Here is a 57671-nt window from a genome sequence, read left to right on the forward strand (position 1 = left end):
TATATTGCGGACTGTCCGTTCGCAAGTTTTCACGATCAGTTAGCCTACAGACTGAAGCGGGAATTCCGGCTGCCTCGGTGGCCGCTGCTGCCTTTGGCTGATTTCTTTTTGCTGGTGAGAGAAGGATACCGCATCCGTGATGTCTCGCCTTTATCGGTTATCAGCCGCATCCGGCAGCCCGTTCTGTTTATCCACAGTAAGGAGGATGATTATATACCTCCCGCTTCCTCCGAAATGCTGCACCGCAGAAAACGCGGCCCGAAGATGCTGTATCTGGCCGAATCGGGCGGGCATGCCATGTCGTACACCAAAAATCCGGAGAGCTACCGTCAAGCCGTGCAAACCTTTTTAGATGCCATAACGCAAACGTAAAAAAGCGAAAGAACGTATACTGGTTCTTTCGCTTTCCCGTCATAAAACGTCGGTAATCCCGTCCATATTTTCTCCGATCCAGTCAATGGCGAGGTCAATTGTCGTAAACTCCTGCGCTTTGAAGGTCATCTCATCCTGAAGCAGCCAGACATCCTTTTGTACGGATTCAGCGCCTCCGATGGACCAGTGCAGCAGACTGTACGGATGGTTGTTGTTCAAAAAGGATACCCACGTTTTATGCTGTGCCGTCTGTTTAATGGCTTTCAGCTTTTGATTCACTTTCAGTTTCTCCCTGCTTTACTAATATGCTCATTCTCGGGCTTAGCATTTCTGCCGGGCTTTTTAAGACGAGCGTTTTTGCCTTTTCATTGTAATCGATTGTCATTTCCTCGTCAAAAAACACTTTTTGTGAGGTCTGGATGTAAAGCGGAAGTCCGTTGGTTTCAATGGCCTCGCATTGTCCCGTTAATTCGTCCGCCAGCCAGATGGTCGGCACGCCGCTGACCGCGCACCCGCAGCCTTCTGCGTCATAGCGGAGCTGCGCTTTTTTCTCCGGGTTGGCGTCCATTGCCTGCAAAAGCGTGTGTTTCGCCGCATCCGTCACATGTATTTGCATAGGTGATCCTCCGTTTTTCATTTTCGCCATTGTAGCATACCAGACCGCTGTATGCATTGTTTCTGCTTTCTTTACAGCAGCCCGCTCTCCCAGTCCTTTGCCTCTTGTTCAGCCGCCTTGATCCAGTCCTTTTTCCCTTCAATATACTTTGCCATATCGTACGGGTATGTCTCAGCGAGCCCCTTTTTCAGCTTCATGTATTGAGCCGCTTTTTCAGGCTTTGCGGTGAGGTAATCCCGGAACAGCAGATGACGCCCCACGTCCGGATGGCCTGTTTCGTATATGTGGACGTGGTGTGTGCGCTTGCTGCCGCCTTTTTGAAAGAAACGCCGGCCTTCTATCCCGTTTTCCCCTTTCGCCTCATAGCCGAGTGCTTCCAGCTGCGGACTGAATCGGTCAGCATCCGAAATATCGTTAACCTCCGCCAGTATATCAATGACGGGTTTTGCGGCCATCCCGGGGATGGAGGTGCTGCCGATGTGGCTGACCGAATGGAGTGCGCGGCCGAAGATTCGGAGCAAATTCGCTTTCTCTCTTTCAAACATCTCTTTCCATTCCGGCTGGTGCGGAATAACCTCCGCTTTTCTCTTCGGATAAAGATGAAAAAATGAGAGGGTCAGCCCTTCCGGCGTCTTAGTCTGTCCGGCTTCCGTGAACCCTGCTTTTAAATAGAGAGAGACTGCCGGAACGTTTTGACTGGCGGTAGCCGCCTCTATTTTTTGGGCGTCCCGGTTCTCGTCTAACACAAATTGAGTGAGCGCCCGTCCGATTCCTTTCCGAAAGCCGGACGGGTGCACCGTCAGCCGGCATATGACAAGGTCATATCCCTTTTTTTCATACGAAATGACCCCTGCGAGCTGATCTTTTACTCTGAAACCGGCAAACGTCTCCTGTGACCGCTGTATGTCTTCGGCTGTTTCATGCAGCCCGGGAATGCCGAAAAAGCCGATCAGCTCGGCTTCTTTTTGATAAGAGCAGCGCTGAACCGCCGCAATTTCCCGCGCCGTCTGTTCTTGTGTATGCTGTAAAAATGCAATCAATCTTCCGCTCCTTTTGACGCAAACATCCGCTGCGGCTCCGTCCTTGTCATGCGGACTGCGTACGCTTCATACCAGGCGCTTCTTCCTTTTTGTTTTGCCGCCCGGTCTTTCCACCGTTTAATCGCATCCATGCTGTCCCAGCAGGAAACCGTGATGCGCTCTGCCGTTTGTTCATATTCCTCATCATATTCTCTCTTGATTGATGAAAAAATGACCGCATCATAAGGCGGTTTGGGCGTGTCAGCTAAAAAGCCCATTTTCAGCCTCCTCTATATGTATTTCACAAACAGAATCCGGTCTTCTCCCGGACCGTCATAATTCGCAAAAACAGGGATTCCGTTTACGGTTTTGGTTCCTTTTTCAACTTCAAAGCCTAACTTTGTATGATAGGCGATTGATACTTTATTGACAGGCGCCGTCACACAATTGACTTTTGTGCAGCCTCTTTCTTTCACCGTCTCCATAAATCGATCGTAGAGCTGTTTTCCAATTTGCATTTTTCTGAAATCCGGATGCACACCGGAAAAATGAATGTATGCCGTCTCAGGGTCTGATTGTGACTGAAACCCGATTAAAAAACCGGTCATTCCCTCCGGCCCGAACGTAATAAAGCTTGTGTCCTGAAAATGTTCAAAAAACAAGCGCGGCAGTTTGTCTTTCATCTGCCTGCCGCCCCACCATTCATTCAAAACAGACGTAACCATTTCATAGTCTTCAGAGGTAATTGTTCGAATATCCATTATCGATTGACTCTCCTTTTCGTCCGGCAAAATGAATGTCAGCTCTTCTCATTGGAATATAAAAAATTATATGTGGGTTGTTTGCAATTGTAAATGATTTCTTTTCAAGCGGACGAATCAGCCCGTCTTCCAACCGGGGAATGATTTACCAGTATGAACGCGGTCATTGTTCGGGTAAAATGAAAAACAGAACAAACGTTCCCGGAGGTTTTTTTATGGCTGATATTCTTCTTGTTGATATGCAATCGTTTTATGCGTCTGTGGAAAAAGCGGAAGCGCCTCATCTTAAAAACCGGCCCGTCATTGTCTCAGGAGATCCCGAAAGACGCAGCGGCGTCGTGCTTGCGGCTTGTCCGCTCGCCAAACGATACGGCGTAAAAAACGCTGAACGGCTGGGGGAAGCGCAGGCCAAATGTCCAGACGCCGTTATCGTCCGGCCGCGGATGCAGCGGTATATTGATGTCTCCGTTATGATTACCGAGCTGTTCGAGCGGTATACCGATCTTGTAGAACCCTACTCCATCGATGAGCAGTTTCTCGACGTGACCGGGAGCAGGCGGCTGTTCGGTGATCCTTTTACAATCGCCAAAAACATTCAACAAGCGATTATGCGTGAATTCGGAATTTATGCCCGTGTCGGCATCGGGCCGAATAAGGCGCTCGCGAAAATGGCTTGCGACCATTTTGCCAAAAAAAACGCATCCGGCATTTACAGATTGGATATGTCAAATATCAGGCAGGATCTGTGGCCGTTGCCGGTCGGAAAATTATTCGGCATCGGAAAACGGATGGAGCATCATTTAAGGCGGATGGGCATCAGCACAATCGGCGGGCTTGCCGCACATCCTCCCGAACTGCTGAAAAAGCGCTGGGGCATTAACGGCGAATTGCTTCAGCGGACAGCCCGCGGCATCGATCCCTCTCCGGTCACCGTCAACACGCACAGCCGGCAAAAAGCGATCGGCCATAACATGACCCTTCCGAGAGACTACAGCCGCTTTGAGGATATCAAAGTCGTATTGCTGGAGTTAAGCGAAGAAGTGGCCCGCCGCGCCCGTTTTAAACAATACATCGGCCATACGGTTTCAGTCAGCATCAGGGGCGCCGATTTTGATTTCCCTTCAGGTTTTCACAGACAGAAAAAGCTCGTCTCTCCGACCAATTTCGGAATGGATATTTTTAAAACGGCGGTCAAGCTCTTCAAAGAGCACTGGAACGGGGAGCCCGTCCGCAGCGCCGGCGTCGCCCTTTCCCAGCTGGAGCCCTGTGATTATGTTCAGCTGAGCCTGTTCGATGCCCAGGAAAAAAAGATCAGTCTCAGCAAAGTATTGGATGATATCCATGAGCGGTACGGCCCTGCGTCGCTGCTCCATGCCGTGTCGCTGACAGAGGCCGGCCAAGCCTTTCACCGGGCTGAAAAAATCGGCGGGCATTACAAATAATTGAGGTGATATACATGAATCCGAACAAATTAACACCCGGATATAATGTCATGTGGGAGTCAAGCCGGATGATGCTCCCCGAACACCGGGAGCAGCTGCTTGCAAAGAAACGAAAAGAACGGGAATTCCGGCCGCCGGAACTGAGCGAAGAGCAAATGAACGACATGAACCGCATCATTGCGGCGGCGATTGAAGAAGACAGGGCCATCTCAGTCACCTACGCTTCCGCACACGGCCCCCGCCGGTTTTGGGGATGGGTAAAACAAGTGAAGCATGACGAAAAGCGTTTAAAAATCATAAACGATGAAGATGCGTTAACCCTGCCGTTTCATCTTATTCTCTCAGCTGAACTGGAATAAAAGAACCTAAAGCGGCCTGACAGAAAATATGATAGAAGAGTGGGAGGATCACATGATATTTAGTAGAATAAGGATGAATGATAAGAATAGGAGAATATACGATGGATCAATTTGTAGAAAAAATGCTGGGACAGGCCCTCCGCCAGTATGGACGGAATGTGTCGACAGATCCGCTGAGCCCCTATGAAAAACAGAGTTTGAAAAAAGCTTTGGAAGAAAGAAGGAACGAAGAACCCGATGAGGACCTCCATGCCCATGTAGAAGATATTATCTACGATTATGTCACCAATCAGGGGCAGTTCTCCTGACACAGACGTTTATGCGCCGGGCGATAAGGGAAACGTCCGAGAGTAAACCCTTAAAGATTGCGTGGTGCAGAATATGCCTGTCGGGCCTTATTTCAAGATCGGCTATGCCGTTCTTCTGTTATTTCTCATCATTTATCTCGGAACATTAATAGACTTTTTGTTCCAGCCTGTTGTGATTACGGTTAAAACCTTGTTTCCGCCCATTGTGTTATCGGGCGTCCTTTACTATTTGTGCCGCCCGCTCGTCACAGTGCTGCATGCGAAATTAAAGCTGCCTGAAGGAATCGCAATTTTAGCGATTTATGCGGGAACAGCCGGCCTTTTTGTCCTCTTCCTTTACACGGCGGGCCCTGCCGTTCAAAAACAGTTTACAGCCTTCACAGATCACATTCCCGAGCTTTCCGCAAAAGCTGAAAATTGGATCGGGCATCTCCAGGACAGTAAATGGTTTTCCCGGCTTCAGCATGAGGATTCCTTCAAAAAATTAGCAGACAAAGCTGCAAATTATTCCGGTTCAATCGCTGATTCTCTCAGCAGCCTGGCCGGTGCGGCTGCCAATGCCGCCATCACCGCCGCCATTATTCCGTTTGCGCTGTATTACATGTTAAAAGAAGGAAATAAAGCGCCCCGGCGGCTGCTCCGGCTTCTTCCGGAAAAACATCAAAAGGAAGGAAAACAAATCCTCCGGGACATGGATGAGGCTCTCAGTTCATACATACAAGGACAGCTGCTCGTCAGTTTCTGTGTCGGCGTGCTCGTCACGATCGGCTATTTCATCATCGGGCTCGATTATCCGCTCGTTCTGGGCGCGTTCGCCATGGTGACAAACCTGATTCCGTTTATCGGACCTTGGATCGGCACATTTCCCGGAGTCATTGTCGGATTGTTCGATTCACCGACCGAGGCGGTGCTTGTGATTACGGTTGTCGTCATTGTCCAGCAGCTTGAAAGCCAACTGATTTCCCCGCAAATTATGGGCCGGAAGCTGGACATTCACCCGCTGACCATCATTTTTCTTCTGCTGGCCGCCGGCAAATTCTCGGGTATTGCCGGGATGCTGCTGGCCATTCCGGGATATGCGGCCGCAAAGGTGATCATAAGCCACATGCAGAAACTGTTCATACTCAGAAAAAAACAAGGCTAGAGAGACACTAAAATGAAAAATGGCGGGCTCAGAGAAGCGCCCGCCGCACACGGAGGTAAAAAGATGAACATCGGTGATGTCATTTTTCAATTGATTTCATTCGCCGCAGCCGCGGTTTTCCTGTTTGCCGTGATATATGTATTCAGAAGCTTGAACAAGCGCCGCATACAATTGGACAGAATCGAAAAGAAACTCGACGCGCTGCGCGAAGAAAAAAACGAAAAGGTATAGTTCATTCAGAATCAGAGGCAGGAGCAACCAGCTCCACCTTTATCCGATCCGGGTCCTCCGTGTATACGGCGTAATGCGTGCTTCCGCCTGCATATGGATGGCGGTCCCTGTAAAGCACGGGGCATCCTCTGGCAAGCAGCTTTTCTGTCATCTCGTCAACCTGCTCTCTTGATGAAGCATGAAAAGCCAGATGGTTCAGCCCGACCCGGCATCTGTGGTACTCCGGTGTTAAAAAACGCTCCTTTGTCTGGACAAGCACAACATAAAATCCTGCGTTTTTCCAGCTGATGCCGGAGTCCCAATTTTGAAATTCCCTATAACCGAGCTCACCTAAAAACCATCCCCAAAACCGGGCGGAGGCTTTCAAGTCAGATACATACAATTCAATATGATGCATCATAATATTGGCTTCCTCCTTACATCACACACGCCTTACCAGCACCTCTTCAACTTTATGGCCGTCACCTTTTCTCAAAATCAAATCCGACCTGAATTTTGTCGGCAGAATATTCTCATACAGATTCGGACGGTTGACGCTCTCCCAAATGGAGGCGGCCATGGTATCCGCTTCTGCATCAGATAAATCCTTAAATTTATGAAAATAAGAGGCCGGATCCTGAAAAGCGGTTTCCCTCAAAAGACGGAAACGCTCCAAATACCACGTGAAAATCCGGCTTTCTTCAGCATCCACATAAATCGAAAAATCAAAGAAATCCGATACAAAAATCCGCGGATTTTCCCTGTCGTCCTCTAAGGTCGGCGACTGCAGGACGTTGATTCCTTCGATAATAACGATATCCGCACCTTCGACCACTTCGACGGCGCCCTCTTCCCTGTCATAGGTAAGATGGGAATATACGGGCGCCTCCACTCTCTCTTTCCCTGATTTTATATCATTCAGAAACTCAAGCAGCGCTTTCACGTCGTAACTTTCCGGGAATCCCTTTCTGGACAGAAGGTTTTTCCTTTTTAATTCCGCCGTCGGATACAAGAAACCGTCAGTTGTCACCAGGCTCACCTTCGGCCTGTCGGGCAGACGGGAAAGAAGCTTTTGCAAAATTCTTGCGGTGGTGCTTTTGCCGACGGCGACGCTGCCCGCGATTCCGATGATAAACGGGATTTTGGCTGAATGCGGATGCTTCAAAAACACGTTGACATGCTGATTACGTCTTGCGGCAGACGTGACATGAAGATGGAGCAGTCGCACAAGCGGAATATAAATCGTTTCTACTTCTTCCACCGATAGGTAGTCATTCAGCCCCTCTACGGCCTTGGCTTCTTCTTCTGAAACGGCAATGGAAAGATGACCGCCGAATCCGGCCCAAGACTCGCGGCTGTGCTGCGTGTACAATGTATGTAAGTTCAATTCTTTACTTTTCACAATTCACACCAATCTCTCTGTATGGCTTTCCGGTAAAAAAACAAACGCTTACAAAGATTGTAACGGAAAACCGCTTCACTGTCTGCCCATTTTTTTCGCAAATGAGGAACCGAGCTTGCTGTACTCTTCCATTTCCTTCTCCGGAACCATGCTCCCGCCGGTGCTCCACACAAGGTGCACAGCATTTTCCATCTCAATCCCCCGCTCTTTTATGTAACGGTTTCCCGCTTCAGTCTGAACGAACTTGACAGCTCCTGCCATGCCGGCGAGGGCAGAAGGCTCAAGGCTCTTATTCTCAGCCGTTCTTAATTGATAGAGCAGCGAAAAAAGCGTGCCGTCATCGGCGGTATAACAGCCGCTGAGTATAGGTTCCATCAGGGGGCCGGCCAGTCCGGACGGCCTTCCCACCGCAAGTCCGTCGGCGGCCGTTTGATTATCAAGACCGATATCCTGCACGCTGATTCCGTCATGCAAGCCGGAACACAGGCCTAACAGCATACACGGTGAATGCGTCGGCTCACCGAAAAAAATATGAACATGCTCGCCATAGATCAGCTTTAGCGCGAGCGCGACGCCGCCCGGTCCTCCTCCGACCCCGCACGGCAGATAGACGAAAAGCGGCTCATCTGCAGCAGGCTTAATGTTCATTTGATCCAGCTGCTTTTTTACACGGCTTCCCGCAACTGCATACCCCAAAAACAGATCCCGGGAATGCTCATCATCAATAAAATAACAATAAGGGTCCTGCTCCGCCTGAATGCGCCCTTCTTTGACAGCCAGACTGTAGTCTGCTTCGTATTCGATGACCCGAACCCCTTTTTCCCGGAGCAGCTCTTTTTTCCACTGCTTGGCGTCACTGGACATATGCACAGTCACACAAAAACCGAGCTTCGCGCCGATTATGCCGATACTCAAACCTAAATTGCCCGTAGAACCGACGGCTATAGAATATTTCGAGAAAAAAGCGGTAAACCGTTCCTCAGTCAATATGCTGTAATCGTCGTCTGCTGAGAGCATTCCCGCTTTTACCGCGAGATCTTCGGCATGCTTCAGCACTTCGTAAATCCCGCCGCGCGCTTTAATGGAACCGGAAATCGGAAGTTCATGGTCGCACTTCAAAAGCAGGCGCCCGGGGAAAGCCTGAGCAGCGCTGTGTTCCAGACGCTTCTTCATTTCATTAATCAAGACAAGCGGAGATTCAATAAGACCCCCAGCCTCTTCTGTCTCCGGAAAAGCCGCCGCGATATAAGGCGCAAACCGGCGCAGCCTTTCTTCCGCTTCGGCAATCTCCTTTTTCCATTCAGCGCCATGCTTTACTGGATCATCGGTTTTATGCGGGTTGATCCAAAATACTTCCCGCGCCTCCGCCATTTGTCTGACTAAAGGCTCTTCCATCAATGCCGTGCGTATATCCCGATCGGACATTTACTGTCTCCCCCTTGTTACTTTTTCTTTAATGCGCGGCCGGCCAGTTTTTCTGTAAACGATGGGAAAAGCTGATACAGCTTCGTCCCGAAACTCATCCATCGCGGAAGATTCATTTCCCGTTTATCCGTCAAAATCACGGACGTAATGCGCTTTGCCACATGGTCGGCATCAAGCATCCATCTGCCGACGCTTTTCACATAACCGCCCTCTTTATCTGCAATTGTAAAGAAGTCTGTTTTGATCGGGCCGGGATTAACCGTTGTCACAGCTACACCCGTACCGGCCAGCTCAAGCCGCAGCGCATTGGAATACCCTAAAACGGCGTGTTTCGTAGCGGAATAAAGGCTTGATTTCGGTGTCGCCAATTTGCCGGCCTGTGAGGCGATATTGATAATATGGCCGCTTTTCGCATGAAGCATCACCGGAAGACAGGCTTTCGTACAGGCGATTAATCCGAAGACGTTGACTTCAAACATTGCCTTCATATCATCCAAAGATGAATCAGCGGCAGTTTCAAAAATGCCGAACCCGGCGTTGTTGATTAATACGTCAACATGACCGATCAAACGCCTTACGTTTTCAGCCTCTTCTGCATGCCGGACGTCAAACGGAATGACATCACACTGTCCGCCCCGCGCGGTAATCGTTTTTTTCACTTCCTGCAAGCGGTCCTCCCGCCTTGCAGATAAAAAAACATGAGCCCCTTCTGCCGCGCAGGAATATGCAAGCCGTTCTCCGAGTCCGCCGGATGCCCCGGTGATCCAAATCCGCTTATCCGTTAATCTGCCCATTTCCTTCACCCCTTCACAGCTTTAAACATCAGAGTATTTCCCGACTGAAAGGATTCGGCCTTCCCTTTTGCAGCCAGCACGTCAAGATGGCCGATCGTTTCTGACATCGTTAAAAATAATTCATTTTCGTACACAGCCGGAAACAGCCGCCTGCATACTTGGAAAGCCGTCAGCGTTTCCTCTGACAGCAGGTGCAGCACATATTCCGCCCGGTTTCGCTGTTTTTCAAGCCGCCTGTCAGCAGCAGACCTTACGTCTTTCAGCAGCTCGCCATGTCCCGGATATAAAAGGGACGGGTTGATATCATACAGCCGCTTCATTGATTTCAAATAGTCCAGCATCGGAGACGTGCGCACGCTCCCCTTTTCCGGAGCTTCCAAAATCGGATTTGTGGAGCTGTTGGACAAAAGCAGATCGCCGCTGAACATTTCACCGTTTTTTTCATGGTAAAGCGCAATGTGAGAAGCGGCATGCCCCGGGATTTCGAGCACCGTCCAGCCGTCCAGCCCGTCAATTTTTCCGCCTTCTCCCACTGTTTTCGTTAACGGACGGTTTGCAGAAAATAAGTATGACAGCTTAACTGTTTTATGTATGTCTTCATATGTCAGAGGAACGCCCATTTCTGTCATAAGCGACAGAAAAAAATCCTCCTGCCGGGCGATATACGACTGGTTCTGAGTAATGTACCTGTCATTCAGCGGATGCCCGATTACTTCCGTATCATCGGAAAAAAGGTGCAGCAAACCTGAATGATCTGCGTGATGATGAGTGAGCACTACCTGATCTATATCTGCTGGAGAAACACCGTGTTCTTTAAGCTGCATGAAGAGCGATTCAGCCGCTTCCTTTGTATTCGGGCCGCAATCAATGAGGGTTAAGGCTTCATCTTTTACTAAATAAACGATAACGTCGCCGACTGCAAACGGAGTCGGTACACGTATCGGAATGATCTTTCTCGCTGCCATATTTACGCTCCTTCGTTCTTTTCATTCCTGAATACTCATATTTTAGCCTTTTCTCTTCCCTGTGTCATTATTGCCGTATATCAGAAAAAAAGATTGACATCCCGCTCTGCCGCATAGCATAATGAACAACAAACTAGAAAAAACGGAACGCGATGACGAGGAACTAGTATATAAACAACGGCAGCAGAGAGCAATGTCCCCGGCTGAAAGACATTGCGGCCCTCTTGTTTACAGAACCTGCCCTCAGAGCGGTTAGGAAAACCTAAACGTATCCCCTCGTTACGGGATTTGAGCTGAGCACGGCTGATTCGTGCTAATGTAAGGTGGTACCGCGAAACCTTTTCGTCCTTTTTGACGGGAAGGTTTTTTTGTGTTTTGGAAAGAAGGAGGATTTATATGAAGAAAATCGGTTTTATCGGAGCCGGATCAATGGCGGAAGCAATGGTGAACGGACTGCTGCAAAGCGGACTGACGGCCCCCGGGCATATATATATGACAAACCGGTCAAATGACAGCCGGCTTGAAGAACTCCATAAAACGTACGGAGTGAAACCGTGCCGGGATAAAGAAGAGTTTTTCAGCAAGACCGACATTATCGTTCTCGCCTTTAAACCGAAAGATGCGGCAGAAAGCATTGAAAACATTCGCGAATACGTGAAAGATCAGCTTGTGATTTCTGTCATCGCAGGGCTGACGATTCACACCATTCAGCAATATTTTGGCAGGAAGCTCACCATCATCCGCGCGATGCCGAATACATCCGCGGCCATTCAGCAATCGGCGACCGGTTTTTCCGCAAGCTCTGAGGCGAGTGAGGCAGAAATCCGGACGGCAAAAGAGCTGCTGGAAACAATCGGAGAAGCGACGCTCTTTGAAGAAAAACACCTTGATGCCGTCACAGCCATCGCCGGGAGCGGGCCCGCCTATGTATACCGGTATGTCGAAGCGATGGAAAAAGCCGCCCTTCAAGTCGGTCTGCCGGAAGAAAAGGCAAAAGAACTGATTTTACAAACCATGGCCGGGGCGACGGAAATGCTCAGAAAAAGCAGCAAACGCCCTGAGCGCCTGCGCAAGGAAATCACAAGCCCTGGCGGCACAACTGAGGCAGGCCTTCGCGCATTAAACGAGCGCCGCTTTGAAGAAGCCATCATTCACTGCATTACAGAAACCGCAGCCCGAAGCGCCGAAATTAAAGAACAATTCGCAGGCTCCGTGCTGCAAAAGACGGACCAATCATAAAGCATGGGGGCTCCCCATGTTTTTTTCATTCTGTTTAACTGCCGTATAAGCGGCTGATTCTCTCTTTTACTTCAGGAAGATGGAATGTGGCTTCATGCATGTTCACCTCTTCCTCAACCGCTTTTGTCAGCTCTCTTTTGATCCGTGCGGTCACATTGGTTTTCAGCGCAACCAGTGAGGCTCTCGGTTTATCCGCCAGCAGCCGGGCCAATTCGCGGCCTCTTTGAAGGACGTCTTTTTTCGGCAGTACTTCAAACGGAACTCCCCTTTTTTCCAGAGCGGCGCCGCTGAAATTCGCGGCCGTAAACAGCATTTCTTCCCCGAGGACAATCCCCAGTTTTTCAGGCACAATATACGTCGCGCCCATTCCCGGTGTAAATCCGTACTTCATATAATTACAAGAATAAAAACTCTCTCTGCTTAAAATCACGAAATCCGAGCTCAGACCGATCGTAAAGCCGGCTCCGATCGCATGCCCCTGCATGACGGAAATCACGGGAATCCTGCAATCCAATAAAAGACTGTGAAGCTTTAAATCTGTAAATTGGAGCTTTCCGCTCTGAATAGTCAAAAGCCCCTCCTGCGTTCCTCCCGTGCAGAAATAATTTCCGCAACCCGTCAGAAGGACGGTTTTATAGGACGGATGGGCATTGATGTCTTGGAATACCCGGTGCAGCTCTCTTACAAACTCTTCTGACAGCCCGTTTTTCCCGGCCGTATCCTGCATTGTGACCTGCACAATGCCCGGTTCTGTTTCCTGTACATCAATCATTGGATTCATGTTTATTCTCCGCTTCTTTAAAAATATTCAAGCCTTTCCGGCTCTGAGTGTTTCTGATATTAGGTCTTCCATTCATACTTTCTGTGAAACTCTTTTATTTCAGTCAGCACCAATCGCGTTTTTCCTTGATGCGCATTCGGGATGTCTGCTGCGGGCGCGGCATTTCTTGTGCCGAATTTTACGATGCCGCTGTCTTGGAGCAGCCGGTCATAATCAGCCATCGATAAACGGACGCGTTCATCCAAATGCCGGCTGATCTGAAATTGATTCTGCCGCGTCCGGCTTTGCGGCATAACGACACCGCTGTAAAATTCAGAGCAGCAGCCCGAACCGTATGAAAAACAGCCGACGCGTTTCGGCGTTTCAAAAGAGCCGTTATCAATCGTGCTGGCAAGAGATAAAAATACGGTGGCTCCCATGATGTTGCCGACGCGCTGACAGTATTGAATCCCAGGCAGCACGCGTTGCTGAAAATCCGCTTCAATGTCTTGCGGCTTAGCCTTTGCCAATTTTCTCATCATCGTCCGATGCGCTCCTTTTACCATTCCGCCAAACGGAGTGTGAAAAGAAAGGTATTGAAATGTACTCTTATAATCCGCCCCGCTCACACGCTTTCGGTATTCCTGAAATGATTTTTCACAGCAGTCCAAATAAGACATGAGCGACAGATCAGCATCCCCCGCTTCACTATCCGGAATCGGGCGGCAGGTATCCATGACTTCATACCCGTAATACCCGCTTGCGCCTTGATCAAGCAAAAAGACATGAGGGGTGCTGCTGACTAAAAGCGCCACAGCTCCCGCCCCCGCACTCGGTTCGGCATAGGACCATTCCTCCGTCAACGCGTCACCGCCTTCAGCCACTAAAAAGCGGGAAATATCCGTTCCGATGATGAGCGCTTTCGCTCCCGGTGATGTTTGCGATAAGATGAAATTCACGCCCGTCTGAAACCCGGCCGTTAAAGAATAGCAAGCCTGTTTTACCTCAAATAACCGGCAATTCCGCTTCAGCTGCAAATAATCATGGACGTATGTACTGATGGATTTGCCAAAATCAATCCCAGATTCCGTACAGGTGATCACCATTTCAATCTGATTCCGTTCCTCTTCTGACAGAGAGTCGATAATCGGTTTTGCGGCATTTACGGCGAACGTAATCGGATCTTCAAACGGAAGCGCCACCACTTTTTCTTTCATCAGCAGGTTCTCAAACCTTTTTTTATCCAGATTCCGATGTTCCGCAAGCTCCATGACGTCTACATACGCGGTTCCGCCAAACACGTTCATTGCTTCGATTCCTACATTCATTTCTCCAAGCCCCCAGAGTAAAGAGGCTTCCCGTGAAGCCTCTTTTATTTTTTCGTTCAAAACTCGACAAGCAGCCGGTCAACGCCGTGAAATACAGGGCTCGGAACCAGATTCGGTTCTTGATCCTCAGTAAAACGCCATGCGGGCATCTGTTCAAAAAAGTGGGAAAGCGCGATTTTCGCTTCAAGCCGGGCAAGCGGCGCTCCTAAACAATAATGGCTGCCCTGACCGAATGACAAATGCTGATTCGGCTTTCGTCCCAAATCAATTTGATCGGCATTTTCAAACTTCTTTTCATCTCTGTTCGCCGATCCAATCCACGCATACACTTTTTCTCCGGCCGGAATCGTTTTTCCGCCAATCTCGCTCTCAACCGCGGTGTAGCGGGTTACCCGCTGAATGGAAGGTCTGAGGCGGATGACTTCCTCAATAAAGTCAGGGAGAAGCGCCTTATTTTCAAGCAGCCGGGGCAGAATATGCGGAAACTCCTTGAGACTGAGAAATGAATTTCCGATCACATTTTCCGTCGTTACGTGCCCCGCGACGATCAACAAGCCGCAAAAACCGATTAATTGCTTGTCTGACAGCGGCTCTCCGTCTAAATCAGCTGAAATTAAATGGCTGATTAAATCATTTTCCGGCTGTTTTCTCCGCTGTAAAATAAACTGCATGAAGTATCCGATCATCTGCTTTTGCACTTCATTCATTTTCTTTTCATCTTTTACATTCTGGCTTTGATCGACCCAGCTTTTAAAGATATCCCTGTCTTTCGGAGGAAATCCTAAAAGCTCTGCGATCACGATAATCGGAAGCGGAAATGCGTAATCTTCAATAATGTCCATCCTGCCTTTTGAACGGACGGCCTGAAGCAGGTCATCAGCGATAGCGGCTATACGCGGTGTAAGAGTCTCAACCGATTTCGGCATGAACGGCTGATTGACCAATTTTCTGAAGACGGTGTGTTCAGGCGGGTCCATTTTCAAAAGGCTGTCTTTGTTAATATGCCGGATCATTTTTTCCTGCTTGTCCGCACTTAAGTATTTATGATCGGAAGAAAAATGACTGTAGTCAGAAATCACCCGCTTCACTTCATCATAGGTGAAGATTTCCCAGCAATCTTCCTTTTCATTGTAATGAACGGGAGAGGTTTCTCTCATCGTTTGGTACCACTTGTACGGCTGCTGCTGTCTGATTTTTGTTAAACTGGTCATTTTCATTCCTCCAAGATGTGATCAAGATTTGAAAAGACCCGCCAAAGCTTACGAGTAAACCCGGCGGGCGGATATGTGAATTTACAGTCTTGTTTTGGCGGGCTGCTTCAGCATCTCACCATGCACGTTCATGATCTTTTCCTGCAGCTGCAGGAAGCTGTGTTCTGTCATTCCGTCTGCCGAATATAAAACGCCGCAAAATTCAGAAATCATTTCAGCTGCGCTGTCTTCAGCCAATAACGTCATATGGTTGGATACTGCCACATCCATGATGGCGATATTTGTCATATGCTCTTCCCACTGGCTCCAGTAGTTGACGAAATCAGCAGATAAAATATCGGCCCTGATCGTAAAATACGGATCAAGCTCACCCAAGAAAATACCGTTTTTATTTCGGAAATAATAGCACGTCACCCCGTTCGGATCCGGAAGCGGCAGGAGTTCGTAATCAGTGATTTCGTAAGCGTCCTGAACGTTTATATTCTGCCTGATCAGATTTTTCACCAACGCGTCCGTCTTCGTTAACCCCCGCTGTTTGGCTTTTGCTATTAATTGCTCTAAAAATATGTCTTCATGAAGATCGGCATTCAGTTCATCACGGTGAATCAAGGTTTCAGAAATGCGTTCCGGATGTTGATAAATTGGTGCAAATAAAGCCATGTTCACCGTCTGCAGCATCATATTTTTATCAAATAATTCATCAGGAATGTTTATTTCCCGCGCACCCGCCGCGTCAAAGGAGTCGAGCATGACGATTGACTCAACGGTTTCTCCAGCCAGCTGCAATTGCCGGGTGACTTCATAAGCGAGCATGCCCCCTAATGAATAGCCGCCTACATCGTAAGGACCCCGGGGCTGCACGGTACGTATGAGCTTAACGTAATATTCCGCCATGTGTTTAATGCCGCGGATCGGTTCCCGGTCTGTCATCCATCCTCTTGCCTGAATTCCGTAAAAAGGACGCCCGGTCCGTTCGGCAACAGGCTGGTACAGCTCCACTGCCCCCAGTGCGGAATGAAACCAGAAAATCGGTCTTCCCTTTCCTTCCGGGTTAAGACAGATCAGCTCGGGCGGCTCTTGATCATCTGTCTCTTCTGATATATCGTTTTGTTTCGTATGTTCCCCATGTACTTCCTCAGTATCTTTTTGGACAGAACCGGTCAGATACCCGGCTAATTTTGCGATTGTCGGATATTCATAGACAAGATTTGCCGTAATAGACGCTTGATAGGTTTTATTAATGGACTGAACCCATTCCACACCGATAATAGAATCCAGCCCCAGATCAATGAATGCCTCGTGCTCATCAATATCTTCCGGCTTCAGAAACAGGATGTCCGCAAGGCTTTCTTTGAGCTCTTTGCGCAAAGTGCCGTCAGAGATGCCGGCAAGGGGAGTTTCTGCTTCCGGGATTTGCGGACGTACCGCTGTTTCCTCCGCTTCAGCATACTCGGGTTTCTTTATTTGCCCCGCTATATATTCCGCAAGCTCCTCAAGTGTCGGGTGTTCATACACCTTATTGGCAGTAATCTCAGTGTGGTACGTTTTATTTACTGTTTGTATCCATTCAACCCCGATAATGGAGTCAAGCCCCATATCGATGAAAGGCTCATCAGCATCAATATCTTCCGGTGACAAAAATAAAATATCTGCCAGGCTTATCCTCAATTCTTCAAGCAATGTTCTATTGTCTTCGGAAACGGCTTTTTCTGGCTGCTGGACAGAACCAGTACAATCCAAAGGCTGTAACACGATCGGTTTTTGCAATGTCTCTGGTTCAAACGCTGTCATTTCGATCTCAGTTAAAGGGCTCAGAGAAATCAGCCCTTCATGTTCAGGCTGCAGCGAAGACGGGAGAACGGTTTGCGTTTCAGACTTTTTCATGGCTTGACCTGATAAAGAACTGTTTACATCAGCCGCCCAATACCTTTCTTTTAAAAACGGGTAGGCAGGCAGCGGCGTTTTATAATATTGCCCTCCGTCAAAAAGCCGTGTAAAAGGAAGATCATATCCTCTGCAAAAAAGGTCAGCGATATGTGCCAGGCTTTCTCTGTACTGTGCGGGCGAAGCCGCCGAGCGGCACTGTTCAATGCACTCCATTCCGAATGTTTTCATTCCGGCTTCTTCTGCCGGCTTCTGCTCCTTCAAATTGGACACAAACACACCCGGAAGCTCTCTTTTTACTAGCCACTCCGATAATATCCGCTTCAGTTCGTCTGCACTGCTTACGATACAGGCAAACCGGTGATGCAGATGCTTTCTGCCGAGGAGGAGCGTATAACTTATATTTCCCAGATCGCTATCTTTGTTCTTGCTGAGTACATCCAGCAGGCGTTCTGCCTGAATTTCCAGCTGACGCTCCGTCCGCGCAGATAAAGGAATGAGGCAAGCCGGTTTTGCCGGTGACCGGCGCACGGTTTGCGGCGCCTCTTCAATAACAAGATGGGCATTTGTTCCGCTGAATCCGAATGAACTGATGGCGGCTCTGCGCGGTGCATCCGGATTCCGTTTCCACGGTATCAGCTTTTCATTAACAAAAAACGGACTGTCCGCAATTTGAATATGCTGATTGGCTTGATGAAAATGCAGGGAAGCCGGAATCTGCCGATGCTTCAGCGACAGCAGGATTTTAAACAGTCCGGCCATCCCCGCGGCCGCAGCGGCATGTCCGAGATTGGTTTTCACAGAGCCGATGGCGCAATATCCTTTTTTATCCGTATAGCGGCGGAAAGCGCGCGTTAAGGCGCCGAATTCGATCGGGTCGCCCAGTGCAGTGCCCGTTCCGTGAGCTTCCACCATTTGAATCGTTTCCGGATCAATGTGAAAAGTATCATAGACATGCCGTTCCAATCGTTCTTGAGAAAGCGCGCTTGGAGCGGTTATTCCGTTTGTAGTGCCGTCCTGATTCATTGCAGAGCCTTTTATGACGCCGTACACATGATCTCCGTCACTAACGGCATCGCTAAGACGTTTCAGCACCACGGCTCCCACGCCTTCACCCGGCACGAAGCCGTCCGCGCTTTGATCAAACGTATGGCAGCGCCCGGTCGGCGACAGCATATTCGCCTTATTTGACGACTGATAAAAAGCGGGAGTGGATTGAATGAAAACCCCGCCCGCCACCGCCATTTCCGTTTCTTTCGTCCAGAGCCCCTGACATGCCAAATGAATGGCTGTTAGCGAACTGGAACATGCTGTATCAACAGTGATCGCCGGACCTTGTAAATTAAGGTGATAGGCGATCCTTGCCGGAGTGACGGAATTATGATTGCCCCAAAAAGCCTGCGCGGGCCCCTGCTGTTTAAAAATGGCCTGGTAATCTCCGCCGCAGGAGCCGGCATACACGCCGCATTCCCGGCCTCTTACCGAGTCTCCCGCATATCCCGCATCTTCAAGCGCTTTCCATGTTTCTTCCAAAAACAGCCTCTGCTGAGGGTCCATATAGGTCGCTTCACGTCCCGATATATTAAAGAAAACAGGGTCAAAACATTCAATGCCCTCTATAAAACTGCCATACTGGCATTGGCTGTCAGAGAGATCCCATCTGTCTGCTTTTTTAATCAGATCCCGTCCGGCGGCTAAGTTTTCCCAAAACTCATAGACATTCTCCGATTCAGCAAACCGCCCGCTCATCCCGATAATCGCGATCGGTTCTTTTTCAGGTAACACAGCTGCTGATTTGACTGTATCGGCCGGACCCTTTTGTTCAGGGCGGTACGTCATTTGATACGGCTCAGAAACGCTGATGACGATTTTCCCGATATTTCCGCGGTCATCCAGACAGTGATACGCTTCTTTTATGTCTTCAAAGGAAAAGATTTTTGAGATGACAGGCTGAATGACTCCCTCTTCCGCCAGCCGCTGCAGTTCCAATTGATAGTCCTTGACCTGATCCGGATTTTGAAGGGACAGCTTCCGCAAATCCACGCTGTGAAACGATTGATTGTTATGAAGGACGGACAAGTCGACTGATTTAGCGGATTTCAGCGCAGTCATGGCAATTTCGATATATCTTCCGCCCGGCGCCAGGCAATTCATTCCTTTTTGCATGGCATCACCGGCCAGGGTATTAATGACTACGTCCACCCCGCGGCCGCCGGTCATTCGCATGATTTCCGTTTCAAAGTCTTCTTCTAAATAGCAAATGGTATTGCGGATCCCGAGCGAATGCAAATACTCAATTTTTTTCTGTGATCCGGCCGTGGCATATATTTCCGCGCCGATATGCCGGGCCATTTGCACCGCGATCAGCCCCGTTCCTCCCGTCGCGGTCTGAATTAATATTTTTTCGCCTTTTTTAAGTCCGGCTTTCCGGAAGGCGTCTATCATTGTCACCGCCACGGTGGGAAGAGCGCATGCTTCTTCAAAGGTCAGCCGGGCCGGTTTATGATAGACTTGATGTTCTTTACATGTGATGAGATTCGCCTGTGATCCAAATTCCTCTCCCATGCCGACAATCACTTCATCACCTGGAATGACGGATGTTACATGCCTCCCTGTCTTGATCACGACGCCGCTTGCTTCAAATCCGGGAGTGAATGGATAAGGCGGCATCGTCGGGTACAGCCCTCTGACACAAAGTAAGTCTCCGAAGTTTAAAGAAAAGGCGCGGACGGCTATTTGAACTTCATCATCTTTTGTCTCGGGCACTTCACTGCGGGCAATCGTCAGATCTTCAATGCCGCCCGGACGGTCAATCACAACCCGGAACATTCCCGAGTCATCGGACTTTGCGAAAGAAGGCGGCATACGTTCTTGTTTCGGTTTCTGATAACCGTTTTCCTTTCTTTCCGTCTGCAAAGGTTTTTCAGCAGGCCGTTCTTCCTGAAGCGCCGGACGGATTTTCGCTCTTTCGGTCTCCAAAGATGAGGCTATGGTGGTTTCATATTCTGCCGAGATATAACCGGTCAGCAGTTTCACATGATAGTAATCAAATAAAATCGTTGTCTGCAGTGTAAGATTCAATCGCTTATTCATCTCGTTAATCACATTGACGGCCAAAATGGAATCAATGCCGTATTCAGAGAAATTCAGTTCTTCCTGAATATCCTCTTCTTTCATTTTTAATACATCGGCAATACTTGTTTTGATGACAGAGCGGACATGGGAAGCGACCGATTCCCCATCAGCCTTAACAGCTTGATGCTCCTCTGGCGCGCGGCTGCGGGAAACAGGCTGTGCGGGCTTTCGGAAAACTTCGGCCGGGGCGGCGTATGGCTTTCTGCCGTCTCTGATCCCTTGCATCCGGATGAGTCCGTCACTCTCAGCTGCGATAATCTGCTGACCTAAATCATGAGCTGTTTCAGCAGGGAAACAAACCGCTCTGTATCCTTCCGAATGCAGCACACGCTCCCACGATTTTGGATATAAGCCGGGACTTCCCGGAATCCGAAGCTCATCATCCTCATAGGACCACCAGCCGTCAAGCAGCCCGAAGGTTAAATGGGTAAAAACAGAACGATCGCTGATTTCGTTTATCAGAATCATCCCGTTGTATTTCAGGAGCGCTTTCAGACGGCGCAGTGTCAAACCAATATTTTTTGTGGCGTGAAGCACATTGGCGGCGATGACAATATCGTAAACACCCGTTTTGATATTTTGTGATTCGCAAGGCTCCTCCGCATTAAACAAGGCTGTTGTCAAATACGGCACATCAGGTCCGTATTCCTGTTCGGCATGCATTAAAAAAGCTTTAGAAACGTCCGTATAACAATATTCCGCAATCTGTTTTGCAAATGGTTGCAGTTTTGCAAACAGCATGGCGCTCGTTCCGCCCGTCCCGGCCCCTACTTCTATCAGCCTGATGCCGGCATCGGGGTGTTCTGTAAGATAGGCTTTCAGGTAAGCGGCCGCGGAATCTGCTAACACTTCATTAAAATAATCCGCAACGGGATTATGCTTATAAACACCTTCAACGAGCCGCATTGATGAATCAGGAAATACGATATCTGTAGCCGGACGTTCCCCTTTTAAAATTGAAGGCATCGCTTTTATCGTCGCCTCGGCCAATTCAGCTTGCGCAAGCTCCCCATTTGGAAGCAGGTGTTTATGGGCATTCCACTCATTCCAGACTGTGCGGCCGTCCGGGCGCTGATCCGTGAGAAGAGTGATCGTGTATCCGTCATACGCGATATATCCGTTTTCTTTTAATAGATTCAGGCTTTCTTCCAGCCATTTGCCGTATGTGCCGATCACGCCGGCGTTCCGCATGGATGCTGCAGCTGTGGTGACAGGCTCGCTGAAAAAACCGAGTGATTGTAATTGGTAAAATAGCAGTTTGCAAAGAAGGCTGTTCATATGCGCAACTCCATTTCTCGTTTTAAAGTCTCAAGCCGTTCATTCCGATCCGGATTTTGCCGCTTGACGCTTTCCATAAATGAAGGCTCCGGACCGGATACAACCGATATTGCATCTTGATCCGTCAGTGCGGCTAAGCCGTGCGGAGCAGCTTTGATGAATGCCGCTTGGCTGAACGGTTCTGATAGTAAGACTTCCAGCGCCTCCATTGCTTCATCGGGTTCAATAGAACCGATCCCTGACGCCTCCATCCGTTTTCTGTAAGACGGGTCTGATACAACGCCCAGACTGCCCCAATATCCCCAATTCATGACTTTCACTTCACAATCAAGCAAGGAAGCGATATGGCGGGCAAAGGCGTCTTGAAATGTACACCCTGCCGCATAGTTGCTTTGCCCGGCATTTTTTGTGAAAGAATTAACAGATGAGAAAAACAGCACAAAATCAAGCGGTTCTCCCTTAAAAGCTTCGATCATTCGGACGCTCGTATTCACCTTAGCTGAAAAAGCATTTCTGAAAGAAGCTTCATCCATATTCGCCATACTTTTGTCGGCAAGCGTTATCGCGGAATGGATGACTCCCGTTATATTGCCGTATTGCTCTCTTACGGAACGGACGGCCGCTTTAAGCGCTGCGGCATCTTGAGCATCAGCCTGTATATAATGCGGGGCGGGGCCTGATATCGCCAGCCTGTCTATTTTACTCTGAATCTCCTGATCCTTCGGCCGCCTGCCGATCCATATAATCCGTGCCTTGTAACGGGTGATCATGTATTTGCTCCATGCTTCTCCGATACCGCCCGCTCCGCCGATGACAGCATAAACGCCGCCTTCTCTGTACGACATACGCGGAGCGGAACTTGTCAGCACCCGGACTGTTTTTTGCTTGTGCCAAGCTCCGTTACGGTACGCGGCAGCATTTCCGTCCGGATCTGGAGGAAGGCGCCAGATGTTTTTCATCTCAGACGAATCACTGCCTTCTTCTGCATCAATCAGCCTGATGTCCCAGTTCGGATATTCTTTTGCCAATGAACCGATCAAACCGTGTACGCCTGCATGCTCAGGCTGCGGCAGATCACCCGGATACACGGACTGTGTCTGCCGGGTGACCGCCGTAAAGCTGATGTTTCGGTTTCCATACCCGAGTGACAGCAGCGCTTTGATGAAACGGAAACATTGAATCACCCCATTCTCCTGCTCATCAAGCATTTCCTGACTGACGGATGCAGGTGCGAAACGATCCGGCGCAATCCATAAGAAATGGCGGATATCCTGATACCCGGCTGTCAATTCACGTAATGTTTGCTCGCTTGAATGATCCGGCGTCTCCTCCAGATGGGCGCGGGGCCACATTTTTGCCGCAGCCTTTATGGTATTTCCCGGCTTCCCGATGATCAGCAATTGTTCCTGATCAACCGCTCGATTTTCTTCCAGAGAAAAGAAAGTTTTGTCCCAAACAGGGGCAAGCATCGCCGTCTGAACTTCCTGCCGTTTGCTTTCGGTTTGGTTTGTCTGCCGGACAGCCCGGCAGGAGAAGCCTGTCAATCTCATACAAACAGCACCGTTTTCATCACATAAATCAATATCCAGCGTCAGCGCTCCGTTATCTGACCGATCGCTCTGTTTGCGGACAAGCGCCCACATCGTTTTCTGAGTCGGCTGAAATATTTCTGCCTGCCGCAGGGAAAACGGCAGCATCGGAGTGTCTCCGGCAGTATCTGAACCGGCACCCAGTGACGCCTGAAACGCGGCATCTAGAAGGCTCGGATGGATGACAAACTGATCGGCGGTACTGTCTGCCGTTTCTGGCAGCGACAGCCGGGCTGCAGCACCCCTCTCTCCGATCATCAGCTGGTCAATTCCTTGATGGCTCGGCCCGTATACCATACCCGCATGCCGGAAAGCCTGATAAACCTCATCAGACGTCATAACCGATTGGCTGCAGCCGGACAGCCAGCCCTCTAAGTGAACTGACGGAACCCCTGCTATCTCTCCTGATACCGCGGTGCCTTTACTGTATAAAATCCGTTCTCCCCCAGGTTTTTCCGATAGGCTGTAAATCGTAAATTCAATGTCTTCATTTTCCTTAAGAATAAGGCTGATATGGACTTCTACATCCGTCCCCTTGTGAACGACAGGCCTCATCCATATGAGATCTTTCAAATACATTCCTTTACGTCCGTCCGGCACAGCGTATGCGGCACGCTCAACGGCCGCCCTGGCCATTTCGATCACGGCGGCTCCCGGGAGCACCTTCTGCCCATTGACTGTGTGATCAGTGAAAAAGAATTCCCGTCCGGTAAAAACAGAGGTGAATTTCAGCTCCCAAAGATCGGATGTGTTTTCATGAAGCAGCGGATGGATCACCGTTTTGCCGTCATCCCTTTTTGGAACCGCCTCGGCTTCATCTTGAATCCAGCATCTGACCTTTGCAAACGGATAGGCGGGAAGACTGATTCTCCGGGGTTTTTGTCCCGAATATAACAAGTTCCAGTCCACATCGACTCCCTGCACCCACATTTTCAGCAAATGATCGTACTTTCTCTTTTTCAGCCATTTGACCATGGCTTCCTGCAAATCTTCATCAGATTCAAACACAGCCACTGTCTCATGATTTCGCTTCGCCCGCCCCCTGTAAAGATGCGGTGCGTTTTCATTTTCCAAGTACGATCTGAGCTTGTCCTCCAGCTCCTTAAGGGAGTCCGCAATGAGAGCCAGCCGCTCATCCATCGCTTCCCGCCCCGCTTGTAAAGTATATGCGACATCAAATAAGTCCGGCTTATCCGTATGCTTCTTTTGAAGAAAAGCAAGAAGGCGCTCCGCATATTCTGTCAGACGCTCCCCATTTTTTGCAGACAGCAGAATGACAGCCGGCCCTTGGCTGCTGATTGCTTGTTTGACAGGAGCCTCATATTCTTCAATAATGATATGCGCGTTAGAACCGCCCGCACCAAAGCTGCTGATCCCCGCTCTGAGCGGCTGTTCTTCTCCGTCTGCTGAAATCCGTTTCCAATCTGTTAATTCACGGCAGACGGAAAACGGTCCTTCATCAAATTGGATATTCGGATTTAAAATATCTGCATGCAAAGATGGGGCGATTTGTTTGTGCTTCATCTGCAGCAGCACTTTTGTGACAGCAGCGATGCCTGCTGCCGATTCCCCATGTCCGATATTTGATTTGACAGACCCGATGAGACATGTTTCAGGAACATCACCGAATGCATCGGTTAAAGCCCGGATTTCAATCGGATCGCCTAATTTCGTCCCTGTCCCGTGCGCTTCCACATAGCTGATCTGGCCCGGGGATACCCCCGCTTCCTGTAAAGCTTGAGAAATGACTTCGCTTTGCGCCTTGGGGTTCGGTACGGTGTAACCGCTCGCTCTCCCGCCATGATTAATGGCAGCTCCTTTAATGACGCCGTAAATCCGATCTCCGTCTTGTACGGCGTCTTCTAAACGTTTAAGAAGCAGCACCCCGACCCCTTCTGCCGGAATATAGCCGTCACCCCCGGCGCCGAAACTCCCGCAGTGTCCTTTAGATGAGATGAACTGCCCCTGGCTCAGCATAAAGTACTTGTTAGAATGAACTGTGAGATTCACTCCGCCGGCAAGCGCCGCGCGAATCCGATGATCCCGCAGATCCCGGCACGCCATGTACAAAGAAGTCAGCGAACCTGAACACATCGTATCGACCGAAATGCTCGGCCCTTGAAAATCACAAAAATAGGAGACACGGTTAGCAATGGATGAAATCCCGCCTGGGAGCCCGATATGCCGTCCTTTCACTCCCGCTTCAGCCGCGAATAGCGGGTATTCCTGATACATGACACCGGCATACACACCTACCTGACGGCCCAGTTCAGGTGATGTCCTCGTATATCCCGCATCCTCCATGGCCATCCACGCATGCATTAAAAACAGCCGTTCCTGAGGATCAAGGTGTTCCGCTTCACGTGGGGAAATCTTAAAGAACTCAGGATCAAAATCGGCGATCCCGTCAATGAATCCGCCCCATTTGCTGTAGATCGCTCCCGGCGCCGTCCGGTCCTCGGAAAAGTAATGTTCCCATTTCCAGCGGTCTTTCGGAATTTCGGTAATACAATCCTTTCCTTGTTTGAGATTATCCCAAAACGCGTCGATATCATCTGCCTGCGGATACTTGCCGGAAATTCCGACAACGGCAATATCCAGCGGGTTTCCTTTCGTTTTCTGACGGCTTTGATTCCCGGACGGGGCAAAAGACGCATTTTCAAGCCGATTTGGCTGAAGCACTTCTTTCACAGACGCATTTTTCAATTCCGCCAGCTGTTCCCCGGTATGACTGAGGACTGCGGCATCAAATGAGAGAAACCCGTCTTTTTTATGTTTGATTGTATTCACCACATAGACGGTATCAGACATGACAGGTCCGTAAAGCGTCAGCCTCTCAATCATGAGCGGGACGTGAATCCGCTTTTTCAGCTGTAACTCTTCTTCACCGAGCGACATATAACAAGAATTCAATATAAGCGGGTCAAATGCAAAGTGATGGAGATCGCCTTTTTCTTTTTTTCCTGATAAGTCCAGCTGCAATAAAAAGGAGCTCTCACTCATTTTGTATCCCGCCGTTACCATTTTCAGCATCGGGCCTATCGTGAAGTCGGCAACCGAATCGTACAGACGGGAAATGACATCCGGCGCCACCTTTTGTGCATACGACTTCATTTGTTCAACGTCATATGATTTTTTTATGGGTGCTTCTGTATATCTGCTTATTTCTCCTTCGGCACATGTCTTCCGGCTTTCTTTACCGGAGACAGTGCAGCTTGCGGTAAAGCGTTCGGCACTCTTTTCTGCCGTAAATGAAATGTCAATCTGCGCGGCCTCTCCCGGCTCCAGCGTGACGGGCCCTCCCGTAAAACGGATATCTTTCAGTTCGGCGGAATACGTGCCGGAATGAGACGCTCCGGATGCTTCAAGCACCAGACACGGATACACTACACCCATCAGTGCCGGTTTGCCGAAAACCAGATGATCCTGAAGGAATGCTTCATGTTCATAGAAAGTAAATGTCTGACTGCCCGATTGCGTTTCAGAGACCGGTGCTGCATTCGCGACAAGGCCGGAAGATTCATCTGTTCCTTTTGTTTTTATGTCTTCAAGCAGTTCGGATATGCTGCTGCACTCAAATAAAAGAGTCGGATTCAGCCGCAGATCAAACGCTACTTCGATGTCTTTAATAATGGCCAGAAGCTGTGACGATTCAAGACCTAATTCAAAAAACACGGTGTGCGCATCATTTCTTGTGACAGGACGGCCTGCGTGTGTCGAGAAAATGCGGTATAAGGTTTCCTCCATCTGCTGAACGCCTGGTATCAGCTGCCGGTCTGTCCGCACCTTTTTGGCTGTCAGGCCGAGCAGTGAAGCAATATGAACACCGCTGGGGTTGTAAAAATCAATATCCATTTTCACCATTTCTGAAGGTGTGCCGGATTTTTTCGAAATCACCGCGTAACAGCGCTCCGTAACGGTCTCAGCGGCAATAAACGACTCATAATAAATCGGTAAAAACAAACCGGTGCCTGCAGCTGTCTGCAATACGCCGGAGGCCATGGCGGCACCGTCCATCAGCGCGGGGTGAAAGAGAGCGCCGGGGAGATTTTCCTGGCATGAATCAGACTGCCGAATATCAAGGAAACATTCCTCTTCATTTAGATAGATCTCTCCCGTCGGCTTCATCAGCCCGTCATGCGACAGTCCGCGGCTTCTCGCGGCTTCGTAAACTGTATGCAAAGAGACTGCCGGAAGTGCGGCTTGTTGTTTTTTCTCTCCTGCGTCAAGGCGTCTATCTGATGAGAAGACTCCTTCATGCACCTCCGCTGATAAGAAAACCGTCCCGGAATCCGCCCCGCAAATCGAGGCTGTCCAGAACTCCTTTTCTTTACTGAATATGACACTCACATCAAGCCGCTCTGACCGTTTCACTGATAAAGGATGATAAATGGTCACCCGTTTCAGACAGATGGAACGGAATGAAAGATCAAGGCATTGCTTTGCCAGCTGATACAGCATATCAATATAGGCCAGACCGGGCATGACAGATTCTCCGTGAACAAGATGGTTTTTCATAATGGGATGTTCTGCCGTCAGGCGCAGATTCACTGTTTTTTTCATGGTTAGTCCCCTTTTAAAAACGTCACGTTGTCACCTGCCAAAACGAGTCTGCAGGTGCAGTGCTTGTCTCTGCTTTTTTCTCATATTTCTTTAAAAGATCCGCAATGTCTGTTTTTTCATTACTTGTTTTTTCCGCTTCATTCTCCGTGCTGTTCCAGCCGCCCAAAAGCGGGTAGTGTTTTTTTCTGAATTCCGGCGGCTGGGGCGTCCGGTGATGTTCCCGCTGCCTTTCACCTCTGTATTCTTCAACGAGGATATGAGCATTTGTCCCGCCGTCAGGAAATGAACTCTGAGCTGCGACGCGGGGTTTCTTCTCTGAATGCCAATCAACGGGTTCACGATTAAAATGAATACGTGACGCTTCAAAGTCATAATGTTCAAATGGCTCACGCGCTGATAAGAAAGGCGGAATCCGCTTATGATAGACGCTCAGCACACATCGGATGAAGCCCGCAAGTCCTGAAGACAGAAGCAAATGCCCTACATTCGGTTTCACCGATCCGATCCGGCAGGGCAGAAGCGTTTTCCGGTTCAGCTGATAGACATCTGAGAGCGCCTTGATTTCCACCGAATCAACGATTGGGGAACCGCCTCCGTTCACTTCTATATATCCAATGTCTTCGGGCGACTTTTCCGCCATATTAAGCGCAGTTTGAATGACGTCTCTCTGCGCCCTTATATTCGGTGAACCGGGACCGAGCGTCCGGCCGTCATTGTTTACCGAGACGGCTTTTATGACGCCGTAAATACGGTCTCCATCCCGCACCGCATCGCTCAATCGCTTGATAAAAACCGCCCCCGCTCCTTCTCCGAGCACTTCTCCCGCTGATTCACGGTCGAATATATGAAACACACCGTTCTCATTTAAAATATGGCGCGCTCCGAATAACCGGTGCGCGGATGGAGATAAGAGCAGACTCACCGAACCGACTAAGGCCGCGTCAATCCTTCCGGCCAAAAGGGCGTCTTTTGCAAAGGACAGCCCGATCAGCCCTGAGGAACATGCTGTATCCACGACAAGGCTCGGCCCTGTGACATTCAAAAATCGTGAAATGTTGGCCGCCAAATAGTTTTGCCCCGCCCCCAAAATCGGGTTAGGCGCCTGCAGGATATGTTCCATACCGGCTGAAGGCTGCGCCCTGCCGCCGATGTACACGCCGACTTTCCGGCCCGACAAATCCTTTTGTCCGTACCCGGCATCATAAACGGAATGAACCGCTTCTTCTAATATGATCCGCGCCTGCGGGTCCATAATTGCCGCGTCTTTTTCAGAGATGCCGAAAAAGCCCGCATCAAACATGTCGATATCATCAGTCCATCCCGCATAATCCTTTGTATGCGCTGTTGCATGCCAGCGCGATGCGGGGACAGGCCGGATGGCGGTGTTCCCTTTCATCAGCAGCTCCCAAAAAGCATCCGTTCCGCCCGCCCCCGGAAAACGGCAGGACATGCCGACGACGGCAATATCGTCTTCGGTATCCGCTTTCGGCTTCATGGATGTTCTCTCTTCAGCGGCGGCGGTTACATCAGGCTGGACGTCCATGTCTTGAACGAAACCATTTTCTTTTGTCACAAAATCGGCTTTATGATGCACTGCGAAATAGTCAACCATTTCTGTAATCGTTTGATATTGAAGCATGAAGGACGGTGTTAGCTTTATGCTGATCCGTTTTTGCAATGATTGAACCAATTCCGCAAAGAGTATTGAGTCAATCCCGTATTCATCAAACGGCATATCATCTTTTATCTGCTCATCCGTCATTTTCAGTTCTTCGCTGAAAACGGTGCGCACCCATTGACGAATCGTATCCTTCACCTTTTGGTCACTGGAAATGCTTTTTTTCACGGGAGCTTCAGATTTCTTCACCTTCAAAAGATCACCAAAATCAGCCTCACTGTCTTCGGGAACACAAGGAATTCCGCAGCTTTGTCCGTTTAATATGATGTAATCTAAAAACTTCAGTCCGTCTTCGGCAGACAGCCTGGAAAGTCCTGATTTTTGATAAGCAGGTGTTTCCGGCAGGCCTTCAGCCATGCCGGTTTCTTTCCAGACGGGCCACTGAACAGCTTTAACAAACACGTTTCCTTTACCTGCTTGATGATTTGCAAAAGAGTCCATAAATGAATTAGCCATCGCGTAGTCACTTTGCCCCGCAGCAAGCGAAGGGATCTGACCCGAAACGGATGAGAACAAAATAAAAAACGACAGCGGCTCATTCTGAACGGCTTCATAGAGACCGCGAAGCCCTGTTACTTTCGGCGCGCAAACGCTTTCGATTTCCGTTTCGGTTTTGTTATAAAAAGCGGGGTGTTCTCCCATTGCACCCGCGCAATGAAAAACGCCGGTAATCGGTCCCATCGTGCCGCGGATGCTGTCTGTCATTTTCCGGAGGCCCTTTTGATCCGTAAGAGAAACGCTGTAATAACGGATCTCCGCGCCCCGCTCGGCTAACCTCTGCATCCGCTCTGCTTTTTCCGGGAGAGTGCCGTCCTTTTTCATGTCTGCCCACTTTGAGGAATCGGGAAACGGCTCCCGCCCCATGATGACCAGTTTCCTGCATCCGCGCGAAACGGCATGCTCCGCCGCAATTGCGCCGATCCCGCGCGATCCGCCCGTTATTAACAGCACATCATCAGACGAATAGGAAAGCTCAGGCGCAGCCCAAACATTCATACCCTGCTTCAGAAACGGCACATAACGGCGATTCAGCCTGTAGCAGCATTCACTGCCGCTTTTGGCCCGCGGCTGTAAAAATTCAGTCTCAATCTGTCTGCTTAATTCTTCTGTATGCTCAATCTCACAATCGCTATCTATCGTATAAGAATAAATGTTAGCATACTCAGCACCCAGCATCCGGTACAGCCCCGCCGTTTTCGCCCCTTGCATCAGAGGTTTACTTTCCTTGAAAGGCTGGAGGCGGTGTGTCACTTGGCTGAACACAGCGCCGCTATGACGGAATGATTCAAGAGCCTGCTGTAAAAAGGCAAGCTTTCCGTGTTCTATCTCTTCCTGCCGTTCATATTCCGCATCATATGCGGTTATGTCGATGACCCCGAGTATCTGTTTGTTTTTAAGAGACTCCCGCACTCTGCCGTAAAGGTTTCGCCCCGATGCGGCGGCGTAATAATCGGCGCCGTCTTTTGCCTGATGAATGAAGCAGATCGTTTCAATATGGCCGTTTCCTTTAAAAAGAGCATCGGCCAATCGCCTCGTCTTATCAGTTGCAAGTATCATTACTGTTCCTGATAATGCTTCAGATTCCGCCGGATCTTGCTGCTTCCATTCTTTTTGAAGAATGATCTTTTGGTTTTCCGCCGGTTCGTCTGTCTGTTTCCGGATATCCGCAGGCACAGGCACCCAATACCGCTCCTTCGCGAACGGATATACAGGAAGGCTGACCCGTTTCGGCTTCTCTCCTTCGTATAACCGGCTCCAGTCAACGGCGGCTCCTTTTGCCCACTCAGTGAGCAATCTGGAATATTGCTTGTTTTTCAAAAGCTCGGCCATTCCACTTGATGACATATCGTCGTGAGCACGTCCGCGGAAACACCCTTCAATTTCTGTTTTCCGTTCAAGCACATCTTTCAGTTTCGCTTGCAGGCCGCAAACGGATGTAACGATAAATGCCAGCCGTTCAGGCATCGCTTCTCTGCCAGCTTGAAGCGTGTAGGCCAGGTCTTTAAGGTCGACTTCTTTTTCCCGTAAAAAGCGGTCATACCGTTTTACATATTCTAATAGGCGTTCTTCATTTTTTGCCGAAAGCAGAAACAGAACCGGCTCGTCTTCCCGTATACTCATCGATTTCTTTTCAGCCTGCGGCGGCAGATATTCTTCTATGACAAAATGGGCATTGCTCCCGCTGGCGCCAAAAGAACTTAAACCCGCTCTTCTCGGCTGGTCAGGATGTAACGGCCGTTCCCATTCTACCAGCCGATCCGCCACATAAAACGGCGTGTCCGAAAATGGAATATGGGGATTCAGCGTGTCCGCGTGCAATGACGGAAAGATTTCTCCATGCTTCAGCTGCAAAAGCACCTTTGTTAATCCGGCGATTCCGGCGGCTCCTTCTAAATGGCCGATATTTGATTTGGCAGAGCCGATGGCGCAAAACCGCTTCTTATTTGTCCATTTGCGGAATGCACGGCTCAGCCCTTCAATTTCAATCGGATCACCCAGAGACGTGCCTGTTCCGTGGGCTTCAATATAGCTCAGTGTCTCCGGATCAACGCCGGCACTCTGAAAAGAATCTGTAATGACTTCCGCCTGTGATGCCGGATCAGGCACTGTCAAACCGGATGTTTTTCCGACATGGTTTAAAGCGGAGCCTTTTATGACGCCATATATCGGACAGCCCATTCTTTCCGCTTCTTGAACGGTTGTCAGCAACACCGCGCCGACGCCTTCTCCCGGCACATAGCCGTCACCGCCGGCGGCGAAGCTTTTGCAGACGCCTTCTGAAGACAGAAATCCGGCATTCGCCAAAAACGCATATTTATGCGGATGTGTGACCGCATTAACACCGCCGGCAATGGCGAATTCGCACTCTCCCCTTTTAATGCTTTCACATGCCAAATGTATGGATGTGAGCGAAGAAGAGCACATCGTATCAACAGCCATTGACGGCCCTGTAAAGTTCAGGCAGTGAGACACGATATTCGGAACAGAGGCAGGCGTCACGCCCATAGACAGCGGTGTGCCCCGCTGTGTGATTTCAGCGCCGAACAGCTCATAATGGCTCCAAAACACACCTGCGAATACCCCGACGCGTTTTCTCTTTTGTGAAGATGGCCCGCGCGCCGTTCTGTCCTGATAAAAACCGGCATCTTCACAAGCTTCCCAAGCCGTCTCTAAAAAAAGCCGCGCCTGCGGGTCCATCATTTCAGCCTGGCGCGGAGTCAGATTGAAAAACAGCGGATCAAAGCAGTCTATGCGATCTAAAAATCCTCCGTAACGATAGAACTGATCTGCTTCATAGGAGAAAGGATAACCTTTCCATCTGTCTTTCGGTATTGTTGTGATGCAGTCTTTACCTGAGCGCAGATTCTGGTAAAATTCATCGATGCTTCCCGCCTGCGGGTATCTTCCTGCCAATCCGATTACCGCAATATCGTGCTCTTCTGTGTGTCTCTCTTGTTTTTGGTTCCTTCTCTTGACAGCTGCATGGGATAATGAAGAGCGGTTCTTGTCTGCCATCGGAACCAATCGGGCCATGTTTTCAGTTACAGCCGGCTCCTTCCCGTATAAAATAACGGATTGCAGCTTGCCGAGACGCAGCATATATTCAAGTGAAGCCATCCCTTCCCCGGCCGGAATCGGGCTGGTGCCGGTTGCATCATTCATGATCTCTTTCATTAAGCTGTCAACCTGCATGCCGCCATCTTCCCAAAGCGGCCAGTTGATCGTCATAGAAGCCCCGGTCCGTTCGCCTTTTTCCGCTTTGCAATCGCGATATTTCATATATTCATCCATAAAAGCGTTCGCTGCGGCATAATCTGTCTGGCCCGCATTTCCGGCCAACGCCGAGAATGAGGAAAATACGGCGAAAAATTCAAGCGGTTCATGCCGTGAAGCTTCGTCCGCATGAATCAGGCCGCTGATTTTCGGCAGGAACACCCGCTTCAAGTCAGAACTGTCTTTTTGGATGATAAATTGATCTTTTAAAACACCGGCGCAATGAAAAATGCCCGTCAGCCGGCCGAAAGTTTCTGTAATCTGAGCAAATGCCCGCTCTGTTTCGGCTTTGCTGCCGATGTCCGCTTGAACGTAAAGAACTTCTGCGCCCAATGCTTTCAGTCTGCTGATCTTCTCAGACTGTTCCGGCGAACGGCCGATGAGTGCGAGCTTCACCTTTTCTTTTTCTGCAAGGTGACGGGCAAGCAGAAATCCAAGACCGCCGAGGCCTCCTGTAATGACATATACGCCGTTTTGTTTCCAAGGAGACTGTGTCTGCCCGTCCGGTTTCTCAATACGTTCGAACAATCTGATCTGCCGCATATTGTCCTTATACCGAATGTCTGTGCAGCCCGCATAAGAGCAGTCTGCTTCTGTTCTAATGATTGCAGCCGTCTCACTTGGCAATCTCTCATTCTTGTTACAGAAGGTGATCACCTGAGTGCGAAAAGCCGGATTTTCAAGATGTGCCGTTTTCAGCATAGCCCCGAGAGCGGAAGACAATGCCGCTCCATCCTCAGCGGCGCATACAAGCTGAATCAATGTATGTTCTTTCGGATGGTCTGTCAGTTCCCGTTTGAGCATACGAAATATGCGCTCGGCATCTGCTTCAAACTGCTCATCTGCAGCCTCATGCTCCTTTTTTAGTTCTATCACTTCCGCTTCCGGACAATATGTGCCGAGTTCATCGGTGAGACGGGACCCTGCATCGGCAGCGATAATGAGATGACGGGTGTGTTTTTGCCCGTTCTGCACTGCCGTTTCCAGCGGCTGATCTTTCCAGGCGGGTTCAAAAAACAGAACCTCATCAGCAATGTCAGCGTCTGATGTATGCCGTTCTTCGGCCGAATCTTTCAGCACACAGCCCGCTTCATTGCTAAGGTAATCCGCAAGGCGGCGGACAGATGAATATTCAAAAAGCAGTGTCGGATAAAACTGCTGCTGAAAAGTCTGCTCTAATATCTTTACAAGCTTCAGCAAATGCGCCGAGTCAAGCCCCATATCATAAAAGCCTTTCCGCACATCAATATCCTGTGCCGGACGATTGATCAACCTGGCGATTTCCGACTTTATGTAAGTCACCATGTTTTGTTCCGGCGTTTGTTGTTCAGACACGTCTTCTGCAGCCACATGACTTTCGGGCTCGCCACGGCCGCTTCTGTTCTGCTGAGGCGGCTTCTCTTTGTCTATCAGATGGGTAATCATATTCGCTTGTCTGACCCTTTTTACTGTCAGTTTCTCACATTCGGCCAATACGTTCCCTGCCCTGTCGTAAATCGTGAAGTCGGCCGAATAAAAATCAGGTTCGCTATCTGATGCGCCGCTTTCAGTGCGGCTGTTTTTCGCAGAATAAGTGTAAATCGTTTTCGGAAACGGCTGATATATGCAAAAACGATTGATCATAAAAGGAATATAAGGTGTGTCATTCTGTTTTTGGGCCGACAATGCAAAGGAAGAGCCGGCAAGGGTGGACGCATCTAAAAAAGCCGGATGCGCCTTAAATTTCTCCCGGAATCCTTCAGCCAAACCACTCAGACTAAGCTCCATTAATTCTTCTTTATCCTGAAGCTGATAAACGGCCCCTTCATTTTTCATAAACTCGCCATGCTCAATATGGCTTCTTCTTGCAATTCCGTAAATGTCATGCATGTCCCATTTTCGGCTTGCGTTTTTCATGAATGCTTCAATATTCAGCTCTTTTGCCCGGGGCGTGTCTTTTTGCAAATAAAGCTGACATTCCATATTCTCATCCCGTTTTCCGCCAAGCGGTATGCCGTTTTTTGCTTTTTCGCTTGTGATCTCAACTTTCCAGCTGTTACGCGCCGGCGTAAAGGTGACATACAGGTGTTTATCAAACTCTTCAGATGTTACAACAGGCTGCTTAAAAATAATCTGTCTTAATTCTATAGGCCGTTCACCGAGATACCCGGCGGCGAGCCGATACAGCATATCTATTAAAGTCACGCCCGGGAGGACGCGGATTTGATGAACGCGATGATCCCGGACGATATAATTCGTATGGCTGATTTTCTGCAGGAACGTTTTGACTTGATCGGTAGCAACTGCCAATCTATCACACCTCGCTTATTTCAAACATTGCTTCTGTGCCCGCCTCATTTTCTTCCGCTTCAGGCAACTGTGCTTTTTCAGGCCAATACCGCTGTTTTCGGTATACTGTCTGGCCGCCTTTCGGTTCCATGGTCGCTTTTCGTTCTTTCGGAATTCCTTCGTTGCTGACAATAATATGAGCGTTATTCCCTCCCAAACCGAACGCGCTGACTCCGGCCCTGAGTATCTCTTTTTTTCCTTTCCACCGCTTCAGCTCAAGCACAGGATAAAGCGGCGAATCATTAAATTGAAAGCGGGGGTTCGGTTTATGACAATGCAAAGTCGGCGGCAGTTCTTCATTGGCAATCGCCAGCAAAACTTTGATGATTCCCGCCGCGCCCGCCGCACTCAGCAAGTGGCCGATATTGCTTTTGACGCTTCCTACACCGCAAAATTGTTTTTCATCGGAATAAGCAGACAAGACATTGGTTAATCCTTTTAATTCAATCGGGTCGCCGATCAACGTACCGGTTCCGTGCGTCTCTACGTATGTCATGGTGTCCGGATCGATTTCCGCCGATTGAACCGCCTGCTCAATCAAGTCCTGCTGTGCCCGGGGATTCGGCGTCGTCACGCCCATTGTGCTGCCGTCATTATTTATCGCAGAGCCGTCAATAACGCCGTATATTTTATCTTCGTCTTCTATCGCTTTTTCGAGCGGCTTCAGCATCAGCACACCGCAGCCCTCTCCGATTCCTGTTCCGTCCGCATCGGCATCGAAAGATTTTGAACGGCCATTTGGCGATAAAATTCTTGCCGCGCTCATGGTGAGAAAAGGTTTTTCATCAAGCAAAATGTCAACTCCGCCCGCAAAGGCCGCCTCCGCTTCTCCATTTTGAATAGCCTGCACGGCCAAATGAATTGCCGTGAGCGAACTGGAGCAGGCCGTATCTACGACCAGGTTGGGCCCTGTAAAGTTATAAATGTGCGCCATATGTGCGGTAATAAAATTTTGCCCCGCCCCAATAATCGCGTCTTTTTGCAAATATTGAAATTTCTGATGAAACGCACCTGCCCTTGCACCGGCAAAAACGCCGATACGGCGGCCCCAGAGATCCTCTTTTTTATAACCGGCATCGGCCAAAGCTTCCGCGCTCACTTCAAGCCACTGCCTTTGCAGCGGGTCTATCATCGGTGCCAGCGTTTCTGAAATATTAAAATACCCCGGGTCAAATTGATCAATATCGTGAATAAAACCGCCCCATTTACTGATGCTTTTTCCTTCTTGATATTCACCCGGCCGATAGTGTTCCCCGGCGTTCCATCTGTCCGGCGGAACTTCAGTGACGGCATCCGTTCCGCTGCGGAGATTCTTCCAAAATTCTTTTATATCCCCCGCTTTCGGAAAATGACAGGCCATGCCGATGATCGCAACCTTTCCCCGTTTCCCGGGCTTATCTGCCGTTTTTTTGCTCCGTTTCGGCGTCTTCTGCAAAGGGAACTTCTCCGCGGGAACCGCTGCATCTGCCGAAAAAGCTTCCGGACAATGTGCGGCTAAATAATCCGCGAGCTGTTCTATAGTAGGGTGTTCCAGAAGGACAGTCGGATCAATTGAAACAGACGGCAGTTTTTGATCAATCTTTGTCAGCACTTGCGCCAGAAAGATAGAATCCATTCCGTATTCCTGAAAAGGCACATCGATATCCATATGCGTTTCATCGATACTCAGCTCTTTTGCCAAAAGCGACTTCAGCCAAGATTGAATATCAATCCGGTTATGTTCCCGTTTTTTTGTTTCAGGAGGTTTGGCAGCTGTTCTCATTCCTTTATGGGCGGCTGACTTGGCGTTTTCCAGCGCTTTGATGTCCCAATCATGTTTCACTTGTGCCGGCAGCACGACAGCTCCGGGTCTTTCTCTTAAAATGTAATCAAGCATCTTGAGACCTTCCGCGTCAGAGTGCCGCAGCAATCCCGTTTGCTGATACATCCCGCTTTTTGTATCCCTGCTCATGCCCGTCTCATCCCATGCCGGCCATTGTATGCTAATAATGCCGCTCTCATTGTTTTCTGCAAAATAGTCCATATAAGAATTTGCCATCGCATAATCGCTCTGACCCGCCGCAAGAATCGGGACGGCTGCCGAGACAGATGAAAACAAGACGAAAAATGCCGGCGCATCATCCTTTACACTCTCATACAGACCGTGGAGGCCGTCTGCTTTCGGGGCGAGCACCCGCGCGATACTGTCTTTGGATTTGCGGAGAAAAGCAGGGTTTTCACGGTCCGCAATTCCCGCGCAATGCAGAATGCCTCCGATAGGTCCGAGCGTTGAGGTTACCTCTTTTATAAGCCGTCCGACGGCCTGCTTATCCGTCAGATCAACTGCTGAGACGCACACTTTTACGCCTTGTGATTCCAGCTGCCGGATAAGCTGTATTTTTTCCGAAACAACAGGGTCTGTTTGCTCAAGATCCCACTCGGTTTTCGGCGGCAGCTCCTTTCTGCCTGTCAGAAGCAGTTTCTTCACACCGTATGCGGAAACGAAATGCTTGGCGCATAAAGCGCCGAGTCCGCGCGTTCCTCCGGTTATCATCAGGACGGCGTCTTTTGGAAATACAGTCCGGTCTGTTTGCACGGCTTCTGGTTCAATCTGATCAGTCTGCCGAAGAACATAGCTGAAGCGCATGCCGTCCCTGTAGCAAACAGCAGACTCCGTTAAGTCTGATTCAATTTCTTTTTTAATAAAAGCGGCTGTCTGCTCCAGCGGCTCTTCGGGATCAATATCAGCGTGACAGGTGAGAATATGGCTGTATTCATGCCGCAGCATGCGATAAAGCCCCGCTTTTTCAATACCATGCATAGCGGCAGCCTTATTTTTGAAAGATTCAAGCCCTTTTGTAAGATAAAGCATTTTCATGTTTTCTTGTCCGCGGCCGTATTCAATCAGCTGCTGCAGCGATGCCGCCCAGCTGACGTCCTGCCGCTTTTGTCGGGAGCCGCAGCCGGTGAAGTCAATAAACCCGGAATAGATGGCCGCATTCGGATCCTGTAAGAAAGAGATGAGCTGATTTTCCTGCACAATGTCAGCATCATTCAGCTGTTTTTTCACCTCGGCGGCAAGGTCTTTTGTATCCTCGGAGACGATGAGCGCTAATTTGCTGAATGGCTCGGATGAAGACACTGCCTCGCAAGGCTCCCATGTTTTCTGCAATAATATTGTTTTTTGATTCGAAAGCGGCAGCCGCTCCTGTTTCGGCACCCAATAGCGGTCTGCTCTGAACGGATAGGAGGGCAGGCTGATGCGGCGCGGCTTACTGTCCGTATACAGCTGCTCCCAATCCGTGTCAAATCCGTTTGCCCAGAGCCGCAGCACTTTCTTGTATTTCTTTTTCTCAATCCAGGCGCTGACGAGGTCAGCAGCGTCTTCATCGTCTGAGAACATGGAGATCGTGTTATTCTCGCGTTTTTTACGGCCGCTGATGATATCTTCGCTGTTTTTTCCCATCAGAAATGCGTTCAGTTTTTCAGTCAGTTCCTCTGCAGAGTCTGCAATGATTCCCAGCCTCGATTCCATCGCGTCCCGTCCGGTCTGCAGTGTGTATGCGGCATCTGCAAGATCGATATGGCGGGATGATCCGTTTTTGATAAAATCGCGAAGGAGACGCGCTCTTTCTTTCAGCCGCTCTTCATTTTTAGCCGACAAAACAAAAAGAGATGACGCTTTCTCACGGGTTTCCGGCTGTTCCGTTTCACTTTTGCCCATGTATTCTTCAATAACGATATGCGCATTGACACCTCCGAAACCGAATGAGCTTACACCCGCCCGGCGGGGCAGGACCCGGCCGTTTTCATCACGCAGCGCTTCCCATTCCTTTGTTTCTGTCACAACGTAAAACGGGCTGTCCTTCAATTTGATATGGGGATTGATGTTCTCGCAATGCAGACTTTTAGCGAGCGTCCGATGTTTCAGCTGCATCAATACTTTGATAACGCCCGTAATGCCTGCTGCGAGCTCCAAATGTCCGATATTTGTCTTCACTGAGCCTATCCCGCAATATCCGCCTGGAGCCCCGTCTGTTTGGAAAGCTTTTTTCAATGCATTGATTTCAATCGGATCTCCGAGTGCCGTTCCGGTTCCGTGCGCTTCTATATAAGTGATCGTTGACGGGTGAATACCGGCTTTTTGATAAGCGCTTTTCAGCACATCCGTCTGAGCCTGCGGGTTCGGCGCGGTAAGTGACGCTGAGCGTCCGCCGTGATTTTCCGCTGTACCGCGGATGAGGCCGTAGATGTGATCCCTGTCATGCTCAGCCTCTGAAAGCTTTTTCAAGACAATCATGCCGGCACCCTCTCCTCTGACATAACCGTCAGCCTGATCAGAAAATGTTTTGCAGCGCCCGTCTTCACTGAGCATGCCTGCTTTTTGAAAACCGATATGCCCTTCAGGCGTGACGATCGTGTTGACGCCTCCTGCGACCGCCATATCACAATCTCCCGTTTCAATGGCTTTTACCGCCCGGTGAATAGCGACTAAAGAGCTTGAACAAGCGGTTTCTATCGGCTCGCTCGGCCCGTGAATATCAAGAAAATAACTCATCCGGTTCGGCCCGACGGACGGCACGATTCCGGTCATCGTATACCCCTCGACAGGAAGACCCGCCTTATTGATTAAGGTTTGATATCCGCTTCCCAATGTGCCGGTGAAAATGCCGGTTTTTGTTCCGGCAATCCGTTTTGCTGAGTACCCCGCGTCTTCAATGGCTTTCCACACATACATCATTAATAGACGCTGCTGAGGGTCCATCATTTCAGCTTCTTTCGGAGATATCCCGAAAAACAGCGGGTCAAACCCGGCGATTCCATCTATAAAACCGCCCCATTTAATTGACGTTTTATTTGCATCCGCTGCCGGATCGCCGTCATATTCACGCCAATCCCAGCGATCTCGGGGAATTTCTGTGATGCAATGCTCTCCTTTTGATAAACGTGTCCAGAATTCATCTATGTCTTTCGCTTGCGGAAAAATACCGCTGATTCCGATAATGGCTATCGGTTCGGCTTTTTCTTCTGATTTTCCTTTTACGGATACGGGCGTTTCCCGCTTGACATGAACGGCCGCCGGAGCTTCAGCTTTTCTTTTTCCGGCTTTTGGGGCGGTTTTTAAACTCTCCCTTTCTAAGCCGCTGAATGCTTCTTTCCATTCAGATATCAAATGGCCGCTCAGTTTGCGCAATGTCGGAAATTCAAAGAAGATAGTCGGGCTGAGCTCAAGCTGGTAAGACCGATTTAATAGATTTGTAAATTCAGTGAAGATGATCGAATCAAATCCGTATTCCGTCAGTTCGCTGTCAGCCTCAATATCTTTAATGCTTACCTTTAAAAGATCTGATACATGCCGCTTTAGTTTCTCTTGAACCCGATCTTTCAGATCTCTTGCATCTGTCTCTGCCGCAGCTTGTCCGGCGGCGCTTTGTTCTTCGCCCAGATCGAAAATATGGCTGCGAATCCGTTTTTCGTCGCCCTCCGCCACCATGACCTGGTGTTCTCCGGAGGCAAAAGCGGCATAAAGCGCTTGGATGCCTGAAGCCGATCGCATGGCTTTCATTCCGGTCTGTTCATACATCAGCCGTTCGGTCTCTTTGTCCACGCGCATACCGCCTTCTTCCCAAAGCGGCCAGTTGACGGACAGAGTCTGCCCGCTCCGCTTGTTGTCCCGCACGAGTCGGTTTCGGCGGGCTGCATAAACATCCATAAATGCGTTGGCTGCCGCATAACCGGCCTGCCCCGGATTTCCCATGCCTCCCGCCAAGGAAGAAAACAGAATGAAAAAGTCCAGCCGCACATCTTTCGCTGCTTCATCAAGATTGATAAGCCCTTTCACTTTCGGCGCCATGACGGTCTTCCGTTCGTTTTCTGTCTGGTTCAGAATGTAGTTGTCAGCGATCACGCCGGCGCCGTGAATGATCCCGTCGAGTGTTCCGTGCTCCTCCTGTATGCCGCGGACGAGGGCGATGACCGCCGCCCTGTCTGTCACGTCAACCGGTTGATACAATACGCGGGCACCCGACGCTTTCAAGCGCCGTAAGCGGGCGGAGCGGTCTTCATCAAGCGCTTCCGCCCTTCCCGTTAATACGAGAACGGCGTTTTTGACGCGGGAGGCTATTTCTTCAGCGAAAATCAGTCCGATGCCGCCCGCTCCCCCGGTGAGGAGGTAAACCCCTTCGTCTTTCCACGGAACGGTACCGCTTTGAGAGGCCGGCAGATGACCCCAGTTTCTGACGAGACGTTTGCCGTCTTCATAACGGATTTCCGCTTGTTCAGGATGCGCCCGGTTTTCTTTCAGTTTGGCAAGAAGCGATGATGCTGGCTCGTCCGGATCGGCTTGGATGACTTGGCCGTACAGCTTCGGATGTTCAAGGTGAGCCGTTTTCAGAAAAGCGGCCAGCCCCGCCAATACATTGTCTTCCCCCCTGTCGGGGACAAGAAGCTGGATCAGCGTTTTTTTCTTCTGTTTTTCTTTGATAAGACGCGTGACGATCGCTGACAGCTCCGCCGCGCAGGCGTCATAACGGTCTTCAATCGGACCTTCGCCGGCCGCCGCACATACGGCGCCGCTTAGATCCTCCGCATTCATTCCGCCATACAGCGTCACGTATCTGAAAGACTCTTCTTGTCCGCCGTCTTCACCCGGCGGTGATTCCTGCCACTTTGGCTGAAGCAAGAGCGGTTTTTCCTCCGTTTCCTCTTCCAGAAAACGGGCGGTGAGTCCCGTCAATCGGACACATACCGCGCCGTTTTCATCACACAGCTCAATATGATAGGCGCCATCCGCTGAGGAAAGCACCGCCCACATCGTCTCCCGGCACGCAGAAAACACCTGCATATCCTGCAGGGCAAACGGCAGAAACGGCCGTCCGGACGCAGAACCGTCTGAGAGCACGAGACCGATAGAAGCCTGAAGGGCGGCGTCCAGCATGCTCGGATGCAGGATGAACGGCTCCTTTTCTTCGCGGGCGGACGGCGGAAGAGTGAGCTTCGCGAGCACTTCTCCGCTCCCGGCATAGATGGCGTCAAGCGCCTGATGAGACGGTCCGTAGGTAATGCCGAGGCTGTCGAATGCTTCATAGCACTCAGCCTTTGACATACGCCGGCCGCCGCAGCGCGCCTGAACCGCTTCCACATTGAGTACCGGAGCACGCTCCGTCTCTTCGAGCACGGCCTTTCCCTGGAAAAAGACAAGCGGCTCTTCTCCTTCGGCATACGCTTCAAAAGCGATGTCTCCGCTTTCTTCCGGCTGAAGCTTTACATGAAGCGTCACTCCTTCAGAAAGCGCCGTCACCGGACGGAGCCAAACGATCTGTTTGAGCCGGACACCCGCTTTCCCGTCCGGCAAGTCTTCAGCGGCAAGCGTAACGGCGGCCCGGGCCATTTCTAAAGCAGCCGCGCCCGGAAGCACCGGTTTTCCATTGACGATATGATCGGCAAAAAACGGTTCACGCCCTGAAAAAACAGAAGTAAAGCGCTGGGCGGTAAAGGTCGATGTATTCTCATGGAGCAGCGGGTGAAGCTTTTCACGTTCAGCTGAGTTCCGGCTTTCAAGCTCTCTCTGAAGACAATCGGACGCCCAATACGTCTGCCTGGCAAACGGGTAGCCCGGCAGATTGCCGATTCGCGGCAAAGGTCCGCCATAAAGCAAGTCCCCTTCGATTTCATAACCTTGACAATAAAAATCTGCCAGCACGCATAACAGCTCCTGATATTTTCTATGGTCAGAATATGAGGCGCTGCACTTGCCGAGCACTTCTATTATGTGCTCCTGAATATGCTGACGGCCTGCAAAGTGCTGCGGTACTTTTCCCGAAAACGCATAAGGGTGATGTTCATTAAGCTTTGCCTGCTTCCATACATACACTGCGTCATCAGCATCTTGAACCACGATGGCGGCGCGATGGTTAAAGTGATGCCGTCCTTTTAGCAACGTATAGCTGAGCTGGGCTAGATCATTTTCTTTCAGTCCGCCATTTTCCGCCCAAGTGATCATATCTTCGATTTTTTCCTGAAGGGCATCCTTTGTTTTTGCAGACAAAGTCAGTAAATATGCAGGGGCATCCCGATGAGGTGAAACGCTGCGCTTATAGCTTTCCATAACGACATGGGCGTTTGTTCCGCTCATCCCGAATGCGCTGACTGCCCCCATTCGGTTTTTATCCGGCAGAGAAGGCCACGGTTTACCCGTTTTATTCACATAAAAAGGACTCTTCTCCCAGTTGATATAGCGGTTTTCCCCGCTGCAATGCAGACTGGCGGGAATCATTTCACGGGAGAATGCCTGTAAAAGACTGATCAAACTGACAATGCCTGACGCGGCAAACGTGTGGCCGATATTGGTTTTAATTGATGTGAGCGCGCAAAATGCTTCTTTGTTTGTATAGGCAGAAAATGCGTCATAAAGCGCGTTAATTTCCACCGGATCACCGAGTTTTGTCCCTGTGCCGTGTGTGACGATATATTCGATATCTTCAGGGTTGATACGGCCCCGGTCATATACGGAAGTAAGCAGCCGGGTCTGCGCGACGCCGCTCGGAGCGGTAATTCCGTTTGTTTTCCCATCATAATTGATGCCGCTCGCCCGAATCACCCCGTAAATCGGATCACCATCCGCTTCCGCCTCTCTCAGCGGCTTAAGAACAACCGCCGCGGCCGCTTCCCCCGGAACCATGCCGTCAGCCCTTTTATCAAACGCGAAGCATTTCCCGTTTTCCGACAGCATTCCGGCTTTATCTATCGTTTCAAAAAAGTCCGGGGTATTCATGATATTCACCCCGGCCGCAACAGCTGTTGTGCACTCTTTATTCTGCAGGCTTAATACCGCCTGATGGACAGAAACGAGCCCCGAAGAACATGCAGTATTTATCGCCATCACAGGACCTGATAAATTCAAGTGATAAGCCAGCCGCGCTGCCAAAATACCGTTATGATGAGACGTGACATTGCCTTTGTCCCGTGTTAAAAGGTGATAATCTCCTTCTTCCGCCCCCGCAAACATACCGATCGTCTGCCGCCTGATGTGACTGGCGCCGTAGCCGGCGTCCTCAAGGGCCCTCCACGCTTCCTGAAGAAGCAGCCGCTGTTTCGGATCCATCGTTTCAGCTTCCCTCGGCGATATTTCAAAAAATAAAGGGTCGAATTCGTCCGCCCCCGGTACAGCGCCGAGTTTCCATTTTGAACTTGTGAAGCCTTTTTTTGCGACCGGTGCGACAACGTCCTTTTCCTGAAACAGAATGTCCCACAGCTCGTCCGCCGTGCGTGCCTGAGGAAATCGGCCGCTCATGCCGATAATGGCAATGGAATCAGCTGCCTGACTGCCCTCGGTTCCGGCGTTCAGCTTATTTCTTCCCCTCTGCTTCTTCCGCTTTTCCGTTCCTGCCTTTTCAAAGACAGATTGATCTGTGGATTCAGGTTTCTTTTCTTCATAGACATGCTCCATGACGGACTTGTGTTCCGTCAGAAAATAGCGGACGACCTTCTCCAGTGTGGAATGTCCGAAAAACAGGGCTGGTGTCACTTCAATTCCGTAATGAGCGGACAAAGAAGAGGCGAATTCCGCCAAACTGATAGAATCAAAGCCGAAATCAGCCAGATTGTCAGCGTCCGTCAGTCTGTTCTTGTCTATTTTCAAAAGCCCCGCCGCCAGTTCCTTCACATCCCAGCTTACGCATTCTTCCAGTGTAAAGCCTTTCATTTCACTCCGCCTTCCTGAAAACGGGACGTTCCTGTGTACAGAACCCGAAATCGGCCGTTCGCCTTGATCTATCTGCAGGAAGCGTTTGGCCCTCGACGGAAAGCCGGCCAGGACGAGATACTGGCTGGACGGCTGGACTAACAATGTTTCAAAGGCTTCGAGTCCTTCCTCTGTGTATAAATAACGCTGTCCGCTTGATTTTAAATACATATCGGTGCTTTCCGCCGTGCCGACATGCATCCCCCCTTCTTTCCAAAGCGGCCAATTGATGGCAAGTGACTTGCCGCTTCTGAGTCCGAGGCTCACAAGTTTATCCCGATGACGGACAAAAGCCATTTGGAAGCGGTTCCCCATTGCGTAGTCACAAGAACCGAAGTCTCCTAAAATCGCTGAAGAAGAAGAGAAACAACAGAAGAAGTCAAGCGGCTCCCGTGACAGAACCAGATCTAACACCGCGGTGCCGTCCGCTTTTGGCGCTAAGACTTGCTGAAAGGTTTGCAGATCTTTCTCCAGAATGCTTTCAGTGCCTTGAAGACCTGCAGCGTGAATGACACCGTGAATCGGCCCGCATCCTTTTTCTTTCGCTTCTTGCAAACCTTTCTCCATCTGAGCCTGATCTGCGGCATCCGCCTGCACGTAAAACACCTTGGCGCCTGATTCTTCCAATCTCTTGATCTTGTTCATCACCGGGCCGCCTGCCGCTGATCTCCCCGTCAAAATGAGCGTAACCGGTCCTTTTTCAGCAAAATATCCGGCGAATAACAAGCCTAATCCCCCGCATCCGCCGGTAATCAAGTACGTTTTTCCGCTTTTTATCACACGCTGCTCAACAGGGGCAATATCCGTCTGCTTCATTTCCATGACGTGACGGATTTCCCCGCTGTACATGACACTGCGGAATGACTCGCTGTGAAGCTCTTCACATACGTTATGGATCAGCTTTTCAAACGGTCCTTTTTGTCCAAAATAAACCGCGGCCGTATCCGTCTCCGGCAGAATCAGTTTCAGCGACCGTTCCAGCCCGATCCATGACTCGGCGTAACTGATATCGGTATCGGTCCCGCACTGAGCGGAAAGAAGGATTCGCCTCGGTTTAGAACGCAAAGAAGCAGCTGCGCGGATCACATGATAGAGAATGGAATAGTCTTTCACGGCCTTTTCATCTTCAAGCGGCCATCCATATAAAACGGCATCCGCTTTGCCAGCAGCCGTTTCAATATGCCGAAACGTTTCTTGATATGCTTGTCCGTCAGTGATTTTAATTTGATAATGCGTGTTTGAAAGCTTTTGAGTTTCCTCACCCTGTGAAATAAAAAACACGCCGGTTCCCGGATAAAGAGATTGTAAAAACTGATAAGCATGCTTTCTGGCAGCTTCTCCCGTAAGAAAACAGATGATCGTTTTCAGCTCTTCATGAATGGATTTCACCAGAGGCTGCTGAGTCCACATTTCTTCAAATATCATCATCTCGGATTGTTCCTCTTGCCCGTGATCCTGCTGAGACGGCTGTCTCATTCTCACCCCTTTGATTTCTGCGCAGACAATGCCGGTTTCATCACAAAATTGAATGTCACAGCCGGTTTGATTCTTTTTATTAATATACATCCACATGCCCGATGAACACGGACGCATGACGCGCAGTTCTTCAACTGCTTCAGGCACGATATGGACTGACGGCTCCGTTTTTGCCAGGACATGAAAAGCTGCGTCCAAAAATTCCGGCGGTATATGATATCCCGGATTACGGCCGCCGCTTTCATCTATAAGAGCAAGCTTCGCCCAAACCGCATTTTCTCCCGCATAAAGCTTTTCAACGGTGCGGAACTCCTTACTGATGGTTACACCTGATGTGCCTGGTGTTTCATAATCGAATGACAGCGGGCGGCAGTCTTTTTGTAAGGAGACAATATCAAGCACGCGGGATGGCTGTATGTTCCCTTGTCCGACGATTCCACAATGATGCAGCTTCTCTACGTCACTGTATATTTCATAATGGATGCCTTCCCCGTCTTCAGACAGAAGGGAGAGATTGACGCCCGCACCGTGATGTCCGCAGGTAATCGGGTCAGTCCATGCCGCCGTTCGGATCCATATCTCTTTTTCTTCAGAGCTGTCTGCCGCATGATGATAAGCCGCTAGCGCCATTTCTAAATAAACGGCTGCCGACAGAACCCGCTCCCCTCTCACATCCTGGAAAACGTGTTCCCGGCCTGTAAAAGATGTATGATAGCTTTGCTCCGCCAAGGTTGACGTATTTTCATGCAGGAAAGGATGCACATATTCAGTTGTTCCGGTTTTTGGTTCTTCCCGCTTCATCCAGTAGCTTTCTTTTGCAAATGGATAAGACGGCAGACTGATACGATGCGGCAGCGCGCCTTTATATAAAGATGCCCAATCAACGGGCGCCCCGTGAACCCAGGCACTCAAAAGACTGTCAAATTGACGTTTTTCCATCCAATCACTGACTGTGTCTTCCGTCTCTGTGACAGAACTATCACTCCGGCCTGTAAACACCCCGCTTACGGAACCAGCATTATTCAGAAAAGCCGTCAGCTTCTGTTCCAATTCAGAAACAGAGTCCGCTGTCATCGCCAGCCGTTCTTCCATCGGGACTCTGCCGACTTGAAGGGTAAATGCCGCGTCAAGCAGATTCGCATCTGTAATTGTTCCGTTTCCGGCGGCATCCGACAGCAACAGAGCCCGCTCGCGCAAGCGGTCTTTATCTTTTGCCGATAAAACAAAAAGCGCCGGACGGCCGGAGTCTGCCGAAGTTATTTCGGCCGGTTCATACTCTTCTATCAGCAGGTGGGCATTCGCTCCGCCCGCTCCGAAAGAAGATGTACCCGCGATTCTCGGATATTCCCGTGTTACTCCTTCAGATTCTATGACCGGCCGTCTCCATTCCGCCGTTTCCTGCTGCACGATAAAAGGAGAAGTTTCAAAATCAATTTCCGGGTTCAGCTGCTTTGAGTGCAGCGACGGCACCAAATATCCGTGTTTCATCTGAAGAAGAATTTTAGTGACCGCAGCAATACCCGCCGCACTTTCCAGATGTCCGATATTGGATTTAACAGAACCGATGGAACAAAATTGAGCTGCATCCGTATAGCGGCGGAAAGCCTTGGTTAACCCTGCGATTTCAATCGGATCTCCCAAGGAAGTGCCGGTGCCGTGGGCTTCCAGATAGCTGATTGCTCTCGGGTCAATCCCTGCCCGCTCCATCGCGTCTGCGATCACTTCCCCTTGTGCATTCGGATTCGGAACGGTGAACCCGTTCGTTTTGCCGCCGGCGTTCAGAGCGCTCCCTTTAATGACACCGTATATATGATCATGATCTTCAACAGCCTTATTCAACGGCTTTAACACGATACAGCCGACGCCCTCTCCGTCAACAAACCCGTCAGCCTTATCACCGAACGCTTTGCACGCGTTTGACGGTGACAGCATTCTCATAGAAGAAAGCCCGATATAATGAACCGGATCTGTAATCAGGTTTACACCGCCGGCAATCGCACATTCAGATGCACCTGTTCTGATGCTTTCTGCGGCGAGATGAATGGCGGTTAAGGATGAGGAGCATGCGGTATCGACCGCGATGCTCGGACCGTGAAAATCAAACACATAGGATACTCGGTTCGGGATAAAGTGGTAGTGGGCCCCTGTCGGATAGTTGCCGTTCATGACACCCGCAAAGACGCCAACCTTTTTACCGGCGCATAGTGAATCAGGGGTATATCCGGCATCCTCAAGGGCCGCATAAGCGGTTTCCAGAAACAGTCTCTCCTGCGGATCCATGCGCTCCGCTTCTTTCGGGGAGATTTTAAAAAACAGCGGGTCAAATTTATCAATATCTGTTAAAAAGCCGCCCCACTTTGTATACATCCGGCCTTCCTTCCCTTTTGTATCATCATAGTAGTCCCTCCAATCCCAGCGGTCTTTCGGAATTTCGGTGATTCCGTGTTCACCGGTCTTTAACCGTTCCCAGAACTCATTAACATTTTCAGCTCCGGGATACCTCCCGGCAAGCCCGACAATTGCCACTTCAAGGTGTTTTGACGGCGGTTCGGAAGCGGGCGGCGCTTTTTCAGAAAAAGATGCCGCTTGGCGCTTCGTCAATCCGGCGCTTTTTTTGCGGCTTTGCTTTTTCTGTAAAGTGTGCGGCGTCTTTTCAGCTTCTTTATTTGTCTTGAAAATCCCAGCCATATCTTCCTGTCTTGAGCTGACGAGATATTCCGCTAATCCGCCGATTGTCGGATACTCGAAGAACAATGTGCTGCTGATATCAGGGACGTCTTCCCGCACGCGGTTGGTCAGCTGTACGATTAAGATGGAATCGATTCCGTATTCTTCAAGGGGCGTATGGGCTTGAACGTCCTCAATCGGCATCTTTAAGATGGTGCTGACGATCTGTTTCAGGTACTCTGTGCTTTTTTCAAGCAAAGAGCCGGATGATACCGCTTCAGTATGACGGACTTCTTCAGAAAATTGCGCATGCAGTTCGCGCTCCTTCGTTTCAGTCAAGTATGCGGCAAGCTCTTCTATCGTCCGGTATTCAAAAAACAGCGTGCTGCTGATATCAGGGACGAGATCCCGCAGCTCATTCGTCAGCTGAACGATCAGAATAGAGTCAATGCCGTATTCATCCAGAGGAGCCAGCGGATTTATCTCTTTTGCCGGCATTTTTAATACTTTTGCCGCAGCCCTTATCAGAAAAGCAGCTGTCTTTTCCGCAAGCCCCTCTCCCGCTTGTTTGATGGGGAGCTGACGATCAGAGGATGTTTGCGGTACGTTTGATTGGCGCTTTTGCGCGGTGTAAGCTTCCCTGCTCTGCCTGATGACTCCGTTGCTTTTCGCCGTGATAATCTGCTGGGTGTGCAGACGTTCGTTTTCAGCCGGAAATTGAATGGAATGAAAGCCTTCAGCCATTAAAACGGATTTCCATGTTTCCGGATAAAGACCGGGGCACCCCGGAATCCGCAGCGCCTCGTCTTCGTACAGCCACCAGCCCTCTAATAAGCCGAATGTAACATGTGTAAACGGCGTATGCCCGCCCAGTTCATTAACGAGCAGCAAACCGTCCTTTTTCAATACGGCTTTTGCCGTCCGTAAGGTTTTCCGGATATTTTTGGTGGCATGCAGCACGTTTGCGGCAATAGCGATATCGTAGGTTCTCAGATGTAATCCCTGGCCCGCCGCAGGCTTCTCCACATTAAACAGCTGATACGTCAAATACGGATTGTCCGCGCCGTATTCCTTTTCGGCATGCATTAAAAAAGCTTTTGACAAGTCGGTATAACAGTATTCCTGAATATGGTTTTGATAGGGGCGGAGCTTTTTAAACAGTGTGCTGCTCGTTCCGCCGGTGCCCGCTCCGATCTCCAGCAGACGGATGTTTGCATCAGGATTGTTTTTAATTACATTTTCCACATACATACACGCTTCATTTGCCAGCACATCGTTGTAATAATCAGCGAGAATGTTATGCTTATAGATTCCTTCAACAAGCTCCATTGAAGAATCGGGAAACATCACGTCAGTGGCTTTTATTTTGCCTGTTAAAATGTCAGGCAAAGCTTGAATGACGGTATCCGCCAGCAGAGCCTGCGCTTTCATATCCGGATCTTTCAGCCATTCGTTTTTCTTCTTATGCCACTCTTCCCAAACCGCGGCCGTTTCACCCGTTTCACCGCTTTTAAGATCGCTGTCTAAAAGACGGATGCTTTCTTCCAGCCAGCGCTCATATAAAGGCAGACAGGAAGCCGCCGGCGCTTCGCCGGTCAGACCCATTGAACGCAGCGTCACCCGCAACATTTGCAGCAAAAGCCGATTCAATTCTTTCATTTGATTGCTTATTTCTGTTCTTAAGGATAACTGTGTACGGTCTTTTTGTTTGTCTCCCTTACCCAAAACCTTATCCTCCTAAGAAAATTAAATTTGCTCCGTCATTTTGACAGGCAATCAGATAGTCACAAATTCATGAGGGTTCATTCCCTCGATCGGAATCGGCTTGGTCAGCTTCATCAGCCCCATACGGGAGATCGGCTGCGTCAGCAAAGTTTCCAGCGCCTGCATCCCTTCCGCCCGGCTGATCAGCCCGAGACCGATTGCACTCAGTCTGTCAAACTCTTCAGAAATGTGATTGTCAGCCCGCTCCCAATAACCCCAGTTCATCACTTTGACCCGGCATGACAGCCGTCCGGAAAGCTCATGGGCAAATGCGTCTTTAAATGCACACCCCGCCGCATAATGACTTTGATTCGGATTCTTAATATATGAAATAACCGAAGAGAAAAAGAGAATAAAGTCCAAAGACTCTTTCGCAAATACTTCGGCAATGTTGACGGAAATATCCACTTTCGCTCTAAGGCCGGCGTGAAACTGTGATTCTTCCATATCTTTTACGCTTTCATTCGCAAATACCATCGCTGAATGAACGACGCCGCTGATGGTGCCGTATGTGTTTTTAATCTGTTCATAGGCGCGCTGAAGCGATGGAAGATCAGAAGCATCTGCGGCTATATATTCGGGAGCCGGGCCTGATGGCCGGTACCGGTCTATTTTTTGGCGTATCCGGCTGTCCAGCGGCCGCCTCCCGATCCAGACGACTCGGGCTTTATACGTCGTCACCATATAATCTGTCCAAACCTCGCCGACGCCTCCCGCACCGCCGATGATGACATATACGCCTCCATACCGGTAAGGAACACTTTCAGACGGCTCGCTTTGGACCGGAAGCAATTGAGGCCGGTACCATTCCTGATGTCTGTGCACCCATGCTTTACCCGTACGGTCACGGGGCAGGCTGAATATGTCTTCTGCGGGGAAATCCCCCCCGTCTTCAAGATCGACCAGACGGATGTGCCAGCTCGGATGTTCTTTAGCGAGAGACCCGACGAAACCGTGCACACTGGAATGAGCGGGACGCACCTCATCATATTGGGTGATAGGCTGTGCTTGGTGCGTAATCACCGTCATCCCGAGCTGCTCTTTTCCATACCCGAGACCGATAAGAGCTTTGGCCGCTCTGAAAATTTGCAGCACCCCGCTTTTTTGATCATGAATGTAAGAATCAGCCGGCTGAGGGGCAAACCAGATCATATGCTGAATCTCACCGAGACGGCGGAGCCGATCAGATATCACTTCAACGGAAGCACTTTGGCTGCTGTCAAATCGCACAGCTTTAGGAAACAATCGTAAAACCGCGTCGGCTTGCCCGTCTGTACCGCCTATAATGACAGCATTTGCTTCAGAAATGGGGAAGCCGGTTTGGTTGTCTATCGGTTCCGCGTCCCATACCTGCATCAGTTTGACGGCACCGGTAAGGTTACCCGGCAGATCGTATTGCTTATTATCGGTTACGGGCGGCGCACTTTCGGCCATTCGGGCAGAAAATCCTTTTATCCTTACACACACATTGCCGCGTTCATCACATATATCAATGTCCATTCTTCGCACAGCCGGTGTTTCATGCGTCACAAACACGGCCGCCCACATGTTTGGATTGCACGTATGAAAAACGGTCAGTTCATGCAATTCAAAAGGCATTAACGGCTGCTCCGGATAACCCGCTTGATCTTCATTCATAACGCCGATGGCCGCCTGAAAAGCGGAATCAATCAGACTAGGATGGAGCACAAACTGTTCGGCCTCATCAGAAACGGAAGCAGGGAGCACCAATTTAGCCAAGGCTTCTTTTTCCCCGCAATAAATGTGATCAATTCCTTGATGTGAAGGTCCGTATACAATTTCCGCCTTTGCAAACGCCGCATAACAGTCTTCTTTTGACAGCACTTTTTTGCGGCATTGCGCTTTCAGCTGTTCAATATGCAAGACCGGCGCCTCAGAAAGCGGCTCAATCACAGCACTGCCTTCACAATAAATGTCTGAATCGTTTTCATGGCTGTACACCTGAAATGAAATATTGCCGTTATCCTCCAAGGAAAGCCCTGTCGTCATTCGCAGCGGCTCTTTTTTATGAACGGCCTGGCGTATCCAGCTGATATACCGCAGCGAAATGCCGGTTTTAGCCGTGTATTCAGCGGCTAACGGCGCGGCAGCCAGTTCAGCCGCGGCTCTCGCCATTTCAAGATAAGCCGCCCCGGGGAGAACACGCTTGTTTCGGACGATATGATCAGCTAAGAAGAATTCATCTCCGTTCAGTACCGTGCTGAATTTTTGTTCTAACAAATCTGATGTATTGCGGTGAAGCAGCGGGTGAAGCCCGCTTTCTGTATTTACGGAAGTAACGGGATGATCGGGCTCCGGTATCCAATATTGTTCCTTTGCAAACGGATACGTCGGCAGACTCATCCTGCGCGGTTTCTCCTCCTGATACAGCCGCGTCCAGTCTATCTCAAATCCTTTTGACCACAACTCCGCAAGCTTTTTGTAAGTGCCGCTGTCCATCCATTTTCGGATCAGCTCCTCCGTATCCTGCTCATCATTCAGGAAACCCCTGATTTCCGTTCCGCTATCAGACCGCCCTTGAAAGCAGCCGTCAATCTGCCGTTTTCGTTCTGTAAATTCAGTTAATTTCCTGATCAGGTCCGCTTGATCGTTCACTAAAAAAACAAGCCGTTCTTCCATTGCCAGCCGTCCCGTTTGCAGCGTATACGCCAGTGACCGTATGGAAAAAGGTTCATCAGGCTGCTTATCTAAGCCGGACTGACCGAAAAGACCGGAAAGAATATTCTTATGTTTCTCATCTTTTGTAAGACATTCTGCTAAAGTCCGGACGGAAGTATGCTGTATGAGATCGGTCATGTCTATTTCCAGCCCGTATTGATCCGTCATCAGCTCAGAAAACTGTGTCAGCTGCATGACATCCAAGCCGAATTCCTTCCAATCGTGTTCACCATCTACCGAGCCGGCCGCTACATGCAGAACTTCCGCCAGAACACCTCTCAACGCATTTTCCAGCTGATTTTGCATTGTATCTATTTTGTCATGAAGCGGACCGCTTCCCTCAAGCGCTTTATCTTTGAGAAATATCAGCAGGCGGGCAGCGTATTCCTTCAGCCGCTCCGGATTTTTCGCTGATAGAGGCACGATATACAGTCTCTCTTGATTCTCCGTAATGCCGGGGTTTTTGGGCCTGTACTCCTCTAAAATGAGATGAACGTTTGAACCCGTCGCCCCGAATGAACTGATGCCTGCGCGTCTCGGACAGGAATGTTCACTGCCGTTCTCTGTATACGCCGGCTTTTTCCATGACTCGGTTTTTTGCTGCACGTAAAATGGCGAGTCCTCTAAACGAAGATACGGATTAATCGTCTCTGAGTGCAAAGAAGGGACAAGCGTTTTGTGAAACAGCTGCAAAACCGTTTTATGAAGCCCGCTGATCCCGGCTGCTGATTCCGCATGTCCGATATTCGATTTAACGGAACCGATCGCACAAAATTGCCGATCCTCCGTAAACGTGCGGTAAGCTTTAACAAGACCTTGTATTTCAATCGGATCTCCTAAAGAAGTTCCGGTTCCATGCGCTTCCACATAAGAAATCGACCGGGGATCAATCCCCGTTTTTTCAAAGCATTCAGCTATCATATCCCCCTGTGCCACAGGGCTCGGCACGGTAATCCCGCTGACGGTTCCCACGTGATTGACGGCGCTGCCTTTTATCACCGCATAAATATGATCCTTATCTTCTTCGGCTTTGTGAAGCGGCTTCAGCAGCACGGCCCCGATGCCGTCAGCTGAGACATAGCCTGTGCCGCCTTCGCCGAACGTGCGGCACAGCCCGTCACTCGAATGCATATCCATCAAGCCGTATGTGATATATTTTGTCGGGTGCAATGATAAATTGACGCCTCCGGCAAGAGCTGCTTCACATTCACCGCGTCTCAGACTTTCCGCCGCCATATGGACGGCCGTCAGAGATGACGAACACACGGTGTCAACCGCCATGCTCGGCCCGTGAAAATTGCAAAAATATGAAACCCGGTTTGCGATCGGCGCATAGTTCAAGGGATAAGGAAAGACCAGCCCTTTGGCCGCAGCTTCAGCGCCGACGAGAGAATAATCCATATGCATCACCCCGGCAAACACACCGACGTTCATTCTCTTATTCGGCCCTTTCGGCTGAACGATTGTTTCCGGGGTGTAGCCCGCATCCTCAATCGTTTCCCAGCATGTTTCTAAAAACAATCGTTCTTGCGGATCTTTAGCTTCTGCCTCCCGCGGAGAAATCCGGAAAAATTTCGCATCAAAACAATCCGGATCGTCTATAAAACCGCCCCATTTGGAAATCGGCTTGCCGGACGGTGATCGCAAATGCTCATATTTCCTCGTATCCCAGCGGGAACGAGGCACTTCCGTTACGCTGTTTTCGCCATTTTTTAAATTTGCCCAGAATTCACGAAGATTTTTGGCGCCGGGGTACCGTCCCGCCATCCCGACGATGGCAATATCTCCATTCTGCGTTCCGGCTGACGCCGATTTTTTCACGCGGATTTGGGTCGTCCTCTTTTTTTCCCGATGCAAAGGTTCAGCATTTGAATGTCCGCTTTGAGCATGGCCGAAACCGGCTCCGTAATGTTCGCACAAATACCCCGCCAATTCCGTGATTGTCGTGTATTCAAATAACAGCGTCGGCAGAAGCTGCGAACCGATTTTTCGTTCAATTTCCTTTACCATGTCCAACAGCCCCGGAGAATCCAGCCCCATTTCATAGTAGCCGATATCCGGGTCAATCTCTTTCACAGGTTTGTTCAATCGGGCGGCAAGCAATTCTTTTAAATAAAGGATGCACTGTTGAGTAAGGCCGGCGGAAGCCTCCGCAGAGCGGGGCTCGGAAGGCGCCGGTTCCGCTTGCGAAGCCGGGACGGCATTCCGCCCGTCTAGTTCTTTCTTTTGCCGTTTCTGATTGATCAGTTCCGGGTTCCTCACCAGTTTATTGGCGAAGTTTTTCAGTTCGCCGACTTTTCTGCCTTCCTCATTGAAAAACTCCATTGTCACGTAAACGAGATCTTTCTTACGGGTGACAGATTCTTTTTTTATCTTGGTGATACATGTCGTCTGCAGCAATTCGGCGCAATAAAACGATTCATAAAACAGCGGCAGAAATAATTGCCCCTCCCCCCTCGTCAAAGGAGCGAGATATACATTGGAGCCGATGCTGCTCGCATCGATCAATGCGGGATGAAACATCGCCTCTTCTGCATGTTCCAGCTGATCCTTTTGCACCGACAGATCAATATAAATCTCTTTTTCAGTTTGGTAGACGCTTCCGCAGCCTTTCATCATTCCTGAATGAACCAGTTCTTGATCCCTGCATTCCGCGTAAATGTCCTCAATCGGTATTTCTGCCGCCGTTTGTTTTACGGCATCCATCCGGACGCTCTCTTGGAAATCGGCGGGCTTGACGGAATGCATGTGCGCCGCGGCATATATCTTTGTCTCTGCTGCTTCGTCACCTTGTTTTTGCCCTTTCACCTCCACCTTCCACTGCCCTTCGCCGCTCACTGTACAATCAACGGAAAGCAGGATTGATTCTCCCTGTTCAGGAGCTAAAGGGTGAAAAATCGATAAGTGCCTGAGTTCAAGGCCGGCATGAAATAAACCGTTTTCTCTGAAAGTCTGATAGATCAGGTCAATATAAGCCAGACCCGGCAGCAGTTCCTTTCCATAGGCTTTATGATGTTTCAAAACGGGATGCTGATTGTTAATAAGAAGCTGCTCTCGCATATGAACTTCCTCCATATCGACGTTCAATTTTCAGCGCAATCAGTAAGTCTTCATTTGTTTCCAAAACGTATTCGGGCGGGACTTATGTGCGTTTTCATGCAGGTTTTCGGCTTTGTCCGGACGAATGGGCCGGCGTTTTAATTCCTGTCTCGGCAAAGGCTTTCTAACCGGGGTATATGCCTTTTGCTCCCAAGCTTCCACTATGACATGGGCATTCGTCCCTCCGTCAGCGAAGCTGCTGACGGCGGCAATTCGCGGTGAATCCGTCCATTCACGCAGAGCGTGCGAAAAATAAAACGGCGAGGCGGACAAATCGTAATGCGTCATCGGCTCTTTGCCCGAAAGGAAAGGCACACGCATTCGGCGCGAGAGCATAAGCACTGTTTTAATGAATCCGGCAATCCCTTCAGCGCATAACGGGTGTCCGATATTCGGCTTCATCGACCCCAATTCGCAAGGCGCGCTGTTTTGCATACGGTACACCGCTTCAATCGCCCTCAGTTCCAAAAGGTCTGTTACTTCAGAGCCTGAACCGTTTGCTTCAATGTAGCTGATATCCTCCGCTTTTCTGCCGCTTTTGGCAAGCGCCTTGGCCATCACTTCTTTTTGCGCCTGTATATTCGGTGTGGCAGGCCCCGCGGTTCTGCCGTCATTGTTTACGGAAATGCCTTTAATGACCGCATGAATCCGGTCCCCGTCTTTTACAGCCTGGGCCGCTGT

At 49.8% G+C, this 57671-nt stretch carries 26 protein-coding genes (2 of these 26 only partly in view); 7 read left to right on the plus strand and 19 right to left on the minus strand.

From position 1 onward, the window contains the following. Positions 1 to 372 carry the final stretch of an alpha/beta hydrolase gene (locus AADZ70_RS06915; RefSeq protein ID WP_342007908.1) on the plus strand. 543 nt of this gene lie to the left of the window's left edge, so the window shows 372 of its 915 coding nt (coding positions 544–915); its start codon lies off the left edge, out of view; its stop codon occupies positions 370 to 372. A gap of 39 nt (positions 373 to 411) precedes the next feature. Here the strand turns inward: AADZ70_RS06915 and AADZ70_RS06920 are convergent, their stop codons facing one another. The 5 genes from AADZ70_RS06920 to AADZ70_RS06940 form a co-directional block, all read right to left on the minus strand. Beyond that, on the minus strand, positions 412 to 651 hold the full coding sequence (locus tag AADZ70_RS06920) for a DUF2552 family protein (RefSeq protein WP_003153307.1): 240 nt from the start codon (positions 649 to 651) through the stop codon (positions 412 to 414). Continuing rightward, positions 626 to 988 carry an iron-sulfur cluster biosynthesis family protein gene (locus tag AADZ70_RS06925; RefSeq protein WP_342007909.1) on the minus strand — a complete coding sequence of 121 codons (363 nt, stop codon included), beginning with the start codon at positions 986 to 988 and terminating at the stop codon, positions 626 to 628. Before AADZ70_RS06925 ends, AADZ70_RS06920 begins: the two co-directional genes overlap by 26 nt. A 71-nt stretch (positions 989 to 1059) precedes the next feature. Next, entirely contained in the window at positions 1060 to 2028 is a 969-nt protein-coding gene (locus AADZ70_RS06930) for a GNAT family N-acetyltransferase (protein ID WP_342007910.1), read from the minus strand. Further along, positions 2025 to 2285, minus strand: coding sequence for an antibiotic biosynthesis monooxygenase (locus tag AADZ70_RS06935; RefSeq protein ID WP_342007911.1), 261 nt, complete (start codon positions 2283 to 2285; stop codon positions 2025 to 2027). The genes AADZ70_RS06930 and AADZ70_RS06935 overlap by 4 nt, the downstream gene beginning before the upstream one ends. Before the next feature lie 12 nt (positions 2286 to 2297). After that, positions 2298 to 2768, minus strand: coding sequence for a GNAT family N-acetyltransferase (locus AADZ70_RS06940; RefSeq protein ID WP_064779041.1), 471 nt, complete (start codon positions 2766 to 2768; stop codon positions 2298 to 2300). 215 nt (positions 2769 to 2983) lie between these two features. Here AADZ70_RS06940 and AADZ70_RS06945 point away from each other — a divergent pair, with 215 nt between their 5' ends. The 5 genes from AADZ70_RS06945 (at position 2984) to AADZ70_RS06965 (ending at position 6252) form a co-directional block, all read left to right on the plus strand. After that, positions 2984 to 4210, plus strand: a complete 1227-nt coding sequence (locus AADZ70_RS06945; RefSeq protein ID WP_342007912.1) for a DNA polymerase IV — start codon at positions 2984 to 2986, stop codon at positions 4208 to 4210. Positions 4211 to 4224: 14 nt separating this feature from the next. Continuing rightward, positions 4225 to 4569: a YolD-like family protein gene (locus tag AADZ70_RS06950; protein ID WP_045926984.1), complete on the plus strand. Its 345-nt coding sequence runs from the start codon at positions 4225 to 4227 to the stop codon at positions 4567 to 4569. A 101-nt stretch (positions 4570 to 4670) separates the two neighbouring features. After that, positions 4671 to 4877 (plus strand): YqzH family protein, encoded by a 207-nt coding sequence (locus AADZ70_RS06955; RefSeq protein WP_016939183.1) that lies wholly within the window; start codon positions 4671 to 4673, stop codon positions 4875 to 4877. 73 nt (positions 4878 to 4950) lie between these two features. Next, the gene (locus tag AADZ70_RS06960) at positions 4951 to 6021 is read left to right on the plus strand and encodes an AI-2E family transporter (protein WP_016939184.1); all 1071 of its coding nucleotides are present in this window, start codon (positions 4951 to 4953) and stop codon (positions 6019 to 6021) included. 63 nt (positions 6022 to 6084) lie between these two features. After that, complete coding sequence (locus AADZ70_RS06965; protein ID WP_095241772.1) at positions 6085 to 6252, plus strand: DUF4083 family protein; 168 nt, start codon at positions 6085 to 6087, stop codon at positions 6250 to 6252. A 1-nt stretch (position 6253) separates the two neighbouring features. On the opposite strand, the gene AADZ70_RS06970 is transcribed toward AADZ70_RS06965, so the two are convergent. The 5 genes from AADZ70_RS06970 to AADZ70_RS06990 form a co-directional block, all read right to left on the minus strand. After that, positions 6254 to 6649 (minus strand): VOC family protein, encoded by a 396-nt coding sequence (locus AADZ70_RS06970; protein ID WP_342008049.1) that lies wholly within the window; start codon positions 6647 to 6649, stop codon positions 6254 to 6256. A 24-nt stretch (positions 6650 to 6673) separates the two neighbouring features. Next, positions 6674 to 7633, minus strand: coding sequence for a type I pantothenate kinase (coaA, locus tag AADZ70_RS06975; RefSeq protein WP_063094849.1), 960 nt, complete (start codon positions 7631 to 7633; stop codon positions 6674 to 6676). Positions 7634 to 7708: 75 nt separating this feature from the next. Then, complete coding sequence (gene dsdA / locus AADZ70_RS06980; RefSeq protein WP_342007913.1) at positions 7709 to 9058, minus strand: D-serine ammonia-lyase; 1350 nt, start codon at positions 9056 to 9058, stop codon at positions 7709 to 7711. Between the two features lie 17 nt (positions 9059 to 9075). Then, positions 9076 to 9852 carry an SDR family oxidoreductase gene (locus AADZ70_RS06985; protein ID WP_342007914.1) on the minus strand — a complete coding sequence of 259 codons (777 nt, stop codon included), beginning with the start codon at positions 9850 to 9852 and terminating at the stop codon, positions 9076 to 9078. Positions 9853 to 9857: 5 nt separating this feature from the next. After that, entirely contained in the window at positions 9858 to 10817 is a 960-nt protein-coding gene (locus AADZ70_RS06990; protein ID WP_342007915.1) for an MBL fold metallo-hydrolase, read from the minus strand. 396 nt (positions 10818 to 11213) lie between these two features. Between AADZ70_RS06990 and proC the strand changes: the two genes are divergently transcribed. Continuing rightward, the gene (gene proC / locus AADZ70_RS06995; RefSeq protein ID WP_049628734.1) at positions 11214 to 12056 is read left to right on the plus strand and encodes a pyrroline-5-carboxylate reductase; all 843 of its coding nucleotides are present in this window, start codon (positions 11214 to 11216) and stop codon (positions 12054 to 12056) included. Positions 12057 to 12090: 34 nt separating this feature from the next. Here proC and AADZ70_RS07000 read toward each other — a convergent pair whose 3' ends face one another. The 9 genes from AADZ70_RS07000 to AADZ70_RS07040 form a co-directional block, all read right to left on the minus strand. Next, positions 12091 to 12837, minus strand: a complete 747-nt coding sequence (locus tag AADZ70_RS07000; protein WP_342007916.1) for a polyketide synthase — start codon at positions 12835 to 12837, stop codon at positions 12091 to 12093. Between the two features lie 59 nt (positions 12838 to 12896). Continuing rightward, entirely contained in the window at positions 12897 to 14144 is a 1248-nt protein-coding gene (locus tag AADZ70_RS07005) for a hydroxymethylglutaryl-CoA synthase family protein (RefSeq protein ID WP_342007917.1), read from the minus strand. A gap of 56 nt (positions 14145 to 14200) precedes the next feature. Continuing rightward, positions 14201 to 15355: a cytochrome P450 gene (locus AADZ70_RS07010; RefSeq protein ID WP_095241759.1), complete on the minus strand. Its 1155-nt coding sequence runs from the start codon at positions 15353 to 15355 to the stop codon at positions 14201 to 14203. 81 nt (positions 15356 to 15436) lie between these two features. Beyond that, positions 15437 to 21652 (minus strand): beta-ketoacyl synthase N-terminal-like domain-containing protein, encoded by a 6216-nt coding sequence (locus tag AADZ70_RS07015; RefSeq protein ID WP_342007918.1) that lies wholly within the window; start codon positions 21650 to 21652, stop codon positions 15437 to 15439. Further along, a complete protein-coding gene (locus AADZ70_RS07020; protein WP_342007919.1) occupies positions 21649 to 27804 on the minus strand; it encodes a type I polyketide synthase in 6156 nt (2051 codons plus the stop codon). Before AADZ70_RS07020 ends, AADZ70_RS07015 begins: the two co-directional genes overlap by 4 nt. Positions 27805 to 27826: 22 nt before the next feature. After that, positions 27827 to 35545 carry an SDR family NAD(P)-dependent oxidoreductase gene (locus AADZ70_RS07025; protein ID WP_342007920.1) on the minus strand — a complete coding sequence of 2573 codons (7719 nt, stop codon included), beginning with the start codon at positions 35543 to 35545 and terminating at the stop codon, positions 27827 to 27829. A gap of 4 nt (positions 35546 to 35549) precedes the next feature. After that, positions 35550 to 51173: an SDR family NAD(P)-dependent oxidoreductase gene (locus tag AADZ70_RS07030; protein ID WP_342007921.1), complete on the minus strand. Its 15624-nt coding sequence runs from the start codon at positions 51171 to 51173 to the stop codon at positions 35550 to 35552. A gap of 51 nt (positions 51174 to 51224) precedes the next feature. Further along, the gene (locus AADZ70_RS07035; RefSeq protein WP_342007922.1) at positions 51225 to 56951 is read right to left on the minus strand and encodes a type I polyketide synthase; all 5727 of its coding nucleotides are present in this window, start codon (positions 56949 to 56951) and stop codon (positions 51225 to 51227) included. A gap of 39 nt (positions 56952 to 56990) precedes the next feature. Further along, positions 56991 to 57671, minus strand: the end of a protein-coding gene (locus AADZ70_RS07040; protein ID WP_342007923.1) for a type I polyketide synthase. The gene runs 5616 nt beyond the window's last position; only the last 681 of its 6297 coding nucleotides appear in the window; its start codon lies off the right edge, out of view; it ends in the stop codon at positions 56991 to 56993.

Origin of the sequence: Bacillus sp. YBsi01 (assembly GCF_038406745.1) — a bacterium.
GTDB lineage: Bacteria > Bacillota > Bacilli > Bacillales > Bacillaceae > Bacillus > Bacillus siamensis.

What these genes read in the sequence shown, in the direction of transcription:
- AADZ70_RS06955 (WP_016939183.1), top strand. Translation starts at nt 4,671, where the DNA reads ATGGATCAATTTGTAGAAAAAATGCTGGGACAGGCCCTCCGCCAGTAT.
- AADZ70_RS07015 (WP_342007918.1), bottom strand. Translation starts at nt 21,652, where the DNA reads ATGAACAGCCTTCTTTGCAAACTGCTATTTTACCAATTACAATCACTC.
- dsdA (WP_342007913.1), bottom strand. Translation starts at nt 9,058, where the DNA reads ATGTCCGATCGGGATATACGCACGGCATTGATGGAAGAGCCTTTAGTC.
- AADZ70_RS07005 (WP_342007917.1), bottom strand. Translation starts at nt 14,144, where the DNA reads ATGAATGTAGGAATCGAAGCAATGAACGTGTTTGGCGGAACCGCGTAT.
- AADZ70_RS06935 (WP_342007911.1), bottom strand. Translation starts at nt 2,285, where the DNA reads ATGGGCTTTTTAGCTGACACGCCCAAACCGCCTTATGATGCGGTCATT.
- AADZ70_RS06970 (WP_342008049.1), bottom strand. Translation starts at nt 6,649, where the DNA reads ATGCATCATATTGAATTGTATGTATCTGACTTGAAAGCCTCCGCCCGG.
- AADZ70_RS07000 (WP_342007916.1), bottom strand. Translation starts at nt 12,837, where the DNA reads ATGAATCCAATGATTGATGTACAGGAAACAGAACCGGGCATTGTGCAG.
- AADZ70_RS06990 (WP_342007915.1), bottom strand. Translation starts at nt 10,817, where the DNA reads ATGGCAGCGAGAAAGATCATTCCGATACGTGTACCGACTCCGTTTGCA.
- AADZ70_RS07010 (WP_095241759.1), bottom strand. Translation starts at nt 15,355, where the DNA reads ATGACCAGTTTAACAAAAATCAGACAGCAGCAGCCGTACAAGTGGTAC.
- AADZ70_RS06945 (WP_342007912.1), top strand. Translation starts at nt 2,984, where the DNA reads ATGGCTGATATTCTTCTTGTTGATATGCAATCGTTTTATGCGTCTGTG.
- AADZ70_RS06965 (WP_095241772.1), top strand. Translation starts at nt 6,085, where the DNA reads ATGAACATCGGTGATGTCATTTTTCAATTGATTTCATTCGCCGCAGCC.
- AADZ70_RS06960 (WP_016939184.1), top strand. Translation starts at nt 4,951, where the DNA reads ATGCCTGTCGGGCCTTATTTCAAGATCGGCTATGCCGTTCTTCTGTTA.
- proC (WP_049628734.1), top strand. Translation starts at nt 11,214, where the DNA reads ATGAAGAAAATCGGTTTTATCGGAGCCGGATCAATGGCGGAAGCAATG.
- AADZ70_RS06940 (WP_064779041.1), bottom strand. Translation starts at nt 2,768, where the DNA reads ATGGATATTCGAACAATTACCTCTGAAGACTATGAAATGGTTACGTCT.
- AADZ70_RS07020 (WP_342007919.1), bottom strand. Translation starts at nt 27,804, where the DNA reads ATGAAAAAAACAGTGAATCTGCGCCTGACGGCAGAACATCCCATTATG.
- AADZ70_RS06950 (WP_045926984.1), top strand. Translation starts at nt 4,225, where the DNA reads ATGAATCCGAACAAATTAACACCCGGATATAATGTCATGTGGGAGTCA.
- AADZ70_RS06985 (WP_342007914.1), bottom strand. Translation starts at nt 9,852, where the DNA reads ATGGGCAGATTAACGGATAAGCGGATTTGGATCACCGGGGCATCCGGC.
- AADZ70_RS07035 (WP_342007922.1), bottom strand. Translation starts at nt 56,951, where the DNA reads ATGCGAGAGCAGCTTCTTATTAACAATCAGCATCCCGTTTTGAAACAT.
- AADZ70_RS06925 (WP_342007909.1), bottom strand. Translation starts at nt 988, where the DNA reads ATGCAAATACATGTGACGGATGCGGCGAAACACACGCTTTTGCAGGCA.